The 57,671-nt window shown below is 43.4% G+C and carries 43 protein-coding genes and 1 other RNA gene (2 of these 44 cut by a window edge); 21 read left to right on the top strand and 23 right to left on the bottom strand.

The annotated features are described in order from the left end of the window. Both V7R42_RS00485 and V7R42_RS00480 read left to right on the top strand, forming a co-directional pair. Nucleotides 1-559, top strand: partial view of an McrB family protein gene (locus tag V7R42_RS00485; RefSeq protein WP_334018299.1) — the final stretch only. 2,105 nt of this gene lie to the left of the window's left edge; 559 of the gene's 2,664 nt are visible here — the last part of the coding sequence; its start codon lies off the left edge, out of view; it ends in the stop codon at nt 557-559. A gap of 6 nt (nt 560-565) precedes the next feature. Beyond that, nucleotides 566-1,894, top strand: coding sequence for an McrC family protein (locus V7R42_RS00480; RefSeq protein ID WP_334018298.1), 1,329 nt, complete (start codon nt 566-568; stop codon nt 1,892-1,894). On the opposite strand, the gene V7R42_RS00475 is transcribed toward V7R42_RS00480, so the two are convergent. Then, nucleotides 1,887-2,645, bottom strand: a complete 759-nt coding sequence (locus tag V7R42_RS00475) for an NYN domain-containing protein (RefSeq protein ID WP_334018297.1) — start codon at nt 2,643-2,645, stop codon at nt 1,887-1,889. The genes V7R42_RS00480 and V7R42_RS00475 overlap by 8 nt on opposite strands. Before the next feature lie 12 nt (nt 2,646-2,657). Next, nucleotides 2,658-3,416: a DUF2034 domain-containing protein gene (locus tag V7R42_RS00470; protein WP_334018296.1), complete on the bottom strand. Its 759-nt coding sequence runs from the start codon at nt 3,414-3,416 to the stop codon at nt 2,658-2,660. A gap of 271 nt (nt 3,417-3,687) precedes the next feature. Between V7R42_RS00470 and V7R42_RS00465 the strand changes: the two genes are divergently transcribed. From V7R42_RS00465 to V7R42_RS00430, 8 genes are all read left to right on the top strand, one after another. Continuing rightward, nucleotides 3,688-4,551, top strand: a complete 864-nt coding sequence (locus V7R42_RS00465) for a WYL domain-containing protein (protein ID WP_334018295.1) — start codon at nt 3,688-3,690, stop codon at nt 4,549-4,551. Beyond that, nucleotides 4,551-10,220 (top strand): DUF4011 domain-containing anti-phage protein Hhe, encoded by a 5,670-nt coding sequence (hhe, locus tag V7R42_RS00460; protein WP_334018294.1) that lies wholly within the window; start codon nt 4,551-4,553, stop codon nt 10,218-10,220. Before V7R42_RS00465 ends, hhe begins: the two co-directional genes overlap by 1 nt. An 82-nt stretch (nt 10,221-10,302) precedes the next feature. After that, nucleotides 10,303-11,802, top strand: coding sequence for a type I restriction-modification system subunit M (locus V7R42_RS00455; RefSeq protein WP_334018293.1), 1,500 nt, complete (start codon nt 10,303-10,305; stop codon nt 11,800-11,802). Between the two features lie 5 nt (nt 11,803-11,807). Beyond that, nucleotides 11,808-13,301 (top strand): type I restriction-modification system subunit M, encoded by a 1,494-nt coding sequence (locus tag V7R42_RS00450; protein ID WP_334018935.1) that lies wholly within the window; start codon nt 11,808-11,810, stop codon nt 13,299-13,301. Beyond that, nucleotides 13,302-14,510: a restriction endonuclease subunit S gene (locus V7R42_RS00445; protein WP_334018292.1), complete on the top strand. Its 1,209-nt coding sequence runs from the start codon at nt 13,302-13,304 to the stop codon at nt 14,508-14,510. Next, nucleotides 14,510-17,572 (top strand): type I restriction endonuclease subunit R, encoded by a 3,063-nt coding sequence (locus V7R42_RS00440; protein WP_334018291.1) that lies wholly within the window; start codon nt 14,510-14,512, stop codon nt 17,570-17,572. The genes V7R42_RS00445 and V7R42_RS00440 overlap by 1 nt, the downstream gene beginning before the upstream one ends. A gap of 65 nt (nt 17,573-17,637) precedes the next feature. Further along, nucleotides 17,638-20,583, top strand: coding sequence for a P-loop NTPase fold protein (locus V7R42_RS00435; RefSeq protein ID WP_334018290.1), 2,946 nt, complete (start codon nt 17,638-17,640; stop codon nt 20,581-20,583). A 42-nt stretch (nt 20,584-20,625) separates the two neighbouring features. Continuing rightward, nucleotides 20,626-21,378 (top strand): hypothetical protein, encoded by a 753-nt coding sequence (locus V7R42_RS00430; protein WP_334018289.1) that lies wholly within the window; start codon nt 20,626-20,628, stop codon nt 21,376-21,378. A gap of 51 nt (nt 21,379-21,429) precedes the next feature. Here the strand turns inward: V7R42_RS00430 and V7R42_RS00425 are convergent, their stop codons facing one another. Both V7R42_RS00425 and ssrA read right to left on the bottom strand, forming a co-directional pair. Continuing rightward, nucleotides 21,430-22,641, bottom strand: coding sequence for an integrase domain-containing protein (locus tag V7R42_RS00425; RefSeq protein ID WP_334018288.1), 1,212 nt, complete (start codon nt 22,639-22,641; stop codon nt 21,430-21,432). A 161-nt stretch (nt 22,642-22,802) separates the two neighbouring features. Next, nucleotides 22,803-23,161: a transfer-messenger RNA gene (ssrA, locus tag V7R42_RS00420) on the bottom strand. Nucleotides 23,162-23,555: 394 nt separating this feature from the next. Between ssrA and V7R42_RS00415 the strand changes: the two genes are divergently transcribed. Then, the gene (locus V7R42_RS00415; RefSeq protein WP_334018287.1) at nt 23,556-24,779 is read left to right on the top strand and encodes an NADH:flavin oxidoreductase/NADH oxidase family protein; all 1,224 of its coding nucleotides are present in this window, start codon (nt 23,556-23,558) and stop codon (nt 24,777-24,779) included. A 44-nt stretch (nt 24,780-24,823) separates the two neighbouring features. On the opposite strand, the gene smpB is transcribed toward V7R42_RS00415, so the two are convergent. Then, nucleotides 24,824-25,303, bottom strand: coding sequence for an SsrA-binding protein SmpB (smpB, locus tag V7R42_RS00410; RefSeq protein ID WP_131092847.1), 480 nt, complete (start codon nt 25,301-25,303; stop codon nt 24,824-24,826). 145 nt (nt 25,304-25,448) lie between these two features. Here smpB and V7R42_RS00405 point away from each other — a divergent pair, with 145 nt between their 5' ends. Together V7R42_RS00405 and V7R42_RS00400 are read left to right on the top strand one after the other, a co-directional pair. Beyond that, nucleotides 25,449-25,880 (top strand): type II toxin-antitoxin system RatA family toxin, encoded by a 432-nt coding sequence (locus tag V7R42_RS00405; RefSeq protein WP_014949308.1) that lies wholly within the window; start codon nt 25,449-25,451, stop codon nt 25,878-25,880. Then, on the top strand, nt 25,877-26,224 hold the full coding sequence (locus V7R42_RS00400) for an RnfH family protein (RefSeq protein WP_334018286.1): 348 nt from the start codon (nt 25,877-25,879) through the stop codon (nt 26,222-26,224). The genes V7R42_RS00405 and V7R42_RS00400 overlap by 4 nt, the downstream gene beginning before the upstream one ends. A gap of 92 nt (nt 26,225-26,316) precedes the next feature. On the opposite strand, the gene V7R42_RS00395 is transcribed toward V7R42_RS00400, so the two are convergent. Together V7R42_RS00395 and V7R42_RS00390 are read right to left on the bottom strand one after the other, a co-directional pair. Next, the gene (locus V7R42_RS00395; protein WP_012518305.1) at nt 26,317-26,793 is read right to left on the bottom strand and encodes a MarR family winged helix-turn-helix transcriptional regulator; all 477 of its coding nucleotides are present in this window, start codon (nt 26,791-26,793) and stop codon (nt 26,317-26,319) included. Nucleotides 26,794-26,823: 30 nt separating this feature from the next. Next, nucleotides 26,824-28,794 carry a BCCT family transporter gene (locus V7R42_RS00390; RefSeq protein WP_334018285.1) on the bottom strand — a complete coding sequence of 657 codons (1,971 nt, stop codon included), beginning with the start codon at nt 28,792-28,794 and terminating at the stop codon, nt 26,824-26,826. A gap of 320 nt (nt 28,795-29,114) precedes the next feature. Between V7R42_RS00390 and V7R42_RS00385 the strand changes: the two genes are divergently transcribed. Further along, nucleotides 29,115-31,811 carry a TonB-dependent receptor gene (locus V7R42_RS00385; RefSeq protein ID WP_334018284.1) on the top strand — a complete coding sequence of 899 codons (2,697 nt, stop codon included), beginning with the start codon at nt 29,115-29,117 and terminating at the stop codon, nt 31,809-31,811. A gap of 159 nt (nt 31,812-31,970) precedes the next feature. Then, nucleotides 31,971-33,941 (top strand): tetratricopeptide repeat-containing sulfotransferase family protein, encoded by a 1,971-nt coding sequence (locus V7R42_RS00380; protein ID WP_334018283.1) that lies wholly within the window; start codon nt 31,971-31,973, stop codon nt 33,939-33,941. 112 nt (nt 33,942-34,053) lie between these two features. Here V7R42_RS00380 and V7R42_RS00375 read toward each other — a convergent pair whose 3' ends face one another. After that, complete coding sequence (locus V7R42_RS00375) at nt 34,054-34,518, bottom strand: hypothetical protein (protein WP_334018282.1); 465 nt, start codon at nt 34,516-34,518, stop codon at nt 34,054-34,056. A gap of 172 nt (nt 34,519-34,690) precedes the next feature. Then, complete coding sequence (gene ppsR / locus V7R42_RS00370) at nt 34,691-35,503, bottom strand: posphoenolpyruvate synthetase regulatory kinase/phosphorylase PpsR (RefSeq protein WP_014949315.1); 813 nt, start codon at nt 35,501-35,503, stop codon at nt 34,691-34,693. 272 nt (nt 35,504-35,775) lie between these two features. On the opposite strand from ppsR, the gene ppsA reads away from it, so the two are divergent. After that, entirely contained in the window at nt 35,776-38,148 is a 2,373-nt protein-coding gene (gene ppsA / locus V7R42_RS00365) for a phosphoenolpyruvate synthase (RefSeq protein ID WP_334018281.1), read from the top strand. Between the two features lie 326 nt (nt 38,149-38,474). After that, nucleotides 38,475-38,624: a hypothetical protein gene (locus tag V7R42_RS00360; protein ID WP_155279892.1), complete on the top strand. Its 150-nt coding sequence runs from the start codon at nt 38,475-38,477 to the stop codon at nt 38,622-38,624. A 486-nt stretch (nt 38,625-39,110) separates the two neighbouring features. On the opposite strand, the gene V7R42_RS00355 is transcribed toward V7R42_RS00360, so the two are convergent. The 3 genes from V7R42_RS00355 to V7R42_RS00345 form a co-directional block, all read right to left on the bottom strand. Beyond that, a complete protein-coding gene (locus tag V7R42_RS00355; protein WP_334018280.1) occupies nt 39,111-41,372 on the bottom strand; it encodes a molybdopterin cofactor-binding domain-containing protein in 2,262 nt (753 codons plus the stop codon). Next, a complete protein-coding gene (locus V7R42_RS00350) occupies nt 41,369-41,875 on the bottom strand; it encodes a (2Fe-2S)-binding protein (RefSeq protein ID WP_334018279.1) in 507 nt (168 codons plus the stop codon). Before V7R42_RS00350 ends, V7R42_RS00355 begins: the two co-directional genes overlap by 4 nt. Before the next feature lie 390 nt (nt 41,876-42,265). Continuing rightward, nucleotides 42,266-42,481: a PGPGW domain-containing protein gene (locus V7R42_RS00345; protein ID WP_334018278.1), complete on the bottom strand. Its 216-nt coding sequence runs from the start codon at nt 42,479-42,481 to the stop codon at nt 42,266-42,268. Nucleotides 42,482-42,828: 347 nt separating this feature from the next. Between V7R42_RS00345 and V7R42_RS00340 the strand changes: the two genes are divergently transcribed. Further along, on the top strand, nt 42,829-43,245 hold the full coding sequence (locus V7R42_RS00340) for a DUF4826 family protein (protein WP_334018277.1): 417 nt from the start codon (nt 42,829-42,831) through the stop codon (nt 43,243-43,245). Nucleotides 43,246-43,264: 19 nt separating this feature from the next. Here the strand turns inward: V7R42_RS00340 and V7R42_RS00335 are convergent, their stop codons facing one another. The 7 genes from V7R42_RS00335 to V7R42_RS00305 form a co-directional block, all read right to left on the bottom strand. Further along, nucleotides 43,265-43,723 (bottom strand): GNAT family N-acetyltransferase, encoded by a 459-nt coding sequence (locus V7R42_RS00335; RefSeq protein WP_334018276.1) that lies wholly within the window; start codon nt 43,721-43,723, stop codon nt 43,265-43,267. Between the two features lie 9 nt (nt 43,724-43,732). Continuing rightward, nucleotides 43,733-44,899: a JmjC domain-containing protein gene (locus V7R42_RS00330; protein WP_334018275.1), complete on the bottom strand. Its 1,167-nt coding sequence runs from the start codon at nt 44,897-44,899 to the stop codon at nt 43,733-43,735. A 275-nt stretch (nt 44,900-45,174) separates the two neighbouring features. Continuing rightward, nucleotides 45,175-46,008, bottom strand: coding sequence for an adenylate/guanylate cyclase domain-containing protein (locus tag V7R42_RS00325; protein WP_334018274.1), 834 nt, complete (start codon nt 46,006-46,008; stop codon nt 45,175-45,177). A gap of 105 nt (nt 46,009-46,113) precedes the next feature. Continuing rightward, a complete protein-coding gene (purB, locus tag V7R42_RS00320; RefSeq protein WP_039229483.1) occupies nt 46,114-47,481 on the bottom strand; it encodes an adenylosuccinate lyase in 1,368 nt (455 codons plus the stop codon). A 13-nt stretch (nt 47,482-47,494) separates the two neighbouring features. Further along, nucleotides 47,495-48,121 (bottom strand): high frequency lysogenization protein HflD, encoded by a 627-nt coding sequence (gene hflD / locus V7R42_RS00315; protein WP_014949326.1) that lies wholly within the window; start codon nt 48,119-48,121, stop codon nt 47,495-47,497. Further along, a complete protein-coding gene (mnmA, locus tag V7R42_RS00310) occupies nt 48,121-49,248 on the bottom strand; it encodes a tRNA 2-thiouridine(34) synthase MnmA (protein WP_438823626.1) in 1,128 nt (375 codons plus the stop codon). Before mnmA ends, hflD begins: the two co-directional genes overlap by 1 nt. 350 nt (nt 49,249-49,598) lie before the next feature. Then, the gene (locus tag V7R42_RS00305) at nt 49,599-50,141 is read right to left on the bottom strand and encodes an rRNA large subunit pseudouridine synthase E (RefSeq protein ID WP_334018273.1); all 543 of its coding nucleotides are present in this window, start codon (nt 50,139-50,141) and stop codon (nt 49,599-49,601) included. A gap of 512 nt (nt 50,142-50,653) precedes the next feature. Here V7R42_RS00305 and V7R42_RS00300 point away from each other — a divergent pair. After that, nucleotides 50,654-52,873, top strand: a complete 2,220-nt coding sequence (locus V7R42_RS00300; RefSeq protein WP_334018272.1) for an NADP-dependent isocitrate dehydrogenase — start codon at nt 50,654-50,656, stop codon at nt 52,871-52,873. A 529-nt stretch (nt 52,874-53,402) separates the two neighbouring features. Here the strand turns inward: V7R42_RS00300 and cspD are convergent. After that, nucleotides 53,403-53,621 carry a cold shock domain-containing protein CspD gene (cspD, locus tag V7R42_RS00295; RefSeq protein ID WP_014949330.1) on the bottom strand — a complete coding sequence of 73 codons (219 nt, stop codon included), beginning with the start codon at nt 53,619-53,621 and terminating at the stop codon, nt 53,403-53,405. 231 nt (nt 53,622-53,852) lie between these two features. Between cspD and clpS the strand changes: the two genes are divergently transcribed. Next, a complete protein-coding gene (clpS, locus tag V7R42_RS00290; protein ID WP_014949331.1) occupies nt 53,853-54,173 on the top strand; it encodes an ATP-dependent Clp protease adapter ClpS in 321 nt (106 codons plus the stop codon). Between the two features lie 24 nt (nt 54,174-54,197). Then, nucleotides 54,198-56,474 carry an ATP-dependent Clp protease ATP-binding subunit ClpA gene (clpA, locus tag V7R42_RS00285; protein WP_334018271.1) on the top strand — a complete coding sequence of 759 codons (2,277 nt, stop codon included), beginning with the start codon at nt 54,198-54,200 and terminating at the stop codon, nt 56,472-56,474. Between the two features lie 174 nt (nt 56,475-56,648). Here the strand turns inward: clpA and infA are convergent, their stop codons facing one another. From infA to aat, 3 genes are all read right to left on the bottom strand, one after another. Beyond that, complete coding sequence (infA, locus tag V7R42_RS00280; protein ID WP_014949333.1) at nt 56,649-56,867, bottom strand: translation initiation factor IF-1; 219 nt, start codon at nt 56,865-56,867, stop codon at nt 56,649-56,651. A gap of 75 nt (nt 56,868-56,942) precedes the next feature. Continuing rightward, complete coding sequence (locus tag V7R42_RS00275; protein WP_334018270.1) at nt 56,943-57,665, bottom strand: arginyltransferase; 723 nt, start codon at nt 57,663-57,665, stop codon at nt 56,943-56,945. Beyond that, nucleotides 57,662-57,671, bottom strand: the final stretch of a protein-coding gene (gene aat, locus V7R42_RS00270; RefSeq protein ID WP_334018269.1) for a leucyl/phenylalanyl-tRNA--protein transferase. Its footprint extends 737 nt past the window's final position; only the last 10 of its 747 coding nucleotides appear in the window; its start codon lies beyond the right edge, outside the window — the gene reads right to left on this strand; the stop codon is at nt 57,662-57,664. Before aat ends, V7R42_RS00275 begins: the two co-directional genes overlap by 4 nt.

The raw sequence follows: 57,671 nt of genomic DNA, 5'->3' as shown, positions 1-57,671 counted from the left end.
CAGATCGTTGGCGTTAATGGATACTGCCCTGAGGCGTCGATTTGATTTCATAGAAATGATGCCCGATACCAGTGTTCTGGAAGATGAAGCAGGCAATGCCTATTCAATCTTGGTTGATGGCAAACGGATCGATTTAGTAAAGCTTTTGAGAACACTTAACGAGCGTATAGCTGCGCTTTACGATAGAGAGCATACCCTCGGGCATGCTTTCTTTATGCCTGTGATTAACGCGATAAAGTTAAATGATCACGTTAGTGCATTAGCTGAGCTTGGAAAGACATTCCAGAATAAAATTATCCCGTTACTTGCTGAGTACTTCTTCGAAGACTGGCAGAAAATTCGTTTAGTGCTGGCTGATAACCAAAAAGAGCAAATGGGCATCGAACCCATTATTCCAAGGCAGCCGGTTAACTACCATAATTTGTTTGGCAACACAGAAGAATTTGGTGAGTTTGACGATCAGCTTTATGAATATCAGCTAACCCCTGTTGGAGCACCAATATGGGATGAAGTGGAAACTTACACCGCAATGTATTCTAGTAATCAGGATGCAGGGTAATTTAGCGTGGCGTTTGTAAAGTCAAATCAGAAACGGCATAGCCTGACGGTGTTTGAATACGGTTTGATTAGTGCCAGTGATAAGGCAAACACAGTTGCTCGTGTACAAAAGGTATCTTGCCAGGCTTTTGAATATTTAAAAAAGATCTGCTTAAGCGATGAAGTTGATTCTGCTTACTTAAAACTAAAAGTCGCCAATGGCATGGAAGTTTTGCAAATGCAAAACTACGCAGGAGTAATCATTTGCCCAGACGGTACTCAGATAGAAGTATTACCCAAAATCGCAAAAGTGGATGCGAATGCCGACAATGCTGAAGAGGCACGACTGTCACTATTAATGATGCTGAAAACCTTAAAGCGCTTTCGCCATATCGAAACCGAAGTCGCCAGTATTAAAAAACAAAAAATGCCTTTGCTAGAGGTCTTTATCGCCCAATTCTTGCGTTCGGTGAACCTCCTTGTCAAAAAAGGCATTAAAAATGACTATGTTCGTGAACAGAATAATAATGCTTTTTTGAAAGGCAAGTTACTGCATAGTCATCAGCTTAAGCATAACTTTGTGAACCGGCATCGGTTTTATGTGGAATATGATGCGTACCAAGCGGATCAGCCTGCCAATAGGTTGATTCGCTCTGCGCTTCAAGCAGTATCAAAGTGGGCGGTAGTCAGTAAAAATAAAAAACTTGTGCAAGAACTTTCTTTTGCTTTTGAAGCAGTGCCATTCAGCTGCGACTATCATAGTGACTTCTCCGCGATTAAATTGCACCGGGGCATGCAGCATTACGATGTACCTCTTAAATGGGCAAGACTGATTCTGGAAGGTTTTTCACCGCAGTCGATGACAGGCAGGCATGACGCTTATTCATTGCTATTTCCCATGGAAGCAGTGTTTGAAAGTTTCGTTGCTAAATACCTGGCTAAACATGTTCCAAAATCAGCAGAACTCACTAGCCAGGTACAAAGAGAATCATTGGTAAGTTATGGTGCACGGCAATATTTCCGCTTAAAACCGGATTTGTATCTAAAAAGGCCTGGTGAAACGGCAACAATCATGGATACGAAATGGAAGCTAATCGATCAAAGCAAAAGCTCAGGTTCTGATAAGTTTGGTTTATCGCAAAGTGATTTTTATCAAATGCTAGGATACGGGTATAAGTACCTCAACAGTGAAGGATTGTTGATCCTTATTTACCCGCGAACCGAGTCATTCAATGCGCCATTGGAGCATTATTTTTCTTACGACACAGAGCATAAGTTAAGGCTGAAAGTGGTGCCTTTCGACGTAAGGCCAAACTGTAATGAACGTATTGCATTTAATGAACTGGGATTTATTTGAGTTCTGTTGTGGCAATTTTGGGGCGATAAAAGATCATTTGTGTTGTGCCTTTACCTTTCTGTTTCGTCATTTCAAATATGGAAGATAAACCGGCGACCACACCGGTAAATTTAGCCGAACCATAAGTGCGTGGATCAAAGTCTGGTTTAGCTCGTTTGAGAAAACTACCAGCAGGACCAACGTTCACCCAACCATCATCATTCTGATATAGCTCCCATGCTTTTAAAAGTGCAGGGATCAGTTCTTCCGCACCATTGGTAGTAACCACGTTATCTGCCTTTGGTGTATCGCTATTCGATACCGGCTCAGCACCTAAGTTTTCGGTGAAGATGAAGTCATCACAGGCATTCCGAAACGATACCGGTGTTTTCTTTTCTCCCACACCAAACACAAATTTTTCCGATTCACGTAATCGTGAGGCCAGCTTGGTAAAGTCACTGTCACTGGAAACCAATGCAAAAGCATCAATACGGTCAGAGTAGAGTAGGTCCATGGCATCAATGATCATTGATGCATCGGTGGAGTTCTTACCGGTGGTATAGGCAAACTGTTGAATAGGCTGGATCGCCAGTTCATTAAGCGGCTTCTTCCAGTTCTTTAAAGTCTCAGCAGACCAATCACCATAAGCCCGTTTTATGAGTACATGGCCGTGCGCTGATATCTCATCCAGTATGGGCGATAGCTTGGCTAACTGTGCATTGTCCGCATCAAATAGTACGGCTACCTTCTTATGAACATCCAGGTCTTTCATCTCTATCCTTACTTATTCGGTGTAACGGCATTTCGGAAAGTTAGAACACCCCAAGAATGCATTTCCGGCATTAGGGCCGCGTTTCGCCGTCCTTTTTACTAACTCACCAGAACATTTTGGGCATACCTTGGTTTTTTCAATAGTGACCTTTGGTGAAACCTGCACACCGTTTACCAAAGCTAATAGTTTTGGACCATCAATCAACTCGATAGGTTTGCCTGCTGCAAAGTCGATAGCTTGTTGGGTAAAGGTGCCAGAACTAATGATAATAAAGTGATTAGACTGATGTGCAGTCAGCACACCAAACATTTCCCGCACCACATTCACGCCGACCTTTTGCGTTTTCCACTGTTTGCATTGCACCAAGGTAAGCAGGCCATCTTTTCGGAGTTCTAAATCAATACCGCCGTCGGCACCATAACCACCTTCAGTTACCCGATAACCTTGCCTGCGATAGGCTTCGGCCACCAACTCTTCAAAGTTACGCCAGTGCAAATCACGCACGGTTTGTATATTACGCTGGGTATCCAGTTGTTTGGCCTTATGACGAGCATTCAAAAACGCAAAGGGTGCGGTAAGCAATATCATGCCAGCAATATAAGGGGCAGGGATCACAAAGGCCTTAAATACCATGGCGGTGATTTGGTTTTCCGTTTGAATAGATGGCAACACATGCGCCATCATCACATAGGCCGTGGCGGATACCAATACCGACACCCACCAAGGTAATTCTACCAGCAGGTCAATAAAAGTGGTTTTATTTCTTGGCATTTACGAACATCCTTGTTTTCACTGCCTAAAGTGTACTCAAATGCTATTAGGGGTAGGGTATATATCTTTATCGTGTAGTATTAAGCTAAAGTATCTCACTACAATAAAAATTTAAGCGTGTTCCGCAAAGCAAGGAGGCGATGAATGGACGTGTACATCGGAATTGTAGCCTGCGCAAAGGATAAGTACTTACTGCACTTAATACATACACTTTACAACCATATTAAAATAAACCACACTGGACTAAAGTTTAATATCGACAGCAGGGACGATGCTCGAATCTATTAGTTTTGCTCAAAAACAACGACTTGCCTATATCGACTTTTGCCTATTGTTTAAAGGCTCGATTTACCGCCAGGACTTGATCAATCGGTTTAAGGTTGGCCTCTCTGCAGGTTCGCGAGATTTTAGTATTTACAAAGAGCTTGCGCCAAACAATCTTACATACGATTCACGGGAAAAACGCTACTGTCAAACACCAGAGTTTAAGCCTGTATTTGAGCAAGATGCCAGCCGAACACTAACTAAGCTTGCTAACGACATTTCCGACGGATTTGATGCCATTGGTGATATCCATTTTCCGGTAGAAGCACCGTCCAGTTTAAACATCCCTGATATTTTTATTGTGGCAAGGCTGGTTCAAGCCATCCTCAATAATAAAGCCGTAAGTGTTATTTATACCTCACTTTCAAGCGGCTCTGGCGCCAGAGAATTAGTACCACATTCCATTGTGGATAATGGCCTTCGTTGGCATGTACGAGCATATGACCGGAAAAGCCATAGCTTCCGAGACTTCGTATTAACGCGGATAAGTAAAGTAACGATAAAAGAAACGCCAATAGCAGAAGAAAGCGCAGAGGCCGATTTAGAATGGCAAAGTCTGATCCCACTCCAGCTCATACCTCATCCTATAAACGTTGAGTACTCTACAGCGATTGAGATGGATTACGGTATGGAAAATAAACAACTGTTGATAAATGTTAGAGCAGCGATGGCTGGATATTTATTGAGACGTTGGAACGTAGACTGTTCCGAAAGGGGAACGATGAAAGGAGCTGGGTATCAGCTTTGGTTACAAAATCGATTAACCCTGAATGATGTTCAGAATTTAACTATAGCACCAGGTTTTAAATGATGAGCCAAGAAGTTGATAGTTTAGCAAGTTCAATTGTTTATGAGCTCGAAAAGTCCGGAAGCTTGAAAGCTAAAGACATTGCACAACGGTTGAAACAAGACAAAACAACTATCAACAGATACTTGTATAACACACTTGCAGACTTTGTAGAGCAAGCATCTGATTACTCGTGGCAACTCAAAAATACAAAAATAGGTCAAGGAGTCGAAAACATGGATCATTCACAGGAAAGTGGGATAAACGAAAATTTCGCATTCGACGCGCTTCAATCGATTAGAAATCGGTTGCTTGATCTAACGAGTCGTAATCGTCTTTTGAACTTTCGCTATGGCAAATCTGGCTTTGTAAGGGTTATTGACGAAATGCCAGATCAACTTGCCGTTAATATCTTGGAAGGAAGAGAGTTTACCTTTATTCCTGTAGACGAACCAACTAGGGATGAATTGATTAAAAATGGTTATATCCAGATTAAAGAGGACGGTCAGGAAGTAAGAATCAAGCAAAATCCAAGTGCTAAAGAGTGGGCAAAAATAAAAGGATTGAATACGTCTTACGAACTCCCAAAAAGTGAAAATAAAAAAGACTCTAAACACGATGACGATAACATTCAGTCGCTACTGTTCCCCAGAGAGCTTGAGGCGCAGCTACGTACCATTCGTTCGAAAGCTAACACAGCCATAGAGGAAACAGGTGCCAATATTCTCTATCTTGCTTTTGGTTTTTTAGAATGGTTTGAAGATGATAATTCCAGCGTTGCCCGGCAAGCGCCCCTTTTTCTGATCCCTGTCAAGGTAGATAAAGCATCGCTTAATAAGGAACTGGGGACATATACATATACGATAGAGCATACCGGTGAAGATATTATTTCGAACCTGTCACTCCGGGAAAAACTCAAACATGATTTTCATTTGGAGTTGCCAGAGGTCGAAGAAGATGTGATGCCTGAGGCGTACTTATCTCTTGTCGAAAAGCAGCTTATAAAACACAAATCGGCCTGGTCAGTAAAACGCCACGCTACGCTTTCAATGTTCGATTTTGGCAAGCTCCTTATGTATCTGGATCTTGATCCTTCGCGGTGGCCTCAGGGCGCTAACAACATTCAAAATCACGCCATTCTCCAACAATTTTTTGCTAAAGAAGGTAAAGAAGGAGAGTCGTCAGATTTTTCTAGTTTTGGAACAGAGTATCCCATAGACACTCTAAAGGACGTTCACCAGTTGTACCCACTGATTGACGATGCCGATAGTTCACAGCATAGTGCGTTGGTTGATGCTATTAAGGGAAAGAACTTGGTGATCGAGGGGCCGCCAGGTTCCGGTAAATCTCAGACGATTACAAACCTTATTGCCGCTGCAATAGCACAAGGGAAAAAAGTCCTCTTTGTTGCAGAAAAAATGGCTGCATTGCAAGTTGTGCAATCTCGACTAGCAAGAGCAGGTTTAGGCGATTTCTGTCTTGAGCTGCATAGCAATAAGACACAAAAGAAGCAGGTATATGAAGATCTCAAACGGCGTATAGACCATCAAGAAGCCTATCGTTATCCCTCGTCCATTGATCTCGATATTCAAATGTACGAGGAGAAAAAGGAAAAATTAAGTCAGTATGCGGAACTGATTAATACGACTTGGAAAAAGTCAGGGAAGACAATTCATCAAATATTCACCGCAGCGACCAGATACCGAGAAGAGTTCAGCGAATTAAAGCTAGACGATATCAAGCCTTCGAAATTCGACGGCTCAAAATTTAACGAACTCGATGGGCGTCGCACCGCAGATGAGTTAAGAAAGTACGCAGATATCTACACAGAAGTCAGAACTCAGGTTGGATCCAACTCTCAACTGAGTGAGCACCCGTGGTTTGGCGTTTACGATACGAGCATCCAGATATTTGATTGTGACGAAATTTGTGAACTCCTTGAGCACTTCGACAATGCAATATATTCCGCGGTAGTCAGTATTGGGAAAGTGAGTGAAGTAATTGATGCGCAATTGCCGGAGACAAGAAGCTGTTTAGCGGCTCTCGCGAGTGACTTTGAATCTCTCCCTGCTTTACAAGGTTGCGAGGACTTTACCGCCCTTAAAACCCTCTCAAATAAAAAAGAGCAAAGGCTCTTGGCTTATATCGAGCTTTACGAATCCGGCCGTAAATTGCACCGAGACATTGAGCAAGTTTTCGAACCAGAAGCTTGTCTGAATAATTTAAGTGTTAATAAGCTGAGTGAAGCTTTAGATGATGTAAAAGGTAATTTGTTTTCAGAGCATCTAAAGCCAACTGATATTTATCAGCATCTTTTGCAGGTAAAAGCTTACAAGGACTTAGCATTTGCAATCAATGAAGATGTCGAAACAGTAGTAGAGCAAGCTCCAAAGCTTGAAGGACAATTTAATCCTACAATAGCGGGTTTTTCTGGGTTTCAGGCATTTCTAAATCATATTGCATCTCTGGAGCCATCTTTGGTTAATCGAAGAGACGATATATTTGATAGCGATCAGCTTGATTCATTATTAGATGAGCTCGACGATTTGCTTGGTAGAATGAGGCCTTTAAAAGCGGAAATTGAAACCTCGTTTAAAATTAATGATGCCCCTTCAGCTAACGAACTGAAGGAGCTGCAGAAGGTTTTAGAAGACAAAAGCATGTTTCGATGGTTTAAAGGCGAATGGAGAGCTGCAAAGTCAAAGTTAGTTAGCTTTTCTGTGTCACTCAAGCCAAAGGTCAATGAGCTTGTATCAATTTTACCTAAGCTAATTGAGTATAAGAATTACAGCCGCTCTTTAGCAGATAATAAGTTCAGTAATCATCTGAGACACGAATTCCAACGAATTGATACTCCTCTACACGAAATCAAGCAGCTTCGGGCATGGTACCGGAATGTTCGAGAGAGTTATGGCGTAGGCTTTGGTAAAAAAGTTGCGGTGGCGAACTCTTTATTTAATATGAGCGATTCTACGTTTAAAGGGGTTCAGCACCTTTCTAAGACTAAGTCGCTACCTTCCTTGGTTGAGTTTTTTAATCTTTCTTCACAGTTGCAAAGAATATTCAACGCCCCGGTTTTCAATGACAAAACTTACAACTTAACTTCTGAAGGTGGAATTGAGGCATTTAGCAATTCTCTAGATAAGTCTACGCGAGTTCTACAGTCATCATGCAAAATTGAGATGGCGATTGGAGAGTTAACTGAAGAAGTTAATAAACTGCGACAGTTCATTGATTTTGATAGTGAAATAGCGAGCGAGAGCCTGGCTGCAGAACTATTTGGTGAAGCAGGCACTCTTTCTCCCAGAAAAGATTGCAACCAAGCCAAGCAAGTGATGGAAGCCACGCTGACACTATTTTGTAAGCTGGTAAACTTGCAGACAAATAGCCTTAAGAACTACCTGATGGGTAATTTGACTCCACAGTCTATGACCTCTGTACGTGAAGCGCTCAATCAACTAGCGGAAACTGAAGTTGCCTTAAAAGATTCTTTTGTGGCATTTAAGGAGCGTGTAGAACTCGATGAGTCAGCGTGGTTTCAGGTGGCTGAAGATGATTTAAGCCGCTGGAGAATGAAGAATGCCAAGGCTCTGTCTCAGCCAAGGTGGTTGAGCACCTGGGTTGATTTCATTCGAATTCGAGAAGCATTGATTGAAACTGGGTTAGAAAATCTCTTGTTAAGCACTGAAAGAGGTAAAATCAACCTGGAGTCGATAGAGAACATTTACCTTTATGCGGTTTTTGACAGCCTTTCGCGTGAAATAATCAAAGAGAAAAAAGAGCTCGCATACTTCTCGGGAGCTGAGCAAAATGCGATCCGTAAACAATTCGGTGAATACGATGCAAAGCTAAAAAAGCTGCAACAAGAAAAGATTGCTTTCCAGGTTGCTCAGAAGGGAATTAATCAGACACTAACCGGCGTCTCAAGTGGCAAAGTTTCACATTACACCGAGATGGGCCTTATCAATAATGAAGTAAATAAAAAAACACGACACGTACCGATTCGTCAGTTAATTAAGCGAGCTGGCACTTCTCTCTCAGCGTTGAAACCTTGCTTTATGATGGGGCCTCATTCAGTCGCCCAATATCTCGAACCTGGTCAGATAGAATTTGACCTCATCGTAATGGATGAAGCATCTCAGATTAAACCGGAAGATGCCCTCGGGACAGTTGCCCGAGGTAAGCAACTTGTTGTCGTTGGGGATCCTAAACAATTACCTCCAACTAGCTTTTTTGATAAGGCAGTGGAGAACGACGATGATGACACAACCGCAATAGAGCAGTCAGAAAGTATTCTCGATGTGTCGTTCCCGATGTTTAATGCTCGTCGTCTAAGATGGCACTACCGTTCGCGACATGAGAGTTTGATTGCATTCTCTAATCAAGAGTTTTATGACAGTAATCTGGTCGTCTTTCCCTCGCCTTCAAATAAGAGTAATGAATTTGGTATTAAGTTTACTTATGTCAAAACTGGCCGTTTTGTGAATCAGCATAACATCGAGGAGGCGAAGGTCATTGCGGAAGCTGTAAGACGACATCTTCTCAAAAGCTCACATGAGTCTCTGGGTGTTGTTGCTATGAGTTCAAAACAGCGTGAGCAAATTGAGCGCTGTGTAGAAGAATTATCTAAAGATGACATTCAGTTCAGAGATGCGCTTGCAGAGAATGCGGGAAGTGATGAACCATTTTTCCTTAAAAACCTCGAGAATGTTCAGGGTGACGAAAGGGATGTGATTTTTATTTCTTGTACATACGGGCCTCAGGAAGCTGGTGCAGCACAGATGCCACAGAGATTTGGCCCTATAAACTCAGCAGCAGGCGGACGACGCTTAAACGTTTTGTTCACACGCTCTAAAAAGCGCATGCATGTTTTTAGCTCAATGACAGAAGGTCATATAGTGGCGAGCGAAAGCTCTAGTCCTGGTGTTCATGCGTTGAAAAGCTTTTTGAATTTTGCTCAGACAGGTAAACTACCTCAAATGAAACTCACAGGGAAAGAGCCTGATAGTGATTTTGAAATTGCTGTGATGAATGCGTTGAAGTTAGAAGGTTTTGAATGCGTTCCTCAGGTCGGAGTGGCAGGGTATTTTATTGACCTAGCAGTAAGGGATCCTGGTCAGCCAGGTCGATATATCATGGGCATTGAGTGTGACGGCGCAACATATCACTCTGCAAAGTCAGCCCGGGATAGAGACAGACTGCGACAGTCTGTGCTTGAGAGCCTTGGCTGGAATATCAAGAGAATATGGTCAACAGACTGGTTTAAAAATCCACAGGCGCAAATTAAACCGATAGTCGAATTACTTCATCAATTAAAAGCAGATGTTTCTGAAGAGATAGATGCGGACGACGAGCTATTGCAAATTGAGCAAGATATTAATCGGGAAGTTGAGCTGTTAAATGAACTCGATAAATTGAGCGATGTAGATGGGAGTCTTGAATCGAAACTCAAAATGTTCGAGTCGCAGATTATCGCAAAATCGGGAATACAGGTTCCACACGGGAGTAGCATACTGAGACCTGCAATGATAGATGCGCTCTGCGAGTTTAAGCCGGTGACTAAAAGTGCGTTCTTAGAAGATATTCCGCCTTACCTACGAAAAGGAACAGCAAAAGACCATGGCGTATTCCTTGATAAGGTTTTGGCCCTTATCGCTGAAAGTGAAGAAGAATCATTGGAAGACTCTGTTTAACATTGACTCTCAATAAATACTAAGAAAATCGTCAGCCATCGTTACCGATGGCTTTCATGTTTTATCCTAAAAGTAAGTTTAAATGACATTAATAAAACTAAAAGATTTAGAAGCACACCTATGGCACGCAGCCCACATAATAACAGGCCCCATCGATGCTTCAGACTATAAAACCTATATTTTCCCGATCCTCTTTTTTAAACGTATATGTGATGTATACGACGAAGAATTTGAAGAAGCAATGAAACAGGTGGGTGATGCAGAGCTTGCCCGAGCAGATATGTTTCACCGGATTCAAATACCAGTCTCATTTCACTGGAAGCAAGTCTTTGCCAATACAAAAGACATAGGACAGGGATTGAAGGATGCTTTCAGGGGGATAGAGTTAGCTAATCCTCAATTGCACGGTATTTTCGGTGATGCAAGTTGGACCAATAAAGAAAGGCTCTCTGATGAGCTTCTATCAACACTTCTCAATCATTTCAATAAAGTAAATCTTGGCATCTCCAGTGTTCGTGATGATGACATGGGCCGGGCTTATGAATACTTGATTAAGCGCTTCGCTGATAAAGTCAATAAAAAAGCGGGTGAGTTCTATACACCACGTACTATCGTTAGATTGATGGTAAATATTTTGGACCCTAAAGCAGGAGAGAGCGTTTACGATCCTGCATGTGGTACCGGCGGTATGTTGCTCGAAACTATCCATCACGTTAAAGAAAATGGTGGCGATCCGCGCTTACTGAAAATTAAAGGCCAGGAAAAGAACCTCACTACCGAAGCTATTGCTCGAATGAATCTGTTCCTTCACGGACAAGAAGATTTTGAGATAGTACGCGGCGATACGCTGCGAGAGCCCAAGTTTATTCAAAACGACCGTCTCGAAACATTTGATTGTGTAATCGCAAACCCGCCGTTTAGCTTAAAAGAATGGGGTTATGATCTTTGGGCTAACGACCCTTATGGACGAAAGCAATATGGTTTAGCTCCTAAAACAAACGGTGACTTTGCCTGGGTGCAACATATGTTCGCCTCATTAAATGATAAAGGCCGCATGGCTGTAGTCCTGCCTCATGGCGTTTTATTTAGGGGCGGTGCAGAAGGCAAGATCCGTGAACAGCTTTTAAAAGAAAACCGCATCGAAGCAATCATCGGTGTAGCCGCAAACCTATTTTATGGCACAGGTATTCCAGCCTGTATTTTGATGTTACGCAAATCGCGTCCCGCCAGACATCAAGATCATGTACTTATCATCAATGCGGAAGAAATTTTCACCAAGGGACGTGCGCAGAATACCCTTTCAAATGACCAAGCGGACGAGATTTATAAAATCTATCAACATCAAGAATCCGAAGGTCCTGTAGCAAATGAAGTTGAAGGTGTTGCGCGCTGGGTGCAATTGAGTGAAATAGAAGAAAACGACTACAACCTTAATATTGCTCGATATGTTCAAAAGCCCCTCGAGGAAGAAACCATAACCGTTGAAGAGGCATTGGCTGATTTTCATAGCAAGCTTACTGCGCTGGAAAAAGCAGAAGATGAATTGGAAGCTCTGCTGAGAAAAGAAGGGTTTGAATTGTGAGTACAATGAATAAGAAAAAGTTAGAAGATTTACTCTGGGGCGCAGCTGAATTCTTGCGAGGCCAAATTGATGCTTCAGACTATAAGCAGTACATTTTTCCACTATTGTTTTATAAGCGTCTGTCGGATGTGTATTTGGAAGAATACACAGAGGCCTTGGAGGTCCATGAAGGTGATGCAGAATACGCTGGCATGCCCATGTTTCACCGTTTTGATATCCCACAGGAAGCACGCTGGGAAAAGGTGCGCCATACCAGCAAAAACATTGGCGAAGCCATTCAAAACGCGCTGCGTTTAATTGAAGCCAATAATCCGCGTTTACATGGCGTGTTTGGTGACGCCCAGTGGACCAACAAAGAGCGGTTACCCGATCACCTGCTATCCGATCTGATTGAACATTTCAGTAAAATCCCGCTGGGGATTAAATCGGTTGCGCAGGATGACTTGGGTGAGGCTTACGAATACCTAATCAAAAAATTCGCCGACGACTCTGGGCACACCGCCGCCGAGTTTTATACGAACCGTACAGTCGTGCATCTAATGACGCGCATTATGGGATTAAAACCCGGTGAAACGGCTTATGATCCAACCTGTGGCACCGGTGGCATGTTACTCAATGCAGTAATGGATTTACGCTCTCAGGGCAAAGAATGGAGATCAGTGCATCTCTATGGCCAAGAAGTAAACCTGCTCACTTCGGCGATAGCTCGAATGAATATGTTCCTGCACGACATTGAAGAATTCGATGTGATGCGCGGCGACACCTTGGCGGAACCCAAGTTTATTGAAAACGACCAGCTCAAGCAGTTTGATGTGATATTCGCAAACCCGCCGTATTCGATTAAAAAATGGAACCGTGATAAGTTTGCAGCTGACCCTTACGGACGAAACCTCTACGGCGTTCCGCCGCAGGGCTGCGCCGACTATGCGTTTTACACTCATATCATCAAAAGTTTAAAACCAGACACTGGCCGTGCCGCCATGCTCTGGCCACATGGCGTTCTGTTCCGTGATTCCGAGCAAAGCATCCGTAAACAAGTGATTGAGTCAGGCATTATCGAAGCGGTGATTGGTCTTGGACCAAACCTGTTTTACAACTCGCCGATGGAATCCTGCGTGGTGGTGCTCAATTGCAATAAATCCGCCGAGCGTAAAAACAAAGTGCTGTTTATCAATGGCGTGGAACACGTTACCCGCGAACGCGCCCACAGCCGCTTATCGGATGAGGATTTATCCGTGTTATGCGAGGCTTACTTCGAGCCCGAAAAACAAAGCGACATCACCGCCTTAGTCGATATAGAAACCATCAAAGAGAACCTCTACAACCTGTCGATTCCGCTGTATGTACAGGCACAAATCAATGGTGAAGTTCACGATATTGAACATGCTATCGAGGCATGGAAGGTTAGCCGGGTGCAATTACAGAAACAAACAAATAAATTATTCCAAAGCCTTGCTGACTTGGGATTAGAGACTGAAGTTAGCAAGGTGGAGCAGTAAATGACTGAGCAACAATTACCTGAGGGCTGGCAAATCGTTAAGTTTGGCGATATCGCCAAACATATCTCCAAACGTGTTGAGCCCAGTGAGACCGAACTTGAAATCTATGTCGGGCTGGAGCATTTGGACCCAGACAGCTTGAAAATAAAGCGCCATGGGGTTCCAAGCGATGTTGAAGGTCAAAAACTTCTGGTTAAGAAAGGACAAATTATTTTTGGCAAGCGACGCGCATATCAGCGCAAAGTGGCCGTGGCAGACTGGGATTGTATTTGCTCTGCACATGCTATGGTACTTGAGGCGAATCAAAAAAGTGTAATGTCTGAACTTCTTCCATTTTTTATACAGTCGGATGTGTTTATGAATAGGGCTGTAGCTATTTCAGAGGGCTCACTATCTCCTACGATAAAATGGAAGGTTTTAGCTGAACAAAAATTTTTATTCCCGAACTTAGAGCAACAGCCAAGACTGTTAACTTTATTAAAAAGAGCGGAAAGAGCACTGACATCATCAGAATCTATAGTCAAACAACTTTTAGAAACCAAGACAGCTGCAGCATACGCCTTAATGCTTGAGGGAAATTGGTACAGAGAATTATTTGGTCAAGATCGGGCTTCTATACCTGAAGGATGGAAGTTGTTAACTGTGGGAGATGTTCTCAATGATACTCAATATGGGCTGTCGGAATCCCTGGAAGCTCATGGTAGTTACCCAGTACTTAGAATGATGAATATTACTAATGGTTACGTAGACCCTAATGATTTGAAGTATCTCGACTGGTCCAAGGAAGAGGCAGACAAGTACACTCTAAATTATGGCGATATTGTCTTTAATAGAACCAACAGTATGGAATGGGTTGGAAGGACAGGAATATTTGAACTAGATGGAGACTATCTGTTTGCTTCATATTTAATCCGTTTGGTGGCAAATGAGAAGAAGCTTACTCCTTATTATTTAACTCAATACTTAAACCTTCCCCTAATTCAATACCGGCTAAAGGCTTTTGCTACACCTGGTGTTAGCCAAGCAAATATCAACCCAGGCAGTTTAAAAAGTATGCCTATTTTGGTCCCGTCATTAAAGAGGGTGAAAGAAATCGAGAAAGTGCTTCGCGAGTTTGACAATGAGTTGAATGTAGCCAAAAAACATCATCAGAGAATGCTTCAGTTAATGGAAAGTATCAAATCAAAATATTTTGAACAGGTAGCTTAATGTTTAACGAACAAACCGTCACAGAAAATGGAATTATTGACCGCTTAAAAGGCTTAAGCGGCGTAAAGTGGACTTACTGCCACGGTGAGAACCTGCCCAAACAAGCGCAGGATATCTTCGTTGATGAGTGGCTGAAAGATGCGTTGTGTTCGTTAAACCCTGATATCGCCAAGCAGCCGGATTACGCCGATGAAGTGATTTACAAGCTGCGTGGTGTGGTGCTGGAAGCGCGTCATACCGGCTTGGTAAAAGCCAATGAAAATTTTCACGAGTGGTTAATGGCCGAAAAGACCTTACCCTTTGGTGAGAATGGCGACCACATCACCATCAACCTGATTGATTTCGACAAACTCGAAAACAACCACTTTGTGGTATCACAACAGGTGCACTATATCGCGGCCACCGAAGTCTATTTTGATATTGTGCTCTATGTGAATGGTATTCCTTTGGTGGTGGGCGAAGTGAAAACCGCTACCCGCCCGAGTGTGACCTGGCAAGACGGCGCCGCCGATTTTATGGGCGGTAAAAAGCACTACTGGAAGAACGTTGAACCCTATTTTGTGCCCAACCTGCTCTGTTTTGCTAGTGAAGGTAAAACTTTTGCTTATGGCGCCATCAATGCCCGGGTAAAAGATTGGGGTCCATGGCACAATACCGACCTGCGCGATGACATTTTGCCCGGCTTGGCATCGGTGCTGGACAGCTGTGATGGCTTGTTAAACCCGCAAACCTTATTGCAGTTGCTGGAATCTTTCGCGCTGTTTTCAACGATTAAAACCGGTAAAAACACGCCACCCAAGCGCATTAAAATTCTGCCCCGTTACCCACAGTTTGAAGCGGCCAAGCAGATTGTTGATCGTGTCCGCAAAGGCTACCCGAAAAAAGGCTTGATATGGCATTTCCAGGGCTCGGGTAAATCCCTATTGATGCTCTATGCTGCAAAGATGCTTCGTGCGGATAATGAGCTCAAGAACCCCACAGTTTTGGTAGTTGTTGACCGGAGAGACCTGGATAGCCAGATAAACGAAACATTTGGCGGGGCAGACGTCAAAAACCTAATTAAGGTACAGAGTTGTCGAAAGCTAGGTGAGCATATTGAACAAGACAGCCGCGGTATTTTGATTACAACTATCTTTAAATTTAAAGATGTGGAAATCGATGAAACCAATCCAGAAGGATTAAACAGCCGGGAAAATATCATTGTTTTGGTTGATGAAGCGCACCGCACTCAAGAAGGAGGCTTAGGCGAGAAAATGCGCTGGGCGTTACCAAACGCGCATTTCTATGGCCTAACCGGTACACCTATTTCAGGAATAGATCGAAATACATTTAAGCTGTTTGGGGCAGAAGAAGATCCCGGCCGCTATATGAACCGCTACAGCTATAAGCAGTCGATTCGCGACGGTGCCACAAACCCTGTAAAGTTTGAGCCTCGATTGGCAGAGCTTCGAGTCGATCGCGAAGCTATCGACAGAGAGTTTGAAGAATTAGTCAGGGAAAATCGTCTCGACGATGAGGAAAAAGCGGCACTTTCAAAGCGCGCAGGTAAGCTAGCCCTAATGCTTAAAGCACCTAAACGCATGGCCGCCGTCAGCAATGATATTGCTGAACATTTTACCAGCCACGTAAAGCCGAAAAAGATGAAAGGCATGGTGGTGGTGTACGACCGCGATGCCTGCGTGCAGATGTACTACTTGCTGGGTGAAAAGCTCGGCTTTGATGCCGTTGAAGTGGTGATGAACGTCGACCAGGCGCCTGTAAAAGCGCTTGAAGGTGACAAAAAGGATAAGGTAAATAAGGACTGGCGAAAGTGGCATGATGAATTAGAGTTGCCAGTCAAGCAAAGTGACTTTGAAAGATGGCAGCACATTGATGCCGAAGAGCAAACTCAGAAAAATCTTATCGAAAGTTACAAGGATCCAAAGCATCCACTTCAGTTGATTATTGTTACTGCGAAATTACTAACCGGTTTTGATGCGCCAATATGTTATTGCATGTATCTAGATAAGCCCCTTCGTGATCATACGCTTTTGCAAGCAATGTGCAGAACGAACCGTTTATATGAGACTAATGAAACCAGAAAAGATATGGGCCTTATCATTGATTACCTGGGTGTCTTTGAAAACTTACGGACAGCATTGGCGTACAACCCTGATGAAATAGATGGTGTTGTGGAAGGCATCGAAGCCTTTAAAGAACTTTTACCGAGCCAGCTTGAAAGGTGTTTAGCTTTCTTCCCAAATGTTGATCGAACCTTAGAAGGGTTTGAAGGAATAATGGCTGCACAAGAATGCTTACCCACCAATGAAAAACGTGATGAATTCGCTCAAAGTTTTGGGGTTCTTTCAAAGCTCTGGTCTGCAATTAGTCCTGATGTTTTCTTAAACCCTTATCGAAAAGATTATAAATGGCTTGCCCAGGTTTATGAGTCAGTGCGCCCGGTTGGACAAACAGGAGCTTTAGTGTGGGCTGCGCTGGGTCCTGAAACCGTTAAAATGATCCATGAGCACACAGATATTAACTGTATTCGGGATGATATCGATGAGCTTGTCATGGACGAACATGCCATTTTCACACTGACTGAGAAGGAACAAGAGCAAAGAGCTAAGCGAATTGAAATCGATCTGATGGGCCGTTTACGAGGCAGTGACGATCCTAAATTCGTAGAACTTGGCGAACGACTCGAAAAACTTCGACAAGATTATGAATCTGGCGTAATCAAAGCAATAGATTGGTTAAAAGGCCTTTTGGACACTGCTAAGGACACAGTGCAAGCAGAGCGTGAGACCGGTGAAAAGGTTGTCACGGAAGAAGATAACAAACAGGCATTAACAAAACTATTCTCAGAAACGCGCCCCGAAACAACACCAAAGCTAATCGGTGATGTGGTAGGGCAAATCGATAAAATCGTAAAAGCGACACGGTTCGAAGGCTGGCAAAACTCTAATAGTGGACCCAGGGAAATACAGAAGGCGCTAATGTTAACCCTTGCTCAATTTGGTTTGGGTAGAGATAAAGAGCTGTTTAATAAAGCATACGGATATATAGAAGAGCATTATTAAGAATCTAATGACGCGAAGTTTTTTTAATCTTTCAAAAGCGATAGAACAAAACAGGGATGTATAACATGAGTCATAAGTCAGCCGAGCCACCTGAGCTAATCATACTCTTAAAAACAGTTATTAGTGGTCTACTCATCTTTTTAGCGTTGAGGATCGGTTATTCGTCAGGGGTAAGCCTCATCCCCTTTGTTACTTCGCTTAACCCCACTCTTGTCTTACTTGTAATTTCTATTTTGCTTGTGATCCCATTTGCATATTCAGTAAGGCGTGGTGCAATAAGAGATTCATTTTTACTGTTACAGAGTAAGCGTTTTGACCTTTTGATATTTTTGGCAATTGGCACTCTTATAGGAGTTAACCTTTCGAGTTTCGTTAAGCCTATTTATCAATTTATAGAAACGGTTGATAAAATTTGGGTTTTGCTCGGAATATCGATGGTTTTGACAGCAATGACGCCCGTAGTTTTGAGGAAGGGAAGAAGAGAGAACAGTGCACGAAAAGATACGCCTCTCGCTATTGATGAGGAAGTAAGTACCGAAGAGCAGGATGTATTGGATGTGGCTGAGCATGCAAAGGCATTCGCTGAGAGTGTTATTGAGGCTGGAAAAGTTTCCGGGCTTGTATTTGGCGTTGATGGACCATGGGGAGTAGGTAAGACAAGTTTCATCAACATAGCAACACAATTATGGAAAGAAAAAGAAGAGTTTATTGTTGTACGTTTTGAGCCCTTGCGATATGCCAATGAAGAGGACTTAACAGATAGGCTTATTAGCGAAGTGACAATGGAAATTCAGCAATCAGTTTTTGCGCCCGAATTTCAGAGAGTAGCTAATAGATACTCGAAACTCCTTAAAGGAAAAGCTGAGCTTTCTTTTTTCGGTATCAAATTAACATTTCAACCGGGAAGCGAGAAAGTTGAGGATTTGATTGCAGATATCGATGCAGTCCTCGAGAGGATTGATAGAAGACTAATAATAGTGATTGACGATTTAGACCGTCTTGATGCTAAAGCAATTAACAATGTTTTATTTGCAACAAGAAGAACTCTTAAGCTGGCGAACGCATCATACGTGCTTAGCTACGATACAGAATTACTGGTAGGTGAAGATAGCAATATCGTAAATTCGAGGGAGTTCTTAGAAAAGTTTGTCACCATAAAAACCAGCTTATTCGTCAACTCCGCAGCATTAGTTGAGTTCTTAAAAAATGGGTGGCAGAGTGAATCTAGTCAATTAACATTTGTGCCAGCAGAAGTACTTGAGAAATTAGGCGAACTTCTTTCAAAGCTTGCCTCACTATTATCGGGTGATATGGCGCCTCAATATCTGCCATTGGTTGGCAATTTGAGAAAAGTGAAGCGCATTATTAACGCGATGGTTTCAATGCGCCTTGAAAGAACGAGGCTAGCCGAAACCGACTTTGACCCCGGTGATTTAATCAATTTAGTTCTGTTACATCTTAATTACCCGGGTGTGTTCAGAAAGATTTATTCTGAGGAAACGTCAGGGAATCGAGGGTTATTTAGTTTAAGAAGTGATTCAGTAAAGAATGATAGCTTTATAAATCATGAGGATTTCGAAAATTATTTGACCAGTCTTGAAGAACATCTTCCTTCCGCTTATTTCTTAGTGCAGGAGTTGTTTGATGTAAATAGGTTGGAGCATGGCAGTCCTTCCAATATTGATGTCGAAACAAGACGTTCAAGGGCATGCTTTAATTCAGATTACGATCGTAATTTAGAAAGGTACCTTGATTTAATTGTTCGCTTCACAAAGCCAGAACCTCAGGAAACCTACGTTTTTTATAAGAGGAATTTTGAGAAGCTTAAAGGCGGAGAATCAATAGCAAGCATACTTAGTAGCGCCGAATTTAACTCTGTGGACTCTCACGACAAATTTTGGAGAGTAGTTACAAACAATTGTTTCGAACTAGAAAAGAGGCAAGTAGATGAGGTTATAGACTATCTGATAGATCACTTACCTGAATACCCATCGATATCGCTAAATGATAGGCCCCTTAGAATCAGGGCTGTATATACACTAATTCGAATCTTGGACAGAGTTGGTTGGATCTCATCTGACTCTAATAAAAGGAACAATTCTGAAGAAAATGTTGAAGAGATTGCTTGGCGAATATTCGGTGAAAAAACATACGAAAAAAACAGCTTAATTGACAGGCTTAGTGAAAAAGTAAGAGGTGTAATAGGTTGGTACGATTTGGTTTTATTTAGACTGACGTGTTGTGGCGATAGAGCTGGTCAGCTGTATGAAATTTCGAAAGCATTGATATATAACCAAGACAAAACCGCTAGAACCACCGGCGTTGTTAAAGGTTTAACCATTTTAGAAATGAGGAAGCTTTCTCAGGTAATAGCAAAGAAGTTTCAGACAGAAATCATTGAGCAAAAAGTGAATTTTTATGAAGAAGTCGCGAAGCTTACATTCGATGACCTAAAAGGAAAGTTTTTAAAAGAGAATGAAATTGAAAACGCAGATGAGCTGATTCACCGTGAGAAAAGTTTAATTATCTCGTTTGTAATGTATCAATTGGCAAATACAAAGCAGCCAGATGGTTCTGGTATTGGTTTTGGCTATTACGATTTTGATGGAGAGAAAGACAATAATGGCATCTCCGATGTTATTAACAATTACGTCTTTAATTTCTGCTTTGCTCCTGACGTGGAAGAGAAGAATGTTCAATACTTTTTAGACCACTGTTTATCTCATCTAAGCAATTCATTCTTTTCTTATGGCGGGGAAAATAAATACGTTCCGCTAAAAAATGAAATTCCAGGTGGGTTTAGCACTGACTTTTTGGTTAATTATTGGCGCAAAAACAAAGGCGTTGTAAAAGAGTTTGCAAAAAGAAACGGTGACCGACAGGTCATCACTCCAAATTATAGCGCAACATACTCTGATGATTTAGAGTCAGTATTTAGCGTTTTAGATGAACTTGTAAACGAACATTCAGAACTTAACCAAAAGAAACTCGACTCTGACAAGGATAGTTAGATGACAAAAAATAAACGTAAAAGCCGGACAATTTCCATACATATGGATCCGCAGAACTATTTTGAGTTTGATGGCTTGGCTTTAGATTTTGACTCTCAAACGGTTGTCGGTATTAAAGATGACAATGATTATCCGTTAATTGGAAAGGCTAGGCTCGAATTCTCAAGAGAACGCGAGAATAAAAAATCACCTAAGATGCTTCATGCCAGCACTAGCCCCAACGAAAAAACCTGGTTTAGCACTAATCACCAGCTACTGGCTTATGACCATCTCATTGCTGTAGATACCAATACTCATAGACTAAATGGTTCAACCGTATCAATCACTGCCGCTTACCATGTAATTCCAGAGCGGCATGAGCATGGAGTGGCTCGATGCCGTGCTGCTGTTATTTTGCTACTAGAGCTATGGAATGTTGTAGAAAAGCCAGAAAACATGGGGTGGTATCACGTACTCACTGCCATCCAAGAGCATCCAGTAGATTATGCAGGAAAAGTCGGTCTAATTGTGGATTCAGATTTAGGAGAACATCGAGCCTTTAATAGTAGAGAAAAACCGATATTCGGTGATTACTTCCTACCAGAGAACGTCACTATTATCTACGGTAATGACAAAGGAGGAGCAGAGCATCTCTCGACGAAGATGATTAAGCACTGTCACGACTTGGCGTCTGATTTATACAAAAAAGAGAACCTTAACATGGCTACTGCTGGCCTTCGTCCGGGAGTGCCTGGAATGTATTCACATATTAGACAATGGGACTTGGAAAATATGGACTTGCGTCCATTTCGTTAAAAATTCACAGGCTAAACATGCATCCAAAATAGGCAGTCTTGCTAGTATACTCTATTTACAAAAACCATTTATTTTCGCCTCATCAATATGATCACTCCACCACTGCATCATTTCTCGCCTTTGCTGGAGGTACTCTGCCCGGTTGTAGGCAGCGCGTACTTCATTCGAGTCAGAGTGGGCGAGTGCAGCTTCTACTACATCATAATTAAAATCATTTTCATTCAATGTGGTGCTGGCTAATGCTCTCATTCCGTGGGAAACCAGCCGTTTTTCAAATCCCATTCTCTTGAGAGCAGAGTTAGCGGTTTGGGCATTGGTATGTTTTCTTCTATCTCTGTCTGCAGGGAAGATATATTCAAGTGAACCGCTAATCGGCTTGATATCCTCCAACAGGGTAAGCATTTGCGACGAAAGCGGCACTGAATGAGGTTTCTTTTTCTTCATTCGTTCACCAGGTATATTCCAAAGCTTTTCCTTCCAATCAATTTCTTCCCAACGGGCACCTGCAGCTTCTGAAGGTCGTACCATCGTGTGCAACTGCCATTCAATCAAGTAGCGTGTTACTTTTTTAATGCTCGCTGAATGTATAGCTTTCATTAGCTCGGGAAGCTCTTCTGGTTTAAGCGTAAGCATGTGTTTTTTCTTAGGTGAGCTGAACGCTTCTTTTATGCCCGCCAGCGGGTTGGCATCAATAAACCCTACATTCGTCGCATAGGTCATGATTTCATTAACCCGTTGGCACAAACGCTTGATTGTTTCTAAGTTACCTTTAGCTGCAATGGGTGCCAATACTTCTATTACCATTGGAGCTTTAAGTTTTCGAATAGGGCGCTTACCTAATTCCTTGAACAAGTGGTTTTCAAGCGAGCGCCAAATATCGTCACCGTAGTCTTGTGTTACTTGCGTTCTTTTAACTTCCATCCATTTAGAAGCAACTGACTCAAAAGTGTTTTCAAGCTCTGCCTTCTCTGACATGATAGATTCGGCTCTATGCTCTTGGGGATCAATGTCTTTGGCGAGTAACTCACGTGCTAGTGCTGCTTCTTTTCTGGCATCAGCAAGCGTTACTTCGGGATAGCTGCCTAGGCTTAAATTAGCGCGCTTCTTTGTGTAAGGGCGAGAGTAATTGAATAACCATAGTTTAGCGCCGCTGGGGCGCACTCGTAACTGTAAACCACCGCCATCGGCAAGGTTGTATTCTTTGTCTTTTGGTCGTGCCTTTTTTATTTCTGTATCACTTAAGGGGCGGGTGGTTCTAGCCATTGTAACACTGTCTCCGTACACATGATTTTGTGTTACTAATAGTGTTACTAAAAAGCGTGGAATTTACAATATGTCCTCGGACGTTACGGGACTGAAGCGGTGCTAAGTTGCTGAATTTAAGTAATAAAAAAGACGTCCTGGGACGTCTTAATATTTGAAAGTGGTGGAGCTGGCGGGATTTGAACCCGCGTCCAGAAAATGTCTACCTTTGGTACTACATGCTTAGTTTGTCATTTATTTAACTGCTTGGAACTCCGACAAACAGGATTTCCTTGCAGCTGGCCTAATACTGTTTCGCGGTTCACCCTTAGACAAGGTTCCCTCGCTATCCTACTTGGATGACCTTCCGAATCCCCGCTAGCAGGAAAAGACTAGGGTGGAAGGGCCTATGCCGGTTATTAAGCGGCTAGTGCGTATGTTTCGTCGTTTGCGACTATTTAAATGCGGCTTTTTAAGAGGCAAACCGCTCCTCTGCATGCACCTCCGGCTTCCTAGATCCTGTCGAATCCTAATCAGCCCCGAGTGTGATTTTCAATAATAGCACAATTGTTACATGGTGAAATACATTCTTTTAAAAATTACTATAAATTTTAAGGGTTTGGCTATAAAATCACCAAAAATAACATCTAGCTTTTCAAAAGCTTACCTGTTTGTCCTTCTGTTCAAGCTACGCTACGAGCCGTAGCGCACAAACAATGAGTATTATTGAACTTCAATAGATATGTGGATGCTTGGTTAAAATTCAAGTGCCGGGCGCACAAGGGCTGTGCAAGAAACGCAATTTATAAACTAAATTAGCACTTTTTATTTGATTACTTTAGCGAATTTTTAAGGAAATAGTGCTGATGTAATGATGCAATTAGTAACAAGAACCATTAAAGTACGTCAGCATAATTAAAGGGCGTGTAGTGTAAATGTCTTCAGATTCAATATTGTATTCTCCGTATACCTTGCCGTGTGGCATAACAGCGCGAAACCGTCTTGTTAAAGCTGCTATGGAAGAAAATATGTCGAGTATGGGAAATATTCCTGGTGAATCTTTGTATTCACTTTATCGATATTGGGCCCATGGCAATTTAGGCATGGTGATCACGGGAAATGTTATGGTCGATAAAGGTGCCATGACAGGACCAGGTGGCGTTGCACTAGAAAAAGATACCGACATTGCGCCTTTTCAAAAGTGGGCAAAAATCATTAAGTCGAATGGCGCTTTAGCCATAATGCAGATTAATCACCCTGGTCGACAGGTGTTCAAAGCGATGAAAGGCAAAGCTATTGCGCCTTCTGCTGTACCGCTCGATATGGGTAAACACTCCAAGCTGTTTGCTCAACCACGAGAAATGACCTGTCAAGACATTCATGACGTGTGCAAGCGCTTTGTTCAAACCGCCAAGCAAGCTGAAAAAGCAGGGTTTGATGGCGTCGAAATTCACGCCGCCCACGGTTATTTGCTTACGCAGTTTTTATCTCCGCTTACTAATCAGCGCCAAGACGAGTGGGGCGGTTCTATTATCAATCGCGCACGCTTGCTGATAAATATCGTTAGTCAGGTTCGAGCGGTTTGCGCTAAAGACTTTATCGTTATGGTAAAGCTTAACTCTGCAGATTTTCAGAAAAATGGCTTTTCTTTTGATGATGCCTGTGAGGTAGTAAATCGCTTAGAAGCCTTGGGTGTTGATGTTGTAGAGTTGTCTGGCGGCAGTTATGAAGCGCCCGCCATGCAAGGGCAAACCCGTGACGACACCACACTGGCCAGAGAAGCGTACTTCTTAGAATTTGCGCAAGCACTGGTAAGTAAAACTGATATTCCGCTTATGACAACTGGCGGTATAAAAAGAGCCGAGATAGCAGAGGAAGTGATTGAGCAGGGCTGCGCCCTTGTGGGATTAGCCAGCGCCCTTGCTATTACGCCCGACTTAGCTAAAAAGTGGCAACAAGAATGGGCGTATTCGGGCATAATTCCACACTGCTCTTGGAAAGACAAATCGCTTGCAAGCCTTGCGAATATGGCCATGGTGCGAAGACAACTTAGACGCCTTGGGAATAATCTAACCACCTTAAGAAACCCGTCACCGCTGTGGAGTCTGATTCTTGATATGCTACATCGCAAGAAAATGACGAAACGAGACGTAGGTTAAATCCATTACACTTCTTTTTCGGCAGTCCAAATAAAAACACAGCGTTAAACGCTGTGTTTCATCATTCTTTCTTTTTGGCGTTGCCAATCTTTGTCTTTAATGGTGTCACGCTTGTCGTGAGCATGCTTACCTTTAGCTAAGTGAATTTCTAATTTCACCCAACACTTTTTCCAATACATAGACGTGGCAACGATTGAATAACCTTGGCGGTCTCGTGCACCCATTAAGCGATCAATTTCACGTTTGTTCAGCAATAATTTGCGAGCACGCTCTGGGGCTGCGACAACGTGGGTAGAGGCTTGATTCAGCGGACTAATTCTACACCCTACCAAATACGCTTCGGCATTCTGGATAATAATGTACGCGTCGGTAATGTTCACTTTACCGGCACGAATACTTTTAATTTCCCACCCTTGAAGCTCAAGTCCGGCTTCGAACTTGTCTTCTAGGAAATAGTCGTGACGCGCTTTTTTATTCTGCGCGATATTTCCTGTGGTGTTTTTGTTGGCTTTATTCTTTTTCATGCTGGCTATTATACTGATTGTTCAAAGGAATGTCTTTAGTTGTCATTGTTATCTTATATTGGGGCATTTGGTTCAAAACCGAATACGAGCGAACCAAATTTTCTGTGATACAATGCTGCTAAGAGTTTTAATTATAGTGGAATCAATGCCGAGTATTCATAGAAGCGCGCTTGTAGCTCATAGCGCAGAAGCCATGTTTAACTTAGTCAACGATGTAGCTTCCTACCCTGAGTTTTTGCCAGGCTGTACCGATAGCAAAATTCTCGACACTTCAGCGCAAAGCATGAAAGCGTCTTTGTTAGTTGCAAAAGCAGGTATCAAGCAATGGTTTACAACACACAATGTGTTAGAGCCAGGTAAAAGTATCCAAATGCAATTGGTCGACGGCCCGTTTCGCTCGCTTACCGGTGGCTGGACATTTTCAGCGTTATCAGAAGAAGCCTGTAAAATTGAATTAAACCTAGAGTTTGAATTCAGCAATAAGCTAGCTGAAATGGCTTTTGGTAAAGTGTTCAACAGTTTAGCCAGCAGTATGGTTGCAGCGTTTACAGACCGAGCGCGGAGCGTGTACGCATGAGTAAGAAGCTCATCAATATTGAGGTTGCCTACGCGTTACCCACCAAGCAAACTATCATTGATGTTGTTATTCATGAAAATGCGACGGTAGAAGAAGGGATAAACGCGTCTAACGTGCTTGAGCAGTTTCCCGAGATTGATTTGAAAGCAACAAAAGTGGGTATTTGGAGCCGCGTGGTTAAGCTACGCGACGCGCTTACCGATGGCGATCGTATTGAAATTTACCGCCCGCTTATTGCTGACCCTAAAGAAATCCGCAAGCGCCGTGCTGAGAAAGCGAAAGAGGAAGGGCGCGCTGACAAAATCACAGGTGGAAAAGTAAATCCACTTAAGGCGAAGTCATAGCAGTCAGCTGAGCGCTTCTACACCAGCGGCAAAGATAGATACAAAAATGGCCTTCAAGTGAAGGCCATTTTTTTTAAAGAAGACAAAGGCTATTAGCTTTTTTCTGAAATACTGCCTAACTCCAGGAAAGGGGAGGCATCAATATCTTCAGCATCCATCATGCTAGCAATTCGCTGAACGGTAGCGACCATTTGGCTTTGCTCCCACTCTTTAAGCTGTGAAAAACGCTCGACAAAGTGTTCTTGAAGCGGGCGAGGTGCGTCAACCACTGCCTCTTTACCGCGTTCGGTTAAGAATACGCCCACTTTTCGTTTATCTTGCGTACTTCTTATGCGCGTAGCTAAGTCTCGTGATTCTAGTCTATCTAGAATATTCGTGATGGTTGCAGGGCTTAAGTTAATATTCTCTGCAATTTCGCGCACCATTATACCCGGGCGCTCTTCAATATTTTGCATCACCAATAGCTGTGGCCCTGTTAAACCCACGTGTTTACTTAGCTGCTTGCTGCGTAGGTCTACAGCGCGTATTACGCGCCGTAGTGCCACTAATAGTTCTTCTTCTTTTCGCATGTTACTTCCAACAAATGCGTAACCCAGCGGTTACTTAAGCAAATGAATAAAATGTTGGTGCTTATGATAGTGATCGATGACGTCATTAATGACCGAAATCTTCGACCAGCCCATAATATCATAGTTCTGACCACCTTCACTAAGGTGCACTTCGGCGCGATAGTACGTGGCCTTTTGGTTTTCGTCCAGTGCTGGTGTGTCACTTGGACCAAATTCAGGCTGTTCTGTCGATACAGGATGCACAGCATAAATGAACTCAGGGTCATTGCCCATATGAACGGTTAATACGAGTGCTTCGTCAGTGTCTTCAATTTTGATATCAAACTGCTGAGTTTTAAACTCTTCGCCCACTTCCGTTAACGCGGGCATCACCACCTTATTTATATAACGACGAACGGCCGTTTCGTCAGGAAAGGTCACAATATTTTCAAGGCGCTCTTTCCAGTTTTTGTCAGAGTCATTATGCTGAGGCGTGCCTGTGAGAACTTGTAAACTTTCACGTTTGTATGCCTCAATACGAAGTGCTTTCAATAAGCCAGTTATTGAAATTAGCAGCACAATAGCAAAGGGGAGTGCGGCAGCAATCGTCATAGTTTGCAGCGCGCCAAGCCCACCCGCGTAGAGCAGCACTGAACTCACCACGCCAACACCAACAGCCCAGTATACTCTCTGCCACAACGGCGTATTGTTTTCACCGTGTGAACACAGCATGTCGACAACCATGGCACCCGAATCGCACGAGGTTACAAAGAACACAATGACCATCAATACCGCAATAAGGCTTAGAACTGAAGCGAAAGGGAACTGCTCTAAAAATACAAACAGTGCCACTGAGGTATCTTCATTTACCATTTGTGCAAGTACGTCTTTACCTTGCACTAACACCTGATCAATAGCGGCGTTGCCGAATACGGTCATCCAAAATAGCGTAAACGCAGACGGGATAAGCAGTACACCCATAACGAATTCACGAATGGTTCTTCCGTAAGAGATACGCGCGATAAACAGGCCTACAAACGGAGCCCATGCTAACCACCACCCCCAGTAGAAGATAGTCCAGCCGCCAATCCAGTCTGTTTTTTCATAGGCGAACAGGTTAAAAGTGTTTCGTACTAAATCAGACAGGTAAGCCCCAGTGTTTTGCATGAAGGCTTGTAGCAAAAATACGGTTGGGCCTAAAACAAGCACAATTAAAAGTAGCAGTAAGGCTAAAACCATATTGGTTTCTGAAAGACGGCGGATGCCTTTTTCAAGGCCAGTAGTAACAGAAATGACGGCTAAACCAACAACACCTGCCATTATAGCTATTTGAACGCCCGTATTTGACGGTAGACCAAATAAATAGTTAAAACCCGCATTTACTTGCGAAGCACCAAAGCCTAGCGATGTCGATACACCAAATACCGTTGATGTAACCGCGAATATATCAACCACGTGCCCAGGCCAGCCGTAAATGCGGTCACCAATTAAAGGGTACAGCGCAGAACGCAGCGTAAGAGGTAAGTTTTGACGGTACGCAAAATACCCCAAAATCAGCGCCACTACCGCATAAATCGCCCAAGCATGAACACCCCAATGGAAAAATGTGGTTTTCATTGCTTCGCGAACGGCGTCAATACTTTCAGCCTGCGCAGTAGGGGGCGCTAAAAAGTGCATTAAGGGCTCGGCAACGCCAAAGAACATAAGCCCAATTCCCATTCCTGCTGCAAACAACATACTGAGCCAAGTCCCAAAGCTAAATTCAGGGCTTGCGTGATCTGGACCTAACTTAATTTCGCCGTAGCGTGACATGCCGAGGAAAACAACAAACACCACAATTACTGCGACAGTAAATACATAAAACCAACTTCCGTTGGTCACAATTGCGCTCTGAAGCTTTTGGAAAAGCGCGTCTGCTGTTTCAGGTGCACCAGCAGCGAAGATAAGTAAACATAGGATTAAAGCTGACGATGTAATAAACACCGGCTTGTTGAGTGGAGATTTATTTTCGTTCTCAATCACGCAGTAAATTCCTTTCACCTTTTATAAATTACGGTTTATACGCAGAAATATACCGCATAGAGCATTTTTTATAAACATCAGATGAAATTATTTGATTTGTGTGTATTTGTTAAGTGTTTCAAAGTGTGGTCTTTTTTTTGCTGCTGCATTTACGTTGAAAATTAAACTTTCTGCTAGGTTTTAGGTATTTTGGGTTAATTATTAATCATTAGAGTAGAAATTATTAACGGATGGTGTATCGTAATATATGATCTTTTTGATACGTGTTTGAAGTAAACACTGTCCGAAGAATAAAAAATAATTGAAGGAAACACACACAAATGCGAAAAACTCAGCTTAGCTGTGCCATCATCGCTGCACTGGCATCTACCTCTCTGGCTGCGCAAGAATCAGACGCGCCTGCTAAACTTGAAACCATTGAAGTTACCGCCACCAAAAGAAGTGAGTCTATTCAAGACGTTCCGGTTGCAGTCACTGCGTTAAACGGAAAAGCGTTGGAAAATCTCGGTATAGATAACTTCCAAGACTACGTTGAATTCCTCCCAAATGTGGTTTTCCAGGGTACAGGCCCAGGGCAAAACGAGATTTATATTCGTGGCGCTGCCACCACACAATCAAACATCATGCTTTCATCTGTGCAGGCTCTGCAACCTTCAGTTGCGTTTTATCTTGATGAAATGCCTGTCTCGATGGCAGGGCGTAATTTAGACGTTTACGCAACAGATGTTCAGCGTGTTGAAGTATTACCTGGTCCGCAAGGCACGCTTTTCGGCGCGAGTTCTCAAGCTGGTACTATTCGCCTTATCACCAATAAACCTGATCATACTAGCTTTGCTGCAGGTTTCGATACCAACATCAGTTTCACCAAAGATGGTGAAATGAGTAATGCAGTTGAAGCATACTTTAATATGCCTCTTACCGACGACTTAGCGGTTCGTGTAGCGGCATACAACGACAAGCAGGGTGGGTGGATTGATAACGTTCGAAATGTGCCAGGCGAAGGCGGTTATATTGGCAGTGCCGTGGTTATCGACCGTATCTCTGCGAATTTTGGTAAGTTGGCAGAGCCAGAAGAGATGGATAGGAATCGCTTAATCAGCCCTGGGATAAACTCGAATTCTGAAGCGAGAGTGGTGTCACCGCAAAATGACGCATTGGTAGAAGAAGATTTCAATGATGCAACGTATAGCGGTGCACGATTTGGTTTGTCTTATCACTTTAACGACAATTGGGATGTGCTGGTTCAGCATACACAACAAACCTTAGACACCGAGGGCGTGTTTGCCTACGACCCAACGCTAGAGGGAGAAAGCTCTGCAATACGTTTCCAGCCCGAAGAGAATAAAGATGAATTTGGCTTAACAACGTGGACGTTGGAAGGCCGTTTGGAAAAGTTAGATGTTGTTTATACCGGTGGCTATTTAGATAGAGAGATCGATACACTGGCAGACTATACCGGTTACACAAACGGAGGGTTGTTTTCTTCTTACTATGTGTGTGACTATTCAAATCCGGTTGCGGAAGACCAGCGCTGTTTAGACCCCACCAAGTATTATCGTGAAGACACAACAAGCACGCGTACCACGCACGAGCTTCGCTTCAATACAACGATGGATACGCCTTGGCGAGTCACAGCAGGCTTATTTTATGATGATCAAGAAGTCGCTACCGTTGGTCAATTTAACATTGCAAATACGGAACTAGAAATATTCAACAATTTGCAAAGAACACTTAAAGGCAATGAAGGGATAAACAGTGATGGCGGCCCATTCCCAGCAGAGGTAAGCTTCGTAAACGACATCACTCACACCATTGAGCAAATCGCGGTATTTGGTCAATTTGAATACGACATTACCGATACCTTGACGGCAAGTATTGGTGCCCGTTGGTATCAAATTGACGATAAGTATGTGGGGTCAACCACAACGGTAGACGTCACGCGACGCATCCGTGCATTCGGTACACAAGATCCTGATGAACTGGCCGCTGTAGGACTAGACCCTCAACTTGTCGAGGCCGCCATTGCAAGTGGGCAGTTGGAAGTAGACTTACTTGACGATAACGGCGTACTTACCGTTGACGACACTATTTATAAGTTTTCATTAGACTGGAAAGTAAATGAAGACGTGTTGCTATTTGCAAACTATTCGGAAGGCTTTAGACCACCGGTGACTAACCGTGTAGGTGGCGGACTGGCTGACAATCAAAGTGGAAAGTTCGAAAACTTCCGTATACCTGTTTACTCAACCACAGATACACTTGATAACTATGAACTTGGCTTAAAGGGAGACTTCTTTGATGGCTTAGTTCGAGTTAACGCCACGGCTTACTATTCTGAAATTAAAGAGCTGCAAACTTCTCGCTTTGACCCAACAAATATTTCGTTTTTAGTATTTACCGATAACGTGGGCGACGCAGAAATTAAAGGGCTTGACGCGGATATGACGTGGCTCGCTAGCGACGACCTTGTTATTAATGCTGCGTTTAGTTTGCTTGATACTGAACTAACGCGAGTTAATTCGGAACTAGAGGGTATTGCTGCTGGTGTTGGCTCGGAACTACCTTATTCAGCTGAGTTTTCAGGAAACATTAACGCGCGATACTTCTTCGAATTAGAGGGTGACAAGCGCGGTTATATCAATGGCTCAGTGAGCTATACCGGCGACCGTTTAGCAGGCATGGTAATGGACGCTTATGTTATGGAAGACGCCACGTCACTTATCTATGGCACTGGTTCTGGTCTTAAAATCCAACAAGAAGCTGATGTATTTGAAGGTGTAACCTATGCCGATGCAAATGGTGAAACCTTCCGCGGTGGTCGATACGTGCAGGAATCGTACGTACTGACTAATCTTGCTGTCGGTGTGACAAATGACGTGTGGAAAGCTGAGCTATATATCGACAACGTATTCGATGAAAGAGCGATTTTGAATATAGACACACAGCAATTTACACCGAAAGTAGTGACAAATAGACCGCGCACTATTGGGCTTCGTTTCTCTTACGATTATTATTAATGTAAGACTAATCGCTTATAAGCTTAGTAAAAGGTTGAAAGCGTGACTGTCTTTCATTTGATGGAAGCATATGAGGGTTAGTTGCGCTCTCTTAGAAAACGGCTAGCTCTTCGAGCTCGCCGTTTTTGTGTTTACGCTGTTACGAAATAGGCGTGTTTAATGACATTAGAAGAACAAAAAAAAGTACAACAGCTAAAGCAGTGGCTTATGCAATCGCGGCATCAAGCTGTGATTTCAGGTTGTAATGAAATATTGCGTAGTGCAACCGAGCAGGAAGGCGTAAGCCAAAATACGCTGAAAGAAGTATTTTATTTGAAAGCGGTTTCCTTTCGTTTGCTGAATGACTTCGACAATGCAATTGTGACACTGAATGAGCTTTTATCCATATTTCCTGATTATGGACGGGCGTTTCAAGAGCTAGGATACTGCTATATTGGCTCTGATAGAAGAAAATCAGCACACTATTTTTATCAAGCAACATGTTTCAACCCAGCGTTAATTGCCGCTTGGTTACAGCTTGAAAAAATTTACAAAGAAGATAATCAATCACAGGCTCTTGGACTTTGTCAGCAACAAATTACATTTTTAAAAAACTTACCAAAGCCTTTATTAGGTGCAACAGACTTGATGTATGAGGGGCAGTTGCAAAAGGCCGAACAGGTTTGCAGACAGTTTTTATTAAAGAACGCTCACCATCCAGAAGCCATGATGCTTTTGGCGGAAATTGGGATCCAGCTAAAAGTCTACAGTGACGCCGAGTTCTTATTAGAAAGTTGCGTAACGCTTTACCCTGATAACGACAGAGCCGCCGCAGCCTATCAGAACTTGCTGGCAAAATTAGGGAAATTTCCAGAAGCTGTCACCGTCGCTGAAAAACGTTTAAAAGCATTACCAGATAATTCTACTGTGAAAATAGGATTGGCTTATGCGCTCGTCGGGATTGGCGATTTACCCAAGGCGATTGATATTTATAGTAAACTACTAGCGGACAACGATAACCGGCCCGCTGTGTGGGTTGCGTTGGGCCACGCGTTAAAGGCTAAAGGTGATACAAAAGATGCTGTGAATGCTTACAAGAAAGCTATTCAATTCGCTGAGGATTTTGGCGATGCATATTGGAGTTTAGCCAATACAAAAACGCATAAGTTTAATGATGAGTTGATAGCACAAATGGAAAGTGTGGTAAATGTTGATGCCACTAAGCTTGATGATGAGATTCACATTTGTTTCGCGTTAGGAAAAGCTTTTGAAGATCGCGGCAAAGCTCATGAAGCTTTTCAATTTTACGCGCGCGGGAACGCACTTAAGAAACGCACCCTTCAATATGACATTACCAAAACCGAAAAAGCACTTAAAGCGCAGCAGAAATCGTTTTCTTTAGAAAGTTTTAATAAAAAGCAGGGCTGCCAAGCATCAGACCCCATTTTCATTGTAGGCTTGCCTCGTGCGGGTTCAACCCTGTTAGAGCAAATTCTGGCGTCTCATTCTAAAGTAGACGGAACTATGGAGCTGCATAACATTTTAGGTATAGCATCATCATTAAGCCATCAAAAGACGCCGTATCCTTTGAACGTAACAGCACTTAAAGATGAAACACTTGAGAAATTGGGTAAGCAATATATTGAACAAACTCATGCTTATCGCCAAGGTGCACCTTTCTTCATTGATAAAATGCCTAACAATTTTATACATATTGGATTAATTAAAAAAATACTTCCCAATGCGAAGATTATTGATGCACGCAGAAACCCTATGGACTGTTGTTTTAGTGGGTTTAAACAGCTTTTTGGTGATGGGCAGGAGTTCAGCTATTCACTTTCTGATATTGGGCGATACTACAATGCTTATGAAAAGTTGATGGGCCATTGGCACTCTGTGTTGCCAGGAGAAATTCTTACTGTGCAACACGAAGACGTGTTGGACGATTTGGAAGGCCAAGTAAAACGTATCTTAACGTTCTGTGGTTTAGAATTCGAAGAGGCATGTTTGCGTTTTCACAAAACACAACGTGTCATTAAAACACCAAGCTCAGAACAAGTTCGCCAGCCAATTTATAAAACAGGAATGGGTCAGTGGAAGCCATTTGAATCGAATCTAGCAGAACTCAAGGACGTGCTGAACATCACGTAGAAAAACATGCAGTGACCGATAATTTTTTTGAATGCTGGTCACGGTTTGATAAATCGTGACCAGCGTAGCGTTTCTGACTGACAGTATAAAGTTATGGTTAACGTCAACCCGTTTATGGTTGATAGGGCAGAGATGATTGGTGAAGGATAATGCGAATTTTTCCGTCTTCACACTGTCTGAAGACAAAGCTTTTGTTCACAAAAATATGGCTGTCGTCTTCACCAATAAAGTGCACGTTACACTGAACAATGGCTAACTCACCGTTCAATATGAAATCTTCCTTGCTATACCAAACCTTCACCCATGGCTTCAATTTAAAGCCATTGTCGTTTGGGTAGTCGCTATTACCGCCTACGAAATAAGATAAAGCGCCTTCTTTAGTTGGGCGAAATGTTTGAGCGCCGAAAGTAAGTGTAGGTTTAAAGAGTACTTTTCCGTTATCGTAGTCATAGTTATCTGACAGCACTTGTGAAGCGAAAGCTTTTACATCGCCACCTTCAGCGTGCACTTGCCCGACAGCAACAACATTGTCGCACCAAGTCTGCAGGGCAGTATGAACCATCTCTTCTGTAAACATAACGCTATCTCCTCATATTGATGTGATGTTATATTATATATATAGGGTTTGATCATAACGCTATAACAATGAAATGTAACGCATTACCCATGATAGTGAGTCGCTATCAGTAGAGTGTTCGGTCTAAAAGACACGAAAAGTATGTTTTGGACCTCACGGAATATTTAGCTTATTAATACTTACGACGCTTCAGTCCTGTTTCGGCTAAAATCTTTGCTGAAATTTCTTCTATCGAGTACTTAGTACTATTTAAGAACGGGATTTTTTCCTTTCTATACAGGTTCTCAACTTCACGAAGCTCCATCCTACATTGTGGTAGCGATGCGTATTTACTGTTTGCGCGTCGCTCTGAACGTATCTGATGTAGTCTATCGGCTTCAATTGTTAGTCCGAAGAGTTTGTTTTTAAATCGTCTTAGGGCAGGAGGCAGTTTCAGCATGTCTCCCATGTCTTCTTCTGTAAAAGGGTAGTTCGCTGCTTTGATTCCGTATTGAAGGGCTAAGTAAAGACTTGTTGGCGTTTTACCCGAGCGTGAAACACCAGTAAGAATGATGTCTGCTTCATCGTAATCTTTTAGATTAGAGCCATCGTCATTAGCCAATGCGTAGTTTACGGCCTCAATTCTAATATCGTAGGTGGTTTCGTGGATACTGTGTGTACGATGTTTTTCTGGTTTTGAAGGAACACCCAATACTTTTTCCAGTGGCGCTACGAATTGATCGAGAAAATTATAGTTAATGCCCACAGATTTCGAGATTATTTTGCGAATATCTACATTCACAATTGTATAAAAAACGAGCGGTCTTTCTCCGGTGTCTTGAAAACTTTCAGAAATTTGCTGTAAAACTTTGTGAGCTTGTTCCTCAGTTTCAACGAAAGGAATGGTGTTGTGATTAAAAGAAACGGGAAACAGAGAAAGCAGGGCGTGGCCAAAGACCTCTGCTGTAATGGCAGTACCATCTGAAATATAAAAAGCTGTGCGCACAACATATCCTTAACATTGGTGTAATTTTATTACAAAAGTAATAAAGGGTTTACATTCTTAATTTCCCCATTCTAAGATGATTTCGTCGAAAAGCTACATGGAACTTGTGAATGATGGCAAATGGCAATAGGTTTGCTGTCAAACGAAATGGACAACGTCAACAGTGGTTTTCGCCACACATCGACTACAATTTTATGAGTTTTAGGTTAAAAAAAGTACAAACCTGAAATGAACCTCATACCCTACACATAAAAAAGCTGGAGGCTTGGGCTGTGCAAGAATACGTACTTTGGTATCAAGAACTGGGCATGCATGATGTGGGTCGCGTAGGCGGCAAAAATGCATCATTAGGCGAGATGATCTCAAACCTGGCGAACGCCGGTGTGCAGGTGCCGGGTGGTTTTGCTACCACCGCCGAAGCATTTAATGAGTTTCTAGAGCAAAGTGGCCTAGAAGCGCGCATCCACGAAGTCTTAGACTCGTTAGACGTAGATGACGTGAACGCACTGACCGAAGCGGGTAAGAATATCCGTCAGTGGATCATCGACACACCTTTCCAAGGAAAGCTAGAAGAAGAAATCAAAACTGCGTTTGTCACATTACAGGGTGATGCAGGTGAAGAAGCGTCATTTGCAGTGCGTTCATCAGCCACGGCTGAAGATATGCCTGATGCGTCATTTGCAGGACAACAAGAAACCTTTCTAAACGTTAAAGGTTACGATGCCGTACTTGTGGCAATCAAACACGTGTTTGCGTCACTGTTTAACGATCGCGCTATTTCTTACCGTGTTCACCAAGGATACGACCATAAGGGTGTGGCGTTGTCTGCAGGTATCCAGCGCATGGTACGCAGTGATATCGCTTCATCAGGCGTTATGTTTACTATTGATACAGAATCTGGTTTTGAAGATGTGGTATTTATAACCAGCTCGTTTGGTTTAGGCGAAATGGTGGTACAGGGCGCGGTAAACCCTGACGAATTTTATGTACACAAGCCAACACTTGATAAAGGCCTTCCTGCTATCGTTCGTCGTAACCTTGGAAGTAAGCTTACTAAGATGGTGTATTCAGATGATGAAGCACACGGTAAGCAAGTATCAATTGTTGATATTGACCCTGCTGAGAGCAAAACCTTCTCGTTGACTGACGAGGAAGTCATGGAGCTTGCTAAGCAAGCGCAAATTATTGAAAACCACTACAAGCGTCCTATGGACATTGAATGGGCAAAAGATGGGGCAGACGGCAAGCTTTATATCGTTCAGGCTCGCCCTGAAACGGTACGCAGCCGTGAAGACTCACAGAGCATTGAGCGCTTCCAGTTAAAAGGTCAAAGCAACATTGTTTGTGAAGGCCGCGCAATTGGTCACAAAATCGGTGCTGGTGTAGCGAAAGTGCTTGATTCAATTGAAGAGATGGACAAGATCCAAGCGGGGGATGTTCTGGTAACAGATATGACTGATCCTGACTGGGAACCCATCATGAAGAAAGCGTCTGCTATTGTTACCAACCGTGGGGGCCGAACGTGTCACGCGGCAATTATCGCGCGTGAGTTAGGCATTCCAGCGGTGGTTGGTTGTGGTAATGCAACTGATAGCATTAAAAACGGCGACAAGATCACGGTGTCTTGTGCTGAAGGTGACACCGGTTTTATCTACGGTGACGAACTAGAGTTCGACGTAGTGACATCACGCATTGACGCAATGCCTGACCTACCGCTAAAAGTAATGATGAACGTGGGTAACCCTGATCGCGCATTTGATTTTGCTCGCTTGCCAAACGCGGGTGTTGGTCTTGCTCGCCTTGAGTTTATTATCAACCGCATGATTGGTGTGCACCCTAAAGCACTACTTAATTTCGACAGCCAGCCTGAAGAGTTGAAAGAAGAAATTAGCGATATGATTGCAGGCTACGAGTCGCCTACGGAGTATTACATCGAGAAATTGGTAGAGGGTATTTCAACTATTGGTGCAGCCTTCTCGCCAGAGAAAGTTATTGTTCGTATGTCAGATTTCAAATCGAACGAATACTTCAACTTAGTGGGCGGTTATCAATACGAGCCAGATGAAGAAAACCCAATGTTGGGTTTCCGTGGTGCAAGCCGCTACATCTCTGAAGATTTCCGCGACTGTTTTGCCCTTGAATGCGAAGCCATTAAGCGCGTTCGCAACAAAATGGGCTTAACCAATGTTGAGATCATGATCCCGTTTGTACGCACGCTAGAAGAAGGTCGTCAAGTTATCGAGCTTCTTGAAGAGCAGGGACTTAAGAAAGGTGAAAATGGCCTTCGCGTTATTATGATGTGTGAACTGCCATCAAACGCATTGCTTGCAGATAAGTTCCTAGACATTTTCGACGGTTTCTCTATTGGGTCTAACGATTTGACGCAGTTAACCCTGGGGCTAGACCGTGATAGCGGCCTTATTGCGCACTTGTTTGACGAGCGTGATGAAGCGGTGAAAGCATTGTTGTCAATGGCAATTCAGGCAGCGAAGAAGCGTGGAAAATACGTAGGCATTTGTGGTCAAGGTCCATCAGATCATGAAGACTTCGCCGCGTGGCTGGTACAAGAAGGGATTGATTCGGTATCACTTAACCCTGATACCGTGGTTGAAACCTGGCTTTACCTGGCTGAAAAGCACGGCTAATTACGTAGCTCGGATGTGAAGGCGAGATAGGGTCAGAACTATCTAGTTTTCCATCTAACGTCGTGTTATTTCACGACGTTATCGCTTTGATATTATTGAAAAAGAGACCATAAGGTCTCTTTTTTTGTTAGGCAACTTAAAGTGATGGCCACTCATTTAGAAGCAAATCTTTGCTCGTGTTTCATTCCTTAAAAAAACTGTGGTTATTTAGCAAAACTATGCATTTTTGCGTGTTTAAAACATGACTTTGTGTAATTAAAAATGTAATATTACAAAGTGACTTTCACTTTGAATCTTTGATTAATAATTAACTTGGTTGAATTCTCATGGCACATAATGACAGCGCAGTTTCAGTAAATACTTCCGAAGAAAATGTTATGCAATCACGCTCTGTGGTAGAGCAGTTGGCGGAAGCGCAAAAAGAAATTAACGAGCTTAAAATGCAGTTAATGTGGATGGAACGCAACTACGAGTAAGAATAACCTATTAGAATAAGGCGGGCATTTACCGTTCCAAACTGAAAGTGCATGCCTTCCTTTATGTAAGTTTGCAGTTTGGTTTTCAGTTTGAATAAAAGGAGGTCATGTTGGCCTCCTTTTTTGCACAACCTGTAATTAGCAACATCAGAACGTTCTGTGAAGCTGCGCTGGTTGAATTCACTATTGGTCTGATATGTACAGTTTTCGCCTATTCAAGTTATGGTATTTTCATTCACCTTTTGTTGCTTGCGTTGTTATATCGATAGCGTGTTTTTGCCCGAGTATCTATAACTTATACAGTCTCTTCTATTACCCATAGAGCAAAATTGCCCCGCCACTTTGCGACACTACCGAATACAGCATACGTCCATAAAAAAGGGGTTAGCACAATGCGTGTTAACCCCTTTTTGCTGTGATTTATTGTCTTAATTAGCGTTAGTATTTATTCATCAAATCAGCGATTAAGCCGAATCTATCAAGTGATTACGCCTTTAGCTGGTTACCAATAGGCAATTGACGAACACGCTTACCGCATGCAGCAAAAATGGCATTACAAAGCGCTGGCGCATACACGGGGGTTGCAGGTTCGCCTACACCTGCTGGCGGTGCATCGCTTTCTATTACTTCAACGTCTACCTCTAGTGGTGAATCGCTCATGCGCGGTACACGGTAGTTGTGGAAGTTACTCTGCTGTACACGCCCTTTATCAAACGTTATTCCGTCACTGATAGCTGTTGTGATACCGTAAACCGAGCCGCCTTGGGTTTGGTTTTTAACCGTATCGGTGTTAACTACCGTACCTGCATCAATAGCTACCCATGATTTAATCACGCTAAGATCGCCAGCGTCAGACACTTCAACTTCAACCACAGTAGCAACGTAAGTTAAGAAGCTACGGTGCGCAGCAATACCCAGCCCGCGGCCTTTAGGCATGTTGCGGCCCCAGCTTGCCATGTCAGATACTCTCTCAATTACATTGCGAAGACGACCTGTATCCAAAGGATAAACTGACTTATCACCCCAATAGTTTTGATATTCGGCCTTTTGATCAGTCACATCAATAATTCTGTCAGGGCCAATTACTTCCAATAGGTAATCTTTAGCGTCTTTGCCTGCTTTGTGGGCGGCTTCATTAATAAACGACTGTACAGCAAACGCGTGGAAGATGTTCGATACTGAACGCATCCACCCAATACGGGCTTTGGCTGGTGCTTCACCGCGCTCTAACTTCATGTTGGGCGTAAGAATAGGGTTATCCGTAAAGCCCAAATCTAACTCAAAGCTAAAGGGGGCGTTCGCGCCTTCTTGGAACGTAGAGGCAATAGGTGAAAACGCGGTTCTGTGAAGATAAGCGTCAATTTTACCGTTTTCATCAAGTGCGGCCTCAACATGCTGAGCAGAAACCGCGTGATAGAAACCGTGCTGAATATCATCTTCACGTGTCCATTGAACGCGAATTGGCTTGCCCGTTTTCATTGACAGGTATGCCGCTTCCGCTGAAAAGTCAGGCTTAGACTTACGCCCGAAAGCACCACCTAGCATGGTAACGTGAACATTGATTTTTTCTTTGTCCATGCCAACCATAGCGCCCACGGTTTCCATATCAGCCTGCGGGTTTTGTGTTGCTGCCCAAACGTCAACGCGATCTTTATAGTACATAGCAGTAGCACATGGTGGCTCCATGGGCGCTTGCGCTAAATGCGGTACATAATAGTCGGCTACCAGCTTATCAGTGGCCTTTTCTAGAACGCTGAACGCATCGCCTTTTTCTCTAACAAGCGCTTGAGGTGCATTTACCGTACTTAGCAACTGCTCTTTGAAATGCTCTGAGTTGTAATCGCCATTTGCGCCATCGTCCCAAGTGACTTCAAGCGCTTTGCGGCCTTGCCATGCAGCCCACGTGTTTTTGGCTATAATGGCTAGACCACCTTTTGGCTGGAACTGAGGGGCACCTTTTGGCGCTGGAATTTCAATTACGTCAACAACGCCATTAACCGCTTTTGCTTTGTCTGCATTAAAGCTTTTCACCTTACCGCCGACGACAGGTGGGCGTTCGATTATAGCAACAAGTGCTTTTGGCTCGCGTACGTCGGCGGCAAAAGTGGCTTTACCGGTAACGATATCTTGAAGGTCAATGTGCGCCATACCGGTATTGATGTAACGCCACTCTTTCCTGTCCTTAAGCTTAAGCTTATCAGCTTCTGGCGGCGTAATGGTCAATGCATCGTCTATTAAGTCTTTATAGGCAAGGGTCTTGCCCGAACTATGTGTAACCACATGTTGCTCGGCAACACATGTGCTCGGTTCAACCCCCCAATGCTTGGCTGCAGCGTGCCGCATCATATAACGCACGCTTGCGCCCATTTCTCGAAGGCGCTGCATGTTGAAGCGGATACTACGCGAGCCATCGGTGTTTTGGTCACCGTATTTAGGGTCGCCTTTACCTTGAATAACAATAACCTTATCCCACGCAGCTTCCATTTCGTCTGCCACAATTTGCGCAATGGCGGTTCGGATCTGTTGACCCATTTCGCTGCGGTGACAGGTTACTTCAACCATTCCATCTGGACGAAGTGCAATAAACAGGTTTGCGCGCTTTGCGTTTTCTGCTGGCTCAGCCAAGACGCCTGCCATAGCGCGAGGAGCACGGCCCATAAAGTAAGTACCAAGAACTAGAGCGCCTGCCGCAGCTGTCGATTTTAAAAAGCTGCGACGATTCATATCGAAATAGGTGTTCTCACTCATGCTTCTTCTCCCGCTTTGCTTGGGTCAAAGTAGCTAACGCCCGCATTGCCGCTCATTGATTTCGATGCGGACTTTATAGCCTTGTGAATGCGAGGGTAGGTGCCGCAACGACAAATGTTGCCCGACATATTCTGAACAATCTCTTCGTCGCTCGGCGTTGGGTTGGTTGATAACAGGCTGGCAGCTTGCATGATTTGTCCACACTGGCAGAAACCACATTGTGGTACTTTGTGTTCTACCCACGCTTTTTGGACAGGGTGTTCGCCATTTTCGCTTAGCCCTTCAATGGTTGTAATTTTTCTGCCCTGAACGGCGGATACTGGCAATACGCAAGAGCGTTGTGCCATACCGTCAATGTGAACAGTACACGCGCCACATTGCGCCATACCACAGCCAAACTTAGGTCCTGTAAGGTTTAATTCGTCACGAAGGTACCACAACACTGGTGTTGATGGGTCACCAGAAAATTCGTGTTTGTTACCATTAACGGTAAACGTGATCATGGTCTTGTCTCCATAGGTAAGCGAAAGATATGACGTGGACCAGATTTTTCAAAGCTGGCCTACCCAAGCAGCCCAATGCGGAGTCAACGCATTACACAACATCATATCGATACGGTTACATTGCCTGATGATACGAATTACCTCAGCATGCAATATACTCAGGTAAGTGCCACTTTTGTTATTATTAAAGGCTTCGCAATTTATATTTTAGATTACGTTAACACGCATTATTGCCGCGCGCATTTACATAAGTTTAAATGCTGGCAGATTGCGATAAATGAGAGATATCAATGTCGCCAGGTGGGCTAGTCAAAAGAAGGGTAAGCGCAGAATGTTAACACCCAAAAGAACATAAATTTACGCCTAACTGAGAACTGATGAATAGAAAAACTAGCGGAGTTTCCTCATAAGAAGGAAACGATCAACTTTTCTTGCGCTTATAGTCATGGTTTTTTGACTGTATTTAAGCCAACTCCTCGCTCTTGGCCAATCGTAGCTCAATAGCATCAAACCACCAATTACCAGCAAAATGGAGCCGGGAAGTAACGATAAAACTAAGCCTCCCACGAACAATAGCGCACCAAATGTCAGTCGTAATACTCGCATATAATTTCATTTTTTAATCTCTAACGTTAGTTGAGTTTGGTTTATGTAGTCTCAATTGCCAACTATTATTTTGTAAATGTTTGTGCATCAATTGGAAAAACTGCGTTACTTATAAGTAGCGGTGCACTTGTTGAATGCACTTGTTGAAGGTGTAACCATTTGAACGATTGAGAGTAGGTATCAGGCTATTTGCGGTGGATAAAGGTTAAGAAATAAAGTACAAATACGAAAAAATAAGGCAGCAGCAAGACGCAGCGCCTGTTAGGATATGTGTCTTTTATTCTGCTTTTTATAAGCTGATAGAAACTAGACGTAAAAAACTATAAACAATAAATAAGAGAGATTTAATGGCAGAGCAATCAGTCAGCCCAGAAGTGAGTGACGAAGAACGGGCTAAATGGGTAAGGGAACAATTTCAAAAATCGAACAAGTTTTTGGCAGAACACGGCGTGATATTTGACTCTGTTGCCACAGAAGAAAGCCGATACTTAATGCCCTATATTGCTATCTGGAAAATCAAGGCGATTGACGGTAAAAAGTATTGGGTAATTAGCGGCGATTTGCCGACGGACTTTACCTTAGAGACTAACGCGAAAGACGTTAGAGAGGTTTTGCGATATTTTTCCATGCATTGGCAATTGAAGGCAGAAAACCTGCTGCATGCTGGGGGAACAGACGAAAGTCAAAAGGCGTTTGCTGAATTACTTATCAAACGCGCAGAAAGTCTCTTCTCTATGCAAAGTGCTTCAGAGCTGTGGAAATAGCGTAAGCACTCGCAAAAAATCAATGTAGTTGCGTAACGTCCGGCAAAGGAAATCGTTCTGCCGGACACTTTAGGCGTTGTCTGGGCACACCTGCGTCCATAAATACTTGGCCGTCAGGAATGAACCCAATTGATTGATGATAGGACACGCTCTCTAAATTACAAACAACCTTAATAATGGGAATGTTGTTTTGCTTAGCGGCATTAATCAGTGCTGAAAACAAAGCACGATACACAGGAAGTGTCCTGTGGCAGCGCTTAACAGCAATTCGGCCCAATTCGCCTCTTTTGGTTAAGCGGCCTGTGGCTATGGGCTCGCTTTCATCATTAACAATAAGTACATGGCAGGCCAATCTGTCGTGTTCATCAAACTCGCTTACTTCAGGCACGCGCCATTCCAAAACAAATACATGTTCCCTTAGAGCTTTAAGTCGATGTTTGTCCTTTTCCCAATCGACGCTTTGTATCGTGATCGCCATACCTTCCTGCTAACCTTCAAACCATTCCCAGTATCCATTGTTAATAAGTGTAGTTAAGGTTTTTAGAAATGTAAAAGAAGGGGCATCTTGGCAACATGTTGCGTTAACAACGTCACCCGATGCCAACACTTCAAACCATTCTTGATCGCTCTTACTAAATTCAAACTGGCTGCCGTTAATATAAAGTGCACGCGGTAGACCACGTTTACCGTCACAAATTAATGCGCGTACACCGGGCGCAGGAACAAAGCTAATGCCAGCGGCAAACTCATTTGAAATTTGTTCTAGTGTGACCTCGTCCTCTAATGGATATTCAGGAATACCCTGTTCACTCATGGCTTCCAAAAGAGCTAAAGTAAAATCTTCTCCGTTTATCGCATCAATAAGTTGCTGCTTAAGTAGAGCAACATCACTCGGATTTACCCAAGCGCGGTTGGCTTGAAGCGAGCGACTTGCATCAGTAAAGCGACGGTTATGGGCGCCTTTATCTAGCATCATCGCCAGGCTTTCGGCTAGTTGAAGGTTGTCCGGGGCTCGAAAACCCACTGAGTAGGTCAGACTATCTTCAATAGTCGCGCCATCATGAGGCCAGCCCGGAGGTACATACACCACATCGCCAGGCTCAACCACCACGTCTATAACAGGGTCAAAGTCTTCAATTTGTCTCAATTTCGGATGGGGAAAAACTTCTTTATAGTCTGCAGGTTTACCTACACGCCAACGCCGTTTGCCCTTACCTTGAACCAAAAATACATCGTACTGGTCGATGTGAGAACCAACGCCTGCTCCATCGGTGGCGAAGCTCACCATTAGGTCGTCTAATCGCCAATTAGGAATAAAAGAAAAGGGGTCTAAAATAGGCGTAACGTCGGGTACATACTTGTCTACCCCTTGTACTAATAATGTCCACTTACCTTGGCACACCTTATCAAAATCGGTGAATGGCCCTTGTTCAACATGCCAGTTGCCTCTTACGTTACTGATAATGCGCGCATCGACCTCAGATTCTTGAGCAAGGCCGGCTAAGTCGTTTTCATCGATGGGATCTGCAAAATCGTCGAAAAAATGCTTTATGACTACTGGCTTTTGCTGCCAATAGTTTTTTAGAAATACTTCTGCGTTAAAGCTGTTTCCAGATTGTGCATCAATAAAGTACGTGTTGTCGTTTATGGGCATAGCGTCTCTTCTAGTAAGCCAATTTGAAGGTTCAGACCTGCTGAATTTAACGTTGCACTTTGCGTGATAAACATGCGTTAAACGCAAGCATTTTGTCAAAAACAAGGTTGACGTTTTTAGGTGGCATTATCGATTATTGAAACGTTTATTGCCACCTAACATTTACTCGAACTTAGCCACAAGAGAAGGCGTAGCAAATCCTTTAACCTAGTATTGACGTGTCTTTAGTAAATTACTGTATAAATTTGCCAATTGGCACCTGCGCTAAATTGGCGTTAGCAAACATAAGCGCTTACCTCGTTTGTTTTCGTGCGCAGCTGTTTTGGGTGGAATGTGTACTCTGCTTTGTATTCATATAATGTATTTGACTCAGTGGTATCCTGCTTGTCGTGTCGTAAAGGTGCAGAATCAGTCTCAGCTTTTAACCCTGTGCTACGACGTGTGTGCCCAATTATGGAAAATAAGCTATTACCACGCGTACAGGCTGCGCGAATACGATAACGTTTAACTAAACGGTAGGACCTTTCGCAGATTGCAATGGTATCTGGTGCTGTGTATTGTTCTAACATAGCAGCTCTATTCACCGTAGTACCCCATATATCATAGCCCTTTACGGAACGAACAGATTGACCTGCAACCACGTGCCCAGTGGCAATACCCACGCGTAGTTGACTTGAAGATGAAGCTAATAGAGCATTGCTATTTACAAGCTCGCGAGCACGCAAAGCGAATTCGATGGTGTTTTGCAACGCGTTTAAAAGCGAGTGTGTATCATGGCTATTATCACTGCTGAAACTAACAGCAATATACTGATCCCCATTAGTTTTCAATGGAGAAAGGGATAAATCAGCGGCAAGCTCATCGAACTCAAAAAATAACGTATCTACAAGTCTGGCGCACATAATATCGCCATATTTAATAGAAAGGTATTGGAAGCAAGATAGGTCGCAGAAAATGACAACGGCCTTTTTTATACAGCTTTTAAAACCTACAGCGCTACCATCAGGTGTTAGTACCGAGCTTTCTACACCCAAACTCCTTGGCGACATTAAAACATTGTGATGTTCTCGCAATGAGGATGTTGTGTTGTTGATATTGCGTAAATCCATTTACTTATTCCTACTTTTTGTACTGCTTGATATAAAGAAATTCAAAGATAAAAAAACGCGGTATCAATGACCGCGTTTTCTTAGTGTAGGATAAAGCGTATAGGCTTATAACTGATCTACTAGCCTGATTGCATCACCAATGTATGTAGCAGGCGTTAATGCCTTAAGCTCTGCTTTGGCCGCTTCTGGCATATCTAGGTTATCAATAAACTCAGCAATGACCTCAGCGTTTACTTTCTTACCACGGGTCAGCTCTTTTAGCTTCTCGTATGGCTTTTCAATACCGTAACGACGCATAACAGTTTGAATAGGCTCTGCAAGCAGTTCCCAATTGTTGTTTAGCTCGTTAAGTAAGCTTTGCTCATTAACTTCTAACTTGCTAATACCTTTCAAAGTAGCCTGATACGCAATAACCGCATAACCTACACCGACGCCAAGGTTACGTAGTACGGTTGAGTCAGTAAGGTCACGTTGCCAGCGAGAGATAGGAAGCTTAGCTGCTAAATGGTCAAAAATAGCGTTCGCCAGACCTAAGTTACCTTCTGAATTTTCGAAATCGATAGGGTTAACTTTGTGTGGCATGGTAGAAGAGCCGATTTCGCCAGCTACCGTTTTTTGCTTAAAGTGACCCAGTGCAATGTAACCCCAAACGTCACGGTCGAAATCGATAAGAATGGTGTTAAAGCGCGCAATGGCATCAAACATTTCTGCAATATAGTCATGCGGCTCTATTTGCGTAGTGAACGGGTTCCAGGTTAGACCTAGTGAGGTAACAAACTTCTCTGAAACTTCGTGCCAATCTACATCTTTATACGCTGACAAGTGTGCATTGTAGTTGCCCACTGCACCGTTAATCTTACCAAGTAACTCAACACCTGCGATTTGGCTACGCTGACGCTTTAGGCGAATAGCCACGTTTGCCATTTCTTTACCCATGGTGGTAGGTGAAGCAGGCTGACCGTGAGTACGTGCCATCATAGGTACGTTCTGGTAGCGCTTAGCAAGCTCTACTAGCGCTTCAATTAATTTGTCACAGTAAGGAAGAATAACGGTCTCGCGGGCTTCGCGAAGCATTAAGCCATGTGAAAGGTTGTTGATGTCTTCAGACGTACACGCAAAGTGGATAAACTCATTTACCGCTGAAAGCTCACTATTGTCGGCAACCTTCTCTTTAAGAAAGTATTCAACCGCTTTCACATCGTGGTTTGTTGTGCGCTCGATTTCTTTGATGCGCATGGCATCTTCAACACTAAATTCAGCTACTATTTTGTCTAGTAGTGCATTTGACGTGTCTGTAAAAGCAGGAACTTCTTCAATTTGTGGGTTAGTAGACAGCATTTGTAACCAACGTACTTCTACTTCTACACGGTATTTTAATAAGCCGTACTCACTGAAAATACTGCGTAATTCTACGCTTTTGCCAGCATATCGACCATCGACAGGGGAAATTGCAGTTAACTGACTCAGTTCCACCTTAAGCTCCTCACTAGTTTATTAATCGTAGTGCTTTAACAGCACTGTTAAGAATGTGTTTGCGTTTAAATAAAATGTTTCTTCGTTTTCCACCCATCTGACGCCACATTACTGCAGCCCTAACACCTGCAAGCAAAAGCGCACGCACTTTATGCTGAGTAGCAGGTTGGCTTAAATAATCTGGGTTACCAGCTACCTGAATACGCGGTGCTAGCGGACTGATGATATCGCTGTAAATGCTCGCTAAAGAGGAGACTATTTGTGGGTTTTGGAAATCGATGTGAGCAAGCTGGCGCTGAACATGGGAAATACGTTCGCCCAGTTCCTGCATTGCTTTAGGCTTTCTCGCTAGCTTTCTTTCAAGGCCTAGAATACTAGCTATATAGCGGGTTAATTCCGTATCTTTTGTTGCTTGTTTGTCAGATAGCTGCGCTGCGAGTGTGGTGTAGCCGGTTTTTAAGTTGGCAAGCTGGCCGAAGACCTGTTGAGGTGTTTCTGGGTCAGTAACCAGTATGCTCGATAAGCTGGCCTCTATAGCCTCGTTATCGGCAGAACCTCGTCTGGCAAGCTGCTGAACCAGCGCAGCAGCTTGACATACACCAGCAAGAGCTAGGTTATTTTCTATGTCGGTATCTAACATCAGCGAATATAACTCTCAATAATACCGCCGCCAAGGCAAACTTCGTCACTGTAGAACACCGCTGACTGCCCCGGCGTTACCGCCTTCTGCGGCTCATCAAACATCACTTCAATGGTGTCGTCTTGAGTTGGCGTTATTGTACATGGGATATCGGCCTGACGGTAGCGGGTTTTAACTACCGCGCGCACAGGCTCTGTAATCTTTTTCCTATCCACCCAGTGTAGCTGCTTTGCTACCAAGCCTTTCGAGTATAGGCGAGGGTGGTCGGCACCTTGGCCCACAATAAGCACGTTGCGAGCAACATCTTTATCTACCACATACCAAGGGTCGTCACCGTATTTGGCTAATCCACCAATGTGTAAGCCTTTACGTTGACCTAGCGTGTGATACATCAAGCCTTCGTGTTGGCCAATTTCTTCGCCTTCTGCTGTTTCAATAACGCCAGGCTGAGCTGGAAGGTAACGAGCCAGGAAGTCTTTAAATTTGCGTTCACCAATAAAGCAAATTCCAGTAGAGTCTTTCTTATCGTGAGTGATAAGACCTTGCTCCTCGGCAATTTTGCGAACTAATGGCTTTTCGATGTCACCCACAGGGAAGAGCGTTTTTGCAACGTGCTCTTCGCCCAATGTGTAAAGAAAGTAGCTCTGGTCTTTGTTGTTATCAAGACCGCGCAGCATTTGCCATTTACCGTCTACTTCTCGGCGGCGAACATAGTGCCCAGTTGCAATGTAGTCAGCGCCAAGGTCTTCTGCTGCAAACTCAAGAAACGCTTTGAACTTAATTTCTTTGTTGCACATAATATCTGGGTTTGGCGTGCGACCCGCTTTGTATTCCTCTAAGAAATACTCAAACACGTTATCCCAGTATTCGGCTGCAAAGTTAATTGTGTGCAGTTCAATGCCAAGCTTGTCAGCAACCGCTTGTGCATCTTTTAAATCTTCTGCTGCGGCACAGTATTCATCGTTGTCATCTTCTTCCCAGTTTTTCATGAAAAGACCTTCAACCTGATAACCCTGCTGTTGAAGTAGGTAGGCTGAAACAGATGAATCGACACCGCCGGACATACCGACGATCACTTTTTTGCTGGCGTTAGATTCAATATCACTCACTATGGATTGCACACTCATTTGATTAATAAAAAAGAAACCGTATTTGTTTAGTTAACTATCAATGAACAGGCTGATACCGTATTTCAAGTGGCTGCTCAGTTAGTGAGCTATACCACTAAGTAGACAGTTACAAATAGGCCCGTTTTCGAGGTCGCGGATTTTATCAGATTCCGATTGCTAATTCACATTTAATCCTTATCTGAATAAGTAATTAAATATGTGCTTAACTGCCGCCGACATTTGCAATATAGACGTAGACTGCTAAAAAGGGTCAGTAACGCGAAACATGCTTTAAACTACGTTCCTCGTAAGTGGCCCATTAGTGTGGTCTGGGAGGATAAATTCAAGTGCTATGGGTGTCTTTATCACTAAAAGCTCACATATTTGCCACTTTCTATACCATCTATAGTCCAGTTTCCGACCCGGTATCTGATAAGGCGAAGAGTAGGGTAGCCGACGTGGGCGGTCATGCGCCTTACCTGTCTGTTTTTCCCTTCGGTAATGGTAATTTCTACCCAGCTCGTTGGGATTGACTGCCTAAAACGTACCGGCGGATTTCTTGGCCAAATATGTGGCTCTTCCATTGCTTTTACTTTGGCAGGACGCGTCATTCCGTCTTTTAACTCAACACCATCGCGTAGCGCCTGTATCGCTTTTTCATCCATAATACCTTCTACTTGCGCCCAATAGGTTTTGCTCGTTTTGGCTTTAGGATTTGCGAGTTTGTGCTGAAGCTTTCCATCGTTAGTGAGTACCAAAAGTCCTTCTGAGTCCCTATCAAGTCGTCCAGCTGCATATACATCAGGAATATCAATGTAGTCCTTAAGGGTTTCTCTTCCATCGGCGTCGGTGAATTGAGATAAGACTTGAAAGGGCTTATTGAAAAGCACCACTTTAGCGTTTGATGACATGTTTCTTTCGCTTGGTTGAGTTAGAGATTTCGGGTGGATTTTACGATAAACGGCATCGTTTCGCATGGGAAAATAAGACCGAAATAACGGTTTTCCGGACGAAGTTTGTCGATAAATTCGTTGATCTTATGTGCTAAGACAATGGTATGACTTGTAACTCAAACTTTCGACCCTATACTAATGGTCGCTCCTATATTTATAAGAGAGTGCATCTGCATAATTATTAGACAGTTTTGGCAGTGATAAGCGGGCTTGCTTATACACCGCATCTCGACATTGCGCTTAACTAAACAGTCAAGCTCTAGGCCATGAGATGCATATTGCCAACATAGGGAATTGAATAATATGTAGGGAAGAAAACAGCAAGTGACCTAGTGCTTAATAAAAGCAAAAGGTGGAAAACATCAAATACGTTTCGCAATGACTGTGGGCGTGACATGAACATGTTGCGGGTTGTTGCGACCTAATGGACTAAAGACGACAGTACCCTGTCGAGAAAATTGAGGTATATAATGACCAAGTCTAAGATCATCTACACGAAGACAGATGAAGCGCCGATGCTGGCGACTTATTCACTTCTTCCTATCATCCAGAAGTTTGCTGCGGCTGCAGATATCGACGTTGAGCTAAGCGATATTTCACTTGCTGCACGTGTTTTGGCAAATTTCCCTGAGTATCTTTCTGAAGAACAAAGAGTGCCAGACGCGCTAGCTGAACTGGGTGAGATGACCCAAGACCCGAACGCTAACATCATCAAGCTTCCAAACATCAGTGCCTCAATTCCACAGCTTCGTGCAACTATCAAAGAATTAAACGCAAAAGGCTTTAATGTACCAGCGTTCCCAGATTCACCTAAAACAGCTGAAGACGAAGACATTCGCGAGCGTTACGGTAAAGTATTAGGTAGTGCGGTAAATCCTGTGCTACGTGAAGGTAACTCGGACCGTCGTGCACCGACAGCGGTGAAGAACTATGCCCGTAAGCATCCGCATTCAATGGGTGAGTGGTCACAAGCGTCACGTTCTCACGTAGCCCATATGCGCGGTGGCGACTTCTACTCGGGTGAGAAGTCTGTAACCGTGGAAAAAGATGGTTATGTAAGCGTTGAATTTACAGGCAAAGACGGTAGCAAGAAAACACTTAAGCCTCGCGTAGATTTGCTTGCTGGTGAAGTTATCGACGGCATGTTCATGAGTAAAAAGGCGCTGTGTGAGTTCTTCGAAGAGCAAATTGAAGATGCGAAGAACACGGGCGTTCTATTCTCATTACACGTAAAAGCGACCATGATGAAGGTGTCTCACCCAATCGTTTTCGGTCACTGTGTAAAAGTATTCTACAAAGACCTATTCAACAAATGGGGTGACCTGTTTGAAGAGCTAGGTGTTAATCCAAACAATGGTCTTGGTAGCGTTTACGACAAAATCGCAAGCCTACCTGAGAGCCAGCGTTCTGAAATTCAAAAAGACATCAATGCATGTTATGCAGACCGTCCGCCAATTGCGATGGTTAACTCTGACAAAGGTATCTCTAACCTTCACGTACCAAGTGACGTAATTGTTGATGCTTCTATGCCTGCTATGATCCGTAACTCTGGTCAAATGTGGGGACCAGATGGAAAAGCGCACGACACTAAAGCGGTTATTCCAGAAAGTACTTATGCAACTATTTACCAAGAAGTTATCAACTTCTGTAAAACGCACGGTGCGTTCGACCCAACAACGATGGGTACGGTACCTAACGTTGGCCTAATGGCGCAAAAAGCCGAAGAGTACGGCTCGCACGACAAAACGTTTGAACTAGAAGCAGACGGCACGGTGTCGATTGTCGACCAAGACGGCAACGTACTTATTTCTCACGATGTTGAAGAGGGTGATATCTGGCGTATGTGTCAGGTGAAAGACGCACCTATTCAAGACTGGGTTAAGCTAGCGGTAACGCGTTCGCGTCAATCTGGTATGCCAGCGGTATTCTGGCTAGACGATGAGCGTGCTCACGATGCGCAACTTATCAAGAAAGTTGAAAAATACCTACAAGATCACGATACAAACGGTTTAGACATTCAAATTATGTCTCCTGTACGCGCTATTCGTTACAGCATGGAACGTGCAATTCGCGGTCTGGATACGATTTCAGTAACGGGTAACGTTCTTCGTGACTACCTTACTGATTTGTTCCCAATTCTAGAGCTGGGTACTAGTGCTAAAATGCTGTCAATTGTGCCATTGATGGCGGGCGGCGGTCTTTATGAGACAGGCGCAGGCGGTAGCGCTCCTAAGCACGTACAACAGTTTGTTGAAGAAGGTCACTTGCGTTGGGACTCACTAGGTGAATTCCTGGCTCTAGCCGTATCGCTTGAAGATGTTGCTATTAAGCACAGCAATACAAAAGCGAAGGTTATTGCTACAGCACTTGATAAGGCAACGGAAAAATTACTAAACAACGGTAAGTCTCCGCTTCGTAAAGCAGGTCAGCTGGACAACCGTGGTAGCCATGTTTACCTAGGCTTATACTGGGCTGAAGAAGTAGCAAACCAAACGGAAGATGCAGACTTAGCTGCGCAATTTAAGCCGGTGTATGAAGAGTTGTCAGCGAAAATTGATGACATTTTAGCTGAGATTGATGCTACGCAAGGTAGTGCCCAAGAAATTGGTGGTTACTACTACCCAGACGAAGACAAGCTTTTCGCGACCATGTCGCCTAGTAAAACACTTAAAGCAATTATTGGCGCATAGTACGTGCATCAACTACGTGCACCAACTGTAGGTATAAAAGCCTAATGCGTTAATTGGCCTTATAATACGTAAAGCCAGTTGGATGCTAAACCATTCAATAAAAGCCCGCTCGTTTAACGATCGGGCTTTTTTATTTTTTTGCACCTTATAATGCTTACAACTGTAATTCCAAAATACGTAAAAAGTTAGGTAGCTAAGCGCGCAATAAAGCAGGAGGTAAGGCTTATCATAAGGGCAGATGTAAGGTTAACTGTAAGGTCATTAGTTACGTGAGTAGAAACCTATTTGTGGAAGTGCCTGATTGGCAGTAATCATTGAAATAAGAGAAGGGAGATGTAGGAAAGTAATCTGATGAGCGAGTTTAAAAAATATTAATTTTTTGGAAAGAGAAGGAACTTAGAGCTCATGAGCTAAAATGTTATTCAAAAGACATAGTGATCCGCACAGACGCTTTGGCGCGTCTTTAGGCTTTTTAATGACAAAAAAGCAAAAGCCCGACATTGAAAGCCAGGCTTTTTAAATTCTTTTCTTAACGCTCTGGTTCTTCTTTGAAGCCAATGTTCTCAGCGTGAAGACCTTTCGGGCCTTGCTGAACTTCGAACGTTACTTCCTGACCCGCTTTTAGCGAACGGTAGCCTTCCATTTGAATCGTAGAGTAATGTGCGAAAATATCTTCGCCACCGTCCTCTGGTACGATAAATCCAAAACCCTTTGCGTTGTTAAACCATTTAACTTTGCCAACCGCCATACTTCGACTTCCTCTTAATCCTTGAACTCACGAGTATATGCCCCCATTATAGATCCGGAGACAGGGTGGAAAGAGTATTGAAAGTGATTAATGTGTAGTTAATAACGTGCAATACTCAAAGCCACAATACAAAATGTAGATTTTTTAACCATATTATGTCAAGGGCTAATGTGAATAAATTTATCCAAAAGTTTGTACACATATATGCCAGTAAACCACTATTATTAAGTTATGAGTAAAGACAACGCTATTAGTATCGAAAAGGAAAAACAGAAAGACGCGCAGCGACAGAAGCCGCAGCCGCCTCCCATGTATAAAGTGTTGTTGAACAATGACGACTATACACCGATGGATTTTGTCATTGAGGTACTCATGCAGTTTTTCAATATGGACGCTGAGAAAGCCAACCAACTTATGCTGACCGTTCATTATCAAGGAAAAGCCGTGTGTGGCATTTTTACTGCTGAGATAGCAGAGACAAAAGTGATGCAGGTTAATCAGTACGCACGCAAACATCAGCACCCGTTGATGTGCACGATGGAGCAGGCATAAGGTTTTTTGTAGAGGGCGAGCAATATGTTAAATAAAGAATTAGAACAAACGTTGAATAACGCGTTTGTATTTGCCAGAGAGCATCGTCATGAGTTTATGACGGTTGAGCACTTGTTATTGGCATTGCTTGATAACTCAGCTGCTCGCGATGCGCTCAAAGCATGTGGTGCCGATATTGAGGCAATTAAAGGCGAACTTCTATCGTTTGTTAAAGACACCACGCCACTTATCCTGGATGACCAATTGAACGAACGAGAAACGCAGCCGACGCTGGGTTTCCAACGGGTTCTTCAACGCGCAGTGTTTCACGTACAATCGTCGGGCAAAGACGAGGTTACAGGCGCCAATGTGCTTGTCGCTATATTCAGCGAGCAAGAATCTCAGGCAGTTTATATTCTCAAGAAAGCAGATGTAACGCGCTTAGATGTTGTGAATTTCATTAGTCACGGCGTTAGTAAAGCCGACGATGATGAACCAGTTAATCCAGAAGCATCTGAAGAAAGTGAATCTGGCGAGGAGGGCGGTTCTGCGTTAAGTAAATACGCAACTGATCTAAATCGTCACGCGAAAGACGGCAAAATAGACCCGTTAATTGGCCGCGACTCAGAAGTAGAGCGCACCATTCAAATTTTATGTCGTCGCCGTAAGAATAACCCACTACTTGTTGGTGAAGCGGGCGTGGGTAAAACAGCTATCGCAGAAGGCCTTGCATACAGAATCGTTAATGAAGACGTGCCTGATGTCATTGCTGAAAGTACGGTTTATTCACTGGATTTGGGCGGCCTTCTTGCTGGTACCAAGTACCGCGGTGACTTTGAGAAGCGTTTGAAAGCCATTTTGAAAGAATTGGGCAAAGACAAGAACGCCATTTTGTTTATTGATGAAATCCATACCATTATTGGTGCAGGCGCTGCGTCGGGCGGTGTAATGGATGCGTCAAATTTACTTAAGCCTAAGCTATCAAGCGGTGAACTCCGCTGTATTGGCTCAACAACATATCAAGAGTATCAAGGTATTTTTGAGAAAGATCGCGCCCTTGCACGTCGTTTCCAGAAAGTTGACGTAACTGAACCTAGCGTAAGCGATACTACCAAGATACTACTTGGCCTTAAGAGCCGTTACGAAGAGCACCACAACGTGCGCTTTACTCAAAAAGCAATTCAGGCAGCAGCGGAATTGTCGGCTAAATACATTAACGAGCGTCATTTACCTGATAAAGCCATTGATGTAATGGACGAAGCGGGAGCGAGCCAACGTTTGTTGCCACCTTCTAAGCGGAAAAAGACGATTGGCGTAGGCGACATTGAGCAGATTATTGCAAAAATGGCGCGTATACCCGAGAAGTCTGTGTCGGCCTCTGACAAAGAAGTGCTTAAAAACCTAGGTCGTAACCTTAAGATGGTGGTTTTCGGTCAGGACAAGGCGATAGAGACGCTAAACGATGCTATTCTGTTGTCTCGTTCTGGACTTGGCGCCGAAACGAAGCCCATTGGTAGTTTCTTGTTTGCAGGTCCAACTGGGGTTGGTAAAACAGAAGTTACACAGCAGTTGGCGAAAATTATGGGGGTTGAACTGGTGCGTTTTGACATGTCTGAGTACATGGAACGTCATGCCGTGAGCCGCCTTATTGGTGCACCTCCCGGTTATGTAGGTTTTGATCAAGGCGGTCTGTTAACTGATGCGGTAATTAAAAACCCGTATTCCGTGGTGCTTTTAGATGAAATTGAAAAGGCGCATAGCGACATTTACAATATTCTTTTGCAAGTTATGGATCACGGAACGCTTACCGATAATAACGGGCGCAAAGTAGACTTTAGAAACGTGGTTTTAGTGATGACCACGAACGCTGGTGTTCAGGAGACTGTGCGTAAGTCTATTGGCTTTAAGCAACAAGATCACAGTCACGATGCGATGTCTGAAATCAATAAGGTGTTTACACCAGAATTCAGAAACCGCCTAGATGGTATAATCTGGTTTAATCACCTTGATTCAGAAATTATTTTGCAAGTGGTAGACAAGTTCATTATTGAGCTTCAAGCTCAGCTTGATGTTAAAGGCGTATCTTTAGAAGTTACAAGTGCCGCTCGCGCTTACATGGCTGAAAAAGGCTATGACAAGGCAATGGGGGCTCGTCCAATGGCACGCGTCATTAAAGATGAGCTTAAGAAAGAGTTAGCTAATGAGTTACTGTTTGGTGAGCTATCTAAAGGTGGAAATGTGAAGGTAGACTGTGTGGAAGACAAGCTTACCTTTGAGTATACCGGTGTAGATGCCACTTCTGAAGAAGCTGAATCAACCTAACAACTAAATTGCTAACGTAGCAGGGCAAGAGTCGCGTTGATTTCTTTACCGATGCGCCTTGCTTTGTTTTATAAAGGTGAATTTAGTTACCGCTTATTAAGCGAACAAATTGCAGATACGAAAAAGCCCGATCTTAATCGGGCTTTTTTTATGCGTTACCGCTTAAATGGCTCATTATCTTGCGCGATAAACGATACGACCTTTGGTCAAATCGTAAGGAGTCATCTCAACGGTGACCTTATCGCCAGTAAGAATTCGGATATAGTTCTTACGCATTTTACCAGAGATGTGCGCAGTCACTACGTGACCGTTTTCTAGTTCAACGCGGAACATAGTGTTAGGCAGTGTGTCTAACACTGTACCTTCCATTTCAATACAATCTTCTTTTGCCATGTAAAGCAGTTACCTCAGTAATTCAAAATTTTTGCCGCGCAGACCTTACCCAATCTTGGGTTCGGTGTAAAGCAATTAAGTGGGTATTTTACTATTTTTGCTAAATAGATGCCATTCATTGTCACTAAACTGCTCAAAAGGCAAAAATTTATGTTTATAAGACATTTTTTGACAACCCTCTACGTAATAACCCAAATAAACATAGTCATGGCCCAATTGCCTCGCTTGTTCTATTTGCATCAGTATCATCCAGGTACCTAACGATGCAGAACTATAATCTGGGTCGAAAAATGTATAAAGCGCTGAAAGTGCGCCGATATGCTCGTTAGCGTCGACAACATCTGTTACAGCCACTGCAATGAGCTTGTCACCGTCATAGGCTTCAAGATAATGGGTCGTCATCCAGTCACATAACACAAAATTGTCGAATTGAGTTTTTGAGGGTGGGTACATGCTTCCATCGGCGTGCCGCTGGGTAATATAGCGCTCATACAAAGGGTAGTAAGTACCTTTGGTTTCGTTGACAAGCTGAACTCGAAACTTGTGATTGGCTTTCAATAGCCTTTTCTGGCTGCGGGAGGGCGTAAATGCTTGAACAGGAATGCGAACCGATTTACAGGCCTTGCAGGCAGGGCAGTGCGGACGATAAATTTGTTCGCCGCTTCGTCGAAAGCCCACTTGAATAAGCTGCGAGTATCGCCACGCCTGAAAGTCATTATTTTCAGCGTAAACCAATAATTGCTCTTGCTCATCGGGTAAATAGCTACACGAAAATGATTGGGTTATACCAAACTTCACGGAGTA

Origin of the sequence: Alteromonas sp. S015 (genome assembly GCF_036864485.1) — a bacterium.
Lineage (GTDB): Bacteria > Pseudomonadota > Gammaproteobacteria > Enterobacterales > Alteromonadaceae > Alteromonas.
The sequence above is the reverse complement of the archived record's forward strand: the minus strand, read 5'-3'. Positions and strand labels throughout refer to the sequence as shown.

Bases quoted from the DNA above. Each gene is read 5' to 3' on its own strand.
- V7R42_RS00475 (WP_334018297.1), bottom strand. From the start codon at position 2,645: ATGAAAGACCTGGATGTTCATAAGAAGGTAGCCGTACTATTTGATGCG.
- V7R42_RS00470 (WP_334018296.1), bottom strand. From the start codon at position 3,416: ATGCCAAGAAATAAAACCACTTTTATTGACCTGCTGGTAGAATTACCT.
- V7R42_RS00465 (WP_334018295.1), top strand. From the start codon at position 3,688: ATGCTCGAATCTATTAGTTTTGCTCAAAAACAACGACTTGCCTATATC.
- hhe (WP_334018294.1), top strand. From the start codon at position 4,551: ATGAGCCAAGAAGTTGATAGTTTAGCAAGTTCAATTGTTTATGAGCTC.
- V7R42_RS00455 (WP_334018293.1), top strand. From the start codon at position 10,303: ATGACATTAATAAAACTAAAAGATTTAGAAGCACACCTATGGCACGCA.
- V7R42_RS00450 (WP_334018935.1), top strand. From the start codon at position 11,808: ATGAATAAGAAAAAGTTAGAAGATTTACTCTGGGGCGCAGCTGAATTC.
- V7R42_RS00445 (WP_334018292.1), top strand. From the start codon at position 13,302: ATGACTGAGCAACAATTACCTGAGGGCTGGCAAATCGTTAAGTTTGGC.
- V7R42_RS00440 (WP_334018291.1), top strand. From the start codon at position 14,510: ATGTTTAACGAACAAACCGTCACAGAAAATGGAATTATTGACCGCTTA.
- V7R42_RS00435 (WP_334018290.1), top strand. From the start codon at position 17,638: ATGAGTCATAAGTCAGCCGAGCCACCTGAGCTAATCATACTCTTAAAA.
- V7R42_RS00430 (WP_334018289.1), top strand. From the start codon at position 20,626: ATGGATCCGCAGAACTATTTTGAGTTTGATGGCTTGGCTTTAGATTTT.
- V7R42_RS00425 (WP_334018288.1), bottom strand. From the start codon at position 22,641: ATGGCTAGAACCACCCGCCCCTTAAGTGATACAGAAATAAAAAAGGCA.
- V7R42_RS00415 (WP_334018287.1), top strand. From the start codon at position 23,556: ATGTCTTCAGATTCAATATTGTATTCTCCGTATACCTTGCCGTGTGGC.
- smpB (WP_131092847.1), bottom strand. From the start codon at position 25,303: ATGAAAAAGAATAAAGCCAACAAAAACACCACAGGAAATATCGCGCAG.
- V7R42_RS00405 (WP_014949308.1), top strand. From the start codon at position 25,449: ATGCCGAGTATTCATAGAAGCGCGCTTGTAGCTCATAGCGCAGAAGCC.
- V7R42_RS00400 (WP_334018286.1), top strand. From the start codon at position 25,877: ATGAGTAAGAAGCTCATCAATATTGAGGTTGCCTACGCGTTACCCACC.
- V7R42_RS00395 (WP_012518305.1), bottom strand. From the start codon at position 26,793: ATGCGAAAAGAAGAAGAACTATTAGTGGCACTACGGCGCGTAATACGC.
- V7R42_RS00385 (WP_334018284.1), top strand. From the start codon at position 29,115: ATGCGAAAAACTCAGCTTAGCTGTGCCATCATCGCTGCACTGGCATCT.
- V7R42_RS00380 (WP_334018283.1), top strand. From the start codon at position 31,971: ATGACATTAGAAGAACAAAAAAAAGTACAACAGCTAAAGCAGTGGCTT.
- V7R42_RS00375 (WP_334018282.1), bottom strand. From the start codon at position 34,518: ATGTTTACAGAAGAGATGGTTCATACTGCCCTGCAGACTTGGTGCGAC.
- V7R42_RS00360 (WP_155279892.1), top strand. From the start codon at position 38,475: ATGGCACATAATGACAGCGCAGTTTCAGTAAATACTTCCGAAGAAAAT.
- V7R42_RS00355 (WP_334018280.1), bottom strand. From the start codon at position 41,372: ATGAGTGAGAACACCTATTTCGATATGAATCGTCGCAGCTTTTTAAAA.
- V7R42_RS00350 (WP_334018279.1), bottom strand. From the start codon at position 41,875: ATGATCACGTTTACCGTTAATGGTAACAAACACGAATTTTCTGGTGAC.
- V7R42_RS00345 (WP_334018278.1), bottom strand. From the start codon at position 42,481: ATGCGAGTATTACGACTGACATTTGGTGCGCTATTGTTCGTGGGAGGC.
- V7R42_RS00340 (WP_334018277.1), top strand. From the start codon at position 42,829: ATGGCAGAGCAATCAGTCAGCCCAGAAGTGAGTGACGAAGAACGGGCT.
- V7R42_RS00335 (WP_334018276.1), bottom strand. From the start codon at position 43,723: ATGGCGATCACGATACAAAGCGTCGATTGGGAAAAGGACAAACATCGA.
- V7R42_RS00330 (WP_334018275.1), bottom strand. From the start codon at position 44,899: ATGCCCATAAACGACAACACGTACTTTATTGATGCACAATCTGGAAAC.
- V7R42_RS00325 (WP_334018274.1), bottom strand. From the start codon at position 46,008: ATGGATTTACGCAATATCAACAACACAACATCCTCATTGCGAGAACAT.
- hflD (WP_014949326.1), bottom strand. From the start codon at position 48,121: ATGTTAGATACCGACATAGAAAATAACCTAGCTCTTGCTGGTGTATGT.
- mnmA (WP_438823626.1), bottom strand. From the start codon at position 49,248: ATGAGTGTGCAATCCATAGTGAGTGATATTGAATCTAACGCCAGCAAA.
- V7R42_RS00305 (WP_334018273.1), bottom strand. From the start codon at position 50,141: ATGTCATCAAACGCTAAAGTGGTGCTTTTCAATAAGCCCTTTCAAGTC.
- V7R42_RS00300 (WP_334018272.1), top strand. From the start codon at position 50,654: ATGACCAAGTCTAAGATCATCTACACGAAGACAGATGAAGCGCCGATG.
- cspD (WP_014949330.1), bottom strand. From the start codon at position 53,621: ATGGCGGTTGGCAAAGTTAAATGGTTTAACAACGCAAAGGGTTTTGGA.
- clpS (WP_014949331.1), top strand. From the start codon at position 53,853: ATGAGTAAAGACAACGCTATTAGTATCGAAAAGGAAAAACAGAAAGAC.
- clpA (WP_334018271.1), top strand. From the start codon at position 54,198: ATGTTAAATAAAGAATTAGAACAAACGTTGAATAACGCGTTTGTATTT.
- infA (WP_014949333.1), bottom strand. From the start codon at position 56,867: ATGGCAAAAGAAGATTGTATTGAAATGGAAGGTACAGTGTTAGACACA.